This window comes from Bacillus sp. 03113 (assembly GCF_006546985.1).
In the GTDB taxonomy this organism is placed as follows: Bacteria; Bacillota; Bacilli; order Bacillales; family Cytobacillaceae; genus VATK01.
In genome coordinates this window covers 115,343-173,013 of sequence record NZ_VATK01000001.1, presented here as the reverse complement: position 1 = coordinate 173,013, position 57,671 = coordinate 115,343, and the positions used below count along the sequence as shown (strand labels likewise).

The window sequence follows — 57,671 nt, the reverse complement described above, 5'->3', positions numbered from 1 at the left end:
CTCCAATAAGCCCGAATCCAAAATAAACTCCAAGTAAATAAACTCCTACTGTCCGAATAGCCCAAATTCCTATTGCAGTTATGTGCATAGGGAATTTAGTATCCCCTCCAGCATGTAAGGAAGCTGTCAAAGAGGCAACCGTTGCAGTAGCTGGCTGAGTTAGTACACCAATTGCAAGAACAGCCGTAATTAGTCCAATGACGACAGGATTACTTGTAAAGATTGGACTAATTTGTACGGAAAATAAATAGGTGACAAACAGCATTAAGGTCATTGATAGTGACATTAGCTTTATGGAAGAGAGGGTGTACTTTTTTGCTTTCTCTATTTCACCAGCACCTATACTTTTCCCTACGAGCGTTGTTGTTGCCGCCTGAAAACCTGTCCCAATTACAGATGCAAAAATAGTAAAATTCCCTGCCAATGTATGGGCTGTATACACTTCAGTTCCCATACGAATAATCATCCCAAAATAAATAACTTGTCCAAACGCATAAACAGACGCTCCATAGATGCAGGAATCCCCAATTTTACTAAATCCTTAATAACTTCAATCTTCATTTTCCATTCACTTAGCTTATCAGAAATCAATCCTTGTACGAATAAATGACGCATCAATAATAACACACCAAATAATCGTGCAATAACAGAAGCAAGTGCCGCACCTTGAATTCCGAACCCTTCAAAAAACACACCAAAAATCAAAATATAATCCAAGACAATATGAACAATATTCATCCATATCCCTACACGCATAGGAGTCTTAGTATCACCTGTCCCTCTTAAAATAGCCCCAATGGTATACATCATCGACATTAAGAGAGAAGGAGTAGCAACAATCCTAAAATACAATAATTCTACCGGAAGGTATTTCTGCAACTTAAAACTCATTCAAATATCTTTTATTTAAAAAATTCATACCGAGTTCCAAGGCCCTGTTCCAAGGCGGCTTTGTAGAGCATTGCAACAGTCACATTATCCTGAATAGCCATCCCAACAGTATCAAAAATTGTCACTTCATCCTCACTTTCACGACCGGACTTCTTACCTAAAATAATCTCACCAATTTCGGCATGAATATCCTTCGTTCGGATAATACCAGCCTTTACCGCATTGTGGGTTTCTCCACTTTTCACACACAGGGGAATCGAGTCATTAACAACCTTTGCCCCGGCAAAAACATCAGCATATAATTCCTGTTTATCTGGCATATCGGCACCTATTGCTACAATATGTGTCCCTGGCTGTACCCATTCTTTTTTTACTATAGGGCCACTGCGGCCACGGGTAGTGGTCACCACAATATCAGCACCCCTTACCGCTTCCTCCGCCGTTGCACATTTGTAAATCTGCAGTCCTGTTTCCTCGGACATCTCTTTCACATAAGTATCCAGAAACTGCGGCGACGCGCTACACACCCGCACCTCTGTCAGCTTACGCACTCGCATAATGGCGCGCAATTGTCTGCGAGCCTGGTTACCTGCTCCGATGATACACAGTTTTTCTGCCTCGGCACGTGCTAGGTATTTTACTGAGATGGCTCCGGCAGCACCAGTGCGGCAGCCGGTAATCCATGTACCATCCATAATGCACTTGAGAGCACTGGTTTTATCTTCGAACAGCATTACAGTGTTCATACCTATTGGCAGACCTAATTTTGGATTGTTGTCATATCCACCAGAGGAAGCCTTCAGGGTCATGTATCCACCGTTCATGTCGAGACCTCCCTTGAAGTCAATGCCTTTATGTGTACCAGGCAATTCTATGGCCATGAAATCCGGCTGAACCACCAGACCACTGTTAAAGGACCGGTAGCCAACCTCCACTGCCTCAAGTATCGCATCTAAATCAACGAGGCTGCCTACTTCTTCCTTATTCAGCAATAAAGTCTCCATTTTGAGATTCTCCTTTTTATACAAATTTGCTCTCATTGAAAAAGTCTCCACTTTTGCTGTTCCTATAAAACACCTTCTATATGCTCTTCTTTAAGAATTTTCCCTATCATATCGATATCCCAATTACCAGAAGTCAATACTGTGCACACTTTTTCATCCGGCCGCGTCTTCACCCTTCCAGATAACAGGGCAGCAATGCCCGCACAGGCAGAAGGTTCTGCCACTAGCTTGGCATCATGTGCCACCAATCGCACAGCCTCTTTGATATCTTCTTCCTCTACGATAACGATATCATCCACATACTTCTCAATAATAGGAAACGGATTCTCACCCGGATATCTGCAGGAGAGACCATCTGCCACAGTTGGCAGGCACGGCGCTGCAGACGGATATCCATTCTGCCGGCTGACATAATAAGCACAACTGGCAGCGGCCTGAACACCAACCACCCGTACATTCGGTTTTAATTCTTTTAAAGCTGTGGAAATACCTGAAATCAGTCCACCGCCGCCGATAGGTACAAGCACAGTTTCTACATCAGGCAGATCTTCCATCATTTCTAAGGCAATAGTACCTTGGCCTGCCATAACAGTGTAGTCTTCGTAAGGATGGACAATAACATACCCATGCTCTGCCACCTCTTCGCGAACTTTCTTCCAGCGTTCAACATATTTGCGGTCCCACACAATAACATGGGCTCCCATTGCTTTAGCATTCTCAATCTTGATGGCTGGTGCATCCTCCGGAATGACCACTGTCGTATGGATGCCCAGCATCTTGCCTGCGTAAGCGCATGCCTGAGCATGATTACCAGAAGAACTGGTGATAATCCCCTTCTTTCGTTCATCTGGAGTTAAAGACAAAATCTTGCTCAGTGCACCTCTCAGCTTAAAAGCTCCAGTTACTTGGAGCATCTCGGGCTTGAGATAAATTTGACACCCCAATACCTCATCCATGTTTTTTCCCCGCAGCAGCGGTGTGCGGTGAATGTAGGGAGAGATACGTTCCGCAGCTTCCTGTATATCCTGTAAAGTGACTGTTGTTTTTTCCACGATATTCCTCCCGTTATTTAATTCCTATAAATTTCATCTCATTCTTTATGTCACCCAATTATATCCCCACTATACAGCTATAACAATTATCATATTATATACAAAAAGCCATAACAAAACGTTATGGCTTTACTATCAATTTCAAAGATTCAATGAGTTTTTTCGCTGTGGTTGTTAATACATGATCTTTTTCTATAACATATCCCAATGTCAAATAGGCATCTTCCCCTTCAACCCGCAAATTTTTGATATCATATTGTTGATAACCAGGGTAACTAATATCGATACCCAATTGCACCAATTCTGTCTTTAAGAGCAAATTTATTGAAAGGTGTTCGCTATTGGTATATACAGCAGGGTGGAGTTTTTCCGCGTTCACCGCCCCTACACTGATCTGTTCTAAATGATGCTCCATAGAAAAAAAGTCACTTAACCCTCTTACAAAGAACAGTCTCGATAACTCCTCAACAGAAATGGATTCTCTGAAATATAAAGGGCTGTTTGGTCCTACATAAATACATGCCTCTCTTTTTCCAAGCTCGATAAACTCCAGTTTTTTATGTGAAATAATATGTCGAAATGCATTAAGCTGCTTTTTGGAAACATAAACGATGCCAAGCTCTACAATCCCTTGTGCCACATGAGTCGTTATCTCCTCCACTGTACCTTGATGATGCTCTATAATTAAATCTGGATTGTTCTGGTACAAATCCACCAAAAGCCATGAGATCATATTACTCGGATATGTAGATATGTTAAAAGTATTGCGCCTTTCCACCAGCTCCATATTAGTAATTAGACTTGCGTTTTTCAGAATATTTTCTGCATATTCATATATGGACTTTCCATATGGCGTAAGCCTTAATCCTCTGCTTGTTCTTTCAAACAAGGGGCTTCCCAGCTCCTTTTCAAGAGCTCCGATAACCTTGCTAACATTTGGCTGTGTTGTATAGAGCCTGGCTGCTGCCTTGCTCAGGCTTCCGCAATTGCTGGCTGCTAAAAAAAATTCCAATTGTTTTAATTCCATGTAGCTACTCCTTAACTTCTATTAATTCTTTTTCAGAAAGAGAGAGCGTATGATTGAATCGCCTCTTTCGTCTAAACAATCTGGCCCGTTTGCTGAACAATGAGATAATTATTTCTAGCTACTTTTAATTGTTTTGTAAATTCTATGAAATTACTTACTCAATCTTTTTTCCCACATATTTGTACACAACAATATGATGATAAACAGGATCAAAAAGAGAATTTGAACGAAACTCTGCCACTTTTTTTATTTTCCCGGAAAGCTTAACACCTTGGGATTTAAATCCTTCCAAAGTTTTGTTGGTAATTAAAATATTATGATTTTTATAATACGATTGATCATGTTCAAAAACATCGTATGTTTTGATCTCTTTATGAGGGACAGCTACATGAAGATAATCTAATACCCTTGATTCCTCCCAAGTATAGAGAACAGACGGTTCTTTCAAAGAGTTAACATATTGACTAAGCTGATATGTTGCTGGAATTTGATGTGCCTGCTCTTTTACTAGAAGAGCAGATTGAATTGTTTGAGAGACAAGTAAGAATAAACAAAAGATGCTAAACAAGCTACTTTTCTTAGACACTACATGGATCAGAACTAGAAAAAAAATGAAAATGACGACCGGTACAACATGTCTTGGCTTGTCTATATTTTGCGCAAATAAGACCCAAAGAAAATAACTAGCCCCCATCAAAAGAGTTAATTTCTGAATAAAATCATTTTTAAGCTCATTCATTTTCACACGAGATAATCCTATTCCGAATAAAATTATACATAATATAGCTAATAATATAGATTGAGAAGCTGCCCCATTCCAAAAAAACGTATCAACAATCAAGATGTATACTCTTTCTAGAAATGGAACTTCGCTTACGATCGCAGTATTGCCCCAATCATTAAAGTGACCGCTTGTGAACGCTAAGGAAAGCTTGATAAATCCAATTAAGCTTCCCTCCGAAATGATCAGAGCTGTTACCCAAATCACCTGAAATCCAATGGCCAATGCTGAATAAGCCGCTATTTTTTTAAAGTCATACTGTTTATCGCGCCATTTTCGATAAAATAAATACCCTAACCCAATAGCGAATGACACATAAGATAAACGAATGCCTAACAAAACACTAAATAGGAATAATGGTAATACATTTGAAAAGCGTGTATTTTCCTTCATTGCTTTTTGTATGCTCCAAAAATACCACCATAATGCACCAATTGCCGCTCCTTCAGACATCGGCTGATTGACTGTTAGGATAATATAGGATGAAGAGTATAGTATTGCAGCCAACAAAAAGCTCAAAGACTTTGAAACATACTCTCTTGCTAACTTATACATCGGAAAAAGAGCACTAAAATAGACTAAAATATTAAACGTGGTCAAGGAAGCAGCTTTATCTTCAACAAATAGATGTACAAAAAAACCGCCTAAAATAAAATAGGGATATCCGGGAAAATGCGGCTGCATCGCCATCATATCATATCGGTCTAAAGCTAGTGCATAATCGACCTGATCCCACGAGGCGGCAAATTGATTAAGATACCTAAGTTGAGTCCATAAAAGAAAACCAATCGATAAAAAGCTGCATAAAACAATTAAGCTATTCACCCATTTGATTGAATATTTTTTTCCCATTTTGTCACCGCTTCTTTTGTTATAGAGAAAAAAGAGCGCTCCATACAAGCTTTGTACTTTGATTCAAGGTACTAGCTTTTGTTTTGGATCGCTCTCTTAACATGGAGAGAAGATTTTTCTTATTTAACCGTTGTTTTTAAGATACTAACTTGTTCTTTTTTGCTTAACGTTCTTTTGGGTTCAGACCTATTTGAGGTTAATAAAAAAATGCCAACAAAATAACCTATATAGGCGATAACCTCTTCAATGGACGGCATGGCTGAATAACCAAATATTGCTTTAAGGAAAATGCCGATATCCCCTGATAGTAAAGGTGCAGTACCATGATCACGCAAGTAGTGGCTATAATCAATAGGATGTTCAGGAAGCAGCCAAGTGATATCATAAAGATGTGGGATTACACTTCCGATGATTTCTAAATCCTGCATCATGGAAATCGCTTGGACCAATAATCCTGCGGCGATTAAAATAATAAAAGCACCTGTTACTTTAAAAAAGGTTTTCAAAGGTACCTTCATCGTGCCTTTAAAGAAAAGGTAGGAGACGACAAAAGCAATAGCCACTCCAGTGATCGCTCCCCACCCTTGCATAGCAGCACCAATATTCCCACCGGTGATTGCAGCAAAGAAAAAGACCGTTTCAATCCCTTCACGAAAGACGACCAAAAAAGAATGAATGACCATCCCAACAATATTACCTGTTGAAATAAACTGGTTCATCTTTCCTTCCATATTCCCTTTCATGTCTCGGCTATGGCTTGCCATCCAAAAAATCATCTGTGTTAACAACAGAGCAGAAACAAGCATAATGCCAATTTTTAAATACATTTCGCTTCCCATTGAAGCAAAACCCGTAAAGACGATCTGGAATAACATAGCTGCACCAACACTGGCTAACACCGCTAATCCGGCTCCTAGCCAAACATATTTTGTATATTGGCTATGATCCGTTCTTTTTAGATAAGTGTTAATGATACCAACGATAATTAACGCTTCAAGAACTTCTCGAAATGTGATTAATAAAGCCTGTATCTCCAACTTTTATACTCCTCTCCATGCATAAACCCTTCCAACTTTGTTTTAAGAGTTGCGTTTCTTTTTCCTAACGGCGAATAAGACAGCTGCTGCTAGTAAAATGACGATAAATACAAGTGGAAGCCAATTGCGTAAATTCGAAATATCTGTCCAATCTTTTTTCTGGCTGCTCTCTGCCGTTGCACTTTCTGAAAAATGACCTACCTCAAGACTTTTTAAGTTGAATTGCTTTTGAAGTGCAGACAAAATCTTTTCTTTACTCTCTTTAAATGCTTCTAAATTCGCTTCTTTTTTTCCAACACCGAAAAGGCCAGGGTTCCCTAAAGAATCTAATGCTTGATCAAAATCAGCTTTTAGTTCTTTATTTAAATTAGAATTTTCTGCCTCGATCTTTGGTGACAATGCTTCATATGTAGCATTCCCTTTTGCCAATAAACGCTTGCTTGTATCATACTCTGCAAAATTTTTCTCTATGTTTTCTAATCTTCTTGCTATATTTAAGACAAGAAGCTTTTCTAAATTCTTAATTGCTTCATCTTTATTTTTCTCATCAAGGTTTTGAAGAATGATTTTTGCTGGTTCAGGGCCCATATGCATGTCGACTTCTTCTTTTATCGTAAGAAAATGCTTCTTGGCTATATCATAATCTGGAGGATTTTTGTCTAGTTCAATAAGCATCTTTTTATAAACTTCTGCTAACTCTTCTTTATTCGGATCACCATATGTATAAGCATAAGCCGAATGAACATACAAATTGCTAAAAAGTAGTATCAAGGCTAATGGTAAAAATAAAATTTTTTTCATATTTATGAATCCTCCTATTGATATAGTTAATGATAATGATTATCAATATTATTGTCAATGACAATTTTGTGAACATTAAATTTCTTAAAAATTTTGTTCTCTTACATTTAATGTATCCAAATGATTGCTAAAATCGGTACGAGCATCAATATTTACTTTTTGAACAGGTCGTTTCATTTCCTTCCAAATAGCAGGAATCACCGAAGTTAGATACCCTCTAAAAGTAATAAACGATTCCCCTGTAGTACGCACCTTATATCGAATTGGAACTTCCTTAACACGAAAGCCTTTTCTGACAAGGTTTAAAGTTAGCACTTGAGCATAATTATAATCATGGATGATTTCTGCATGCAAAAGGGCTTGGCGAGTGAAGGCTCTCATACCTGATTGTCCATCGTAAATCCATTTTCGAATTAAAATACTTTGCAGAATCGTAAAACAATAATTGCCTAATCGACGATGTAGCTTCATTCCCTTTATGGTTCCTAAAAAACGTGAACCCATTGTATAATCTACTTCTCCTTCTATGATAGGTCGTAATAATGCAGGTATTTCATCCGCTGGGTATTCCCCATCAGCATCAATCATGACACCGATATCTGCCCCTCTTTCATAGCATTCCTTGATCCCAGTTCGGACAGAGGCTCCAAGACCTCGATTTTTCTCAAAGCTGACAATCACATCTGCCCCCGCTGATTTCGCCGCTTCCACCGTTTTGTCTGTCGATCCGTCATTGACGACTAATACCTTCACTTCAATCTGTTCATGGAAATGTCTCGGAATGCTTCGAATAACCTCTCCGATCGATTCTTCCTCATTATAAGCAGGCAAAAAAACCATAACTTGATGTTTTTTCATTGTTTGATCTCATCCTTCTGTACGATTGCATCTAATAAAACTTTCCCTCGACTATGACTAGGAAAAGGTGCCCCTAACAAATAAGCTAGTGTCGGTGCTAATGATACAAGACTGTGTTTTTCTTCTACCTTCTTTCCCTTCACAATATTTGGTCCATGGACAAAAAACGGAACATAACGTTCACCCTCATCTAAATGGCCATGCCCTCCGATTCCGTCTGCCTGTCCGTGATCAGCACAGATAAATAGAGTGGTGTTGTCCATTTTACCTTGGTATTCAAGCCACTCCACAAAATCTTTTACTAATAGATCCGCTTCCTCTATTTTTTGGATATATTCATCATATAAAACCCCACGACTATGACCTGTTTGATCAGTGGCAATCATTTGGACGACCAATAAATCCGGATCCTGCTCTTCCATAATTTTTTTTGCTCTTTTCATAATGTTAGGATCTGCTTGATCGTTATGCATAACGGCTGTAACGGTTTCAACATCATTCCCCATTGAATCAACTAAATGGGCAATCCCAAGCAACCGCCCTTTTTTCCCCACTTTTCTTAATGAATCAAAAATACTTTCTACTTTAATTCCTAATTTCCAAACCATATTTGATTTAATTCCGTGCTCTGCTGGGTACGTGCCAGTAAACATGGACGAAAAGCATACAACTGTTCGAGCTGGGTAGACCGTTTCCATATTCATATATTCCGTCCCATTTTCCTTTAAGGAGTCTAAAAATGGGGTCTGTGCTTCATAAAAGCGTTCTTTGCGCATTCCATCAATAACAATGACAATGACTTTATCAGAAAGACTTTTCATAGCTGGAAGAAAGTCTTCCTTTGTAAAGCTAGGATAGGCTTTCGGTTTCCAATCAAATAAATTTCGATGAAGAATATAAGCAAATACGCAAATAAAAGCGTAAAACAATATAAGTGGGATAAAAGGAATAGGCTCTCCAGCTTTATTTTGAACCGTCAGCATTTCCCATACGGATAAAATCAACAAAAATTTTGGCAGCTGCTCCTGAGCGTTTCCGCTTGTTGAATCACTATTTTTTAACACAAGCTTCCAAAAACGAGTAAAGTTGAGCCAAGATGTTCCGATTCTCAAGTGGTAATAGAGAGTTCCCCAAAAGAAAACGGTAAAAAAGAAATAAAGACCGATTGAAAATAAAACTAGCTTTATATCAACCTCATTCCAAATGATTAAAAAAACAACAAAAGGAATCCATAAATAATTTCTTAAAAAAAGAGGAAAATCAAAAATATAATAAATTACAAATAATGGAATAATATAAATAAAGGCAACAATTAAATCTAGTATAAATCCTAAGGATCCTAACTGCGTATGATGAAAGAATAGAAAGGTTCCCACCGCAAAGATCGGTGTAAAGGGCTTTCCCTCATTTAACAAATTCCAGCAGCGTGCAGCTACTTTTTCAAATTTAGATGCGCTTTTCATTTCTGTTCACTCTCCTCATCCACCCTTTTATTGTTTTCAATGGGATTGGATAAATCATAAAAACAACTGCTCCTATACCATATGAAAAACCGAACTTCAATGCATGTGTAAGTATGGAAATTGTATATCCGTCTGTAACTGGAATATCACATAAGCGTAAAGCAAACACAAGAAAGCTTTCATAGTTTGCAATTCCGCCTGGTGTTACTTGAAAAATTTGTCCCGCAATTGTGACACTGTTTGCGAATACAGCCTGCAACAAGGAAAGGTCGCCTTGCCCTACGATAAAAACAGTTCCATACAGGATCGAAGCTTCTAAAACCCAGCTTAAAAAAATAAGACTAAAAATGGCCACACCGTTTTTCCCACTAAATGCGTTTCTCAATAATGTCATCTGTCTTTCTAAAAAAGCAGGAAAATATTTTTTCACTAAAATAATTACGATAATAAAGATTAAACTAACAAGTCCAATTAGCGGTATTGGAATTGAATAATTTACATTTAAGGTTACAAGCCCTGCAAGTGTGAGCAACATTAGGCACATCATATCAAGTATTCTTAAAACAATCACCGAATGGATGGACTCCTCATCCTTTATATGGGGATCTCTTGTACTAAGTATTTTTATTCTGACTAGATCGCCTGCTTTAACGGGCAGTATGTGATTGATGAATAAACTATAGAAAATACCAAGCATACAGGAGGAAAACCTTGGTCTCCCATTTAAATATAGCTTCCAAGCAAAACCTTTCAACCCAAAGGAAAGGAGATAAATCGTACATATGAATAATAGAATAAAAGGGTGTTGTAATAATTCTTTTACATTATCTAAAAGATGCTTTCCATTAAAATAGCGGATCGTTAAAAAAACAAACCCAGTTAATACAAAGATGGATAGACCAAATTTTATTAATTTCTTATAAATATGATTCATTTTCTTTCGCCCACGCAATTGTTTTAGCTAAACCAGTTTCAATATTTACTTTTGGTTCATATCCTAATAAACGCTGAGCCTTGCTAATATCAGCCCATGTTTGCAACACATCACCTGCTCGTGATGAATCATAGTTCACTTTCATATTCGGAAAGGATAGCATTAATTCGTTTAATAGGTACTCCATACTGACAGGTCTCCCATAGCCGATGTTCAATATCTTACTTTGCTTTAGCTTCGTAAGCGATAAATAAATCCCATCGACAATATCATCTATGTAGGTAAAGTCACGTACTCTTCCTTCCCCATAAATGGTGATCTCTTGATCAAGCAATAATTTTTTTAGAAAAATCCCGATAGCCATATCAGGGCGAACCCACGGACCATAAACGGTAAAAAGTCTGACAATTTTCATTTGAAATCCATATAAAGCCTCATACACATGACAAAAGGACTCAGCTGAAAACTTCGATGCTGCATATGGCGAAAGGACTTTTCCTGATGCCATTTCTTCCTTAAAAGGACCTGCTTGATCCCCATATACCGAGGATGAAGAGGCAAATACGACTTGTGAAGCACCATATTTACCTGCAGCCTCAAGTATATTAATCGTAGCTTTAATATCATAATCAACATACTCTAAAGGCTTTTGAATGGAATAAGCAACACCGGGAAGAGCAGCTAAATGGATGACAGCCTCCGGTCTAATTTCGCTAAATAGTGACAACACATCTTCTCTATTTAGAAGGTCTTTTTCGATAAAATGAAAAGCACCAGACCGCGCAATATTTGTTAATTGCTGCTGTTTTCTCTCTGGCGAATAATATGGATGAAGAGAATCAATGATCGTTAATTCATGATTTTCCTTCAGCAGCCTTTTCGAAAGGTGGCTTCCAATAAACCCAGCACCACCTGTTACAACGATTTTCAACCATAACACCTCGATCAATCAAATTCATTCTATTATATACCGAATGAATAAAAAGGAAAAAGAGGGCAATTCAAAAACCGCCAGACACCCCCAAATGAAACCGTTTTGATAACGATTTGAATTTAAGGGGCCTGGTATATTTTGAATCACTCTCTTATCTAAGCGTTTATTTTGCTTTTTCGATTACAGTCTGTAAAGCTGAATTTAGATCTTTAATTAGTGGATCACCAGATTGCTTATCTTTTGATTTTGCAGCTTCAAGATAGTCCTGTGCTTTCTTCGTTAAGTCAGTATAGGCTTGTTCGCCTAATAAACCTTTGACGTCTTCACCGATAATATCAATAAATAAAGCTCCCTCTAAAGCTGTAACAGGTGATTTTTCTTGTCCCCAGAGCTCTTGGCTTTCCTTATACTCATCAAGGGCTGTTTGCGCAAACCCACGAATAAAGGCTTTATTGACTAAAGCAGGATCTAATGCAGCTACGTCTGTTTGCAAGTCAAATTGTTGATTAATATAAGCAGCTTCTTCCTGTGCATGCTTATTTAAGTAAGGGAATAACGATTGATAAAAGGCCCAGCCTTCCGCCTGCTCTATTTTGGCAACCTTTTGATCGGTCTTTGCTTCTGCAGAAGCTTTCGTTGCATAACCGTTTGGAAGAGCTCCTGTCGCTAAATAGAAGGTTTTCATTAATGTCTTGTCTACTACTTGTTTGCCTAATAGGAAGCCTAATTTATCGTCTCCCTTTACAGCAGTTTCAATTTCTTCAAATCCGCCGGCAATCGCATCTACCATATTCGTTCCATAGGCAGCATCACGTTTTTCAACAGTCGTTTTCAGAATAGCATAATATTCTTTTGCCTCTTCTAGTTCTTTATTAACCTCTTCAGCGTTGCCCCATTTTTCATCGATTTCAGTAAATTCATGTTTGATCGTCGTGTAAAAGACCTTTTGCATTAACTTATCGAAAATTTGTCTAGAAACAATTGGATCCATTGTGCCTTCTTTTCCAGCTTGAAGGGCTGCAGTAATATGCTGATCATGGGTTGCTTCTACTTCAGCATCACGATCTTGTACTAAGCCTTGAAGATTCTTTGTATAAAGATCTGATACTTTCGTAAAGTCAACTTCTTTTCCTTCCTTCGCTTTATCTAACTCAGCGATAGCTTCCTGATAAACTTGAGTAGCATTCACTTCTTCTTTTTCTGCTGCTTCTTCTTTTACCGTTTCTTCTTGTTTTTTCTCTTCTTGTTTTTCAGAAGACTGATCTTTTGTGTTACATGCAGCTAACAAAGTGCTAGCTATTAAAAACGAGGCAAAAATTTGTTTTAGTTCTCTCTTACGCATGCAATATTCCCCTTTAACTGATCTATTTTTTTGTTGTAAAAAAAAATTTATGATAACGATTTTCATTAACTAATCGAATTATAATAGAGAATGATTTTCAATGTCAATTAAATTTTTATGGCTATTTCTTGTCGCTTCAAAATTAAAATAAATACCTTTTTTCTATATCTTAAAAAGAAATTATTTGATTAGAATAGTAACTTTGCAAAGTAGAATGACCATCTATTTATAGAGAAATAAAAAATGTAACGAGAAGCAAAACTTTTTTTCAAATCCTTACGAATATACAATTGAAATAGTTAAACATAAGTAGAAATGAGCGTAGGTGGATGAAAAAAGAGGAGAAATGGATTAAACAAATCAAAGCAAAAGCAAGTCAAGCTGCAGCAAATCAATTAATCTCTAAATACTATAAAGAAATTTATGCATATATATACAAGCAAACCATGAGCAAAGAGCTATCGATGGACTTAACGCAGGAAGTATTCATTAGCATGCTGAAGTCCATTGATTCTTATGATGAACAAAAGGCATCGTTTCGAACGTGGTTGTACAAGCTATCAACCTACCGAATCGTTGATTACTACCGTTCAAAGTACTACAAATATCATTCTCATGTTGAATCGATCCAAGGCGAGGATTTATATCATCATGAAGATTTTACGATTCGATTAGAGTACAAACAGGATATTGAAAAAATTGTCCATATCGTCAATCAATTCGAGTCTGTTACGCAACAGATCTTTCGATTGAAGCTATTTGGCGAGTATACATTTTTGGAAATTGCAGCTTCACTAGATGTTCCAGAATCTACAGCGAAAACAAAATATTATTCTATGATAAAAAAAATCAAAAAATACTTAAAGGAGGAAGAAGATGAATAAGGATAAATTTTCAATCGATTACCCCAATGAAAACACAATAAGTGAACAAATAAACAAGATTGTGATAATTGGGATGCCAGCAAAAGATTCTTTTTACAGTTATTTGAAAAGGATGTATCAGCACGTAGGATTCAAACACTTATTCAGCGGGATGACAGAAATCATCTACGCCATTCTTTTATTCCTATTCGTGTTGCTGTCTATAAGCTATACAGCTGGAGACTACTTCAGCGTTCATGATGGAAGGATCTATTCTTTTATTTTTATTGTTTCTCCAATTTTGTATTTACTAATCTGCCTATTTTGTTATTGGAAATTAAAGCAAACCAATACGTATGAAATCGAAATGACGTGTAAATATAATATTTTTCAGCTTGCGGCATTTAGAATGCTTGCCTTTAGCATTATTTGTTTAGGAGTAAATATGATCTTTGTCTCAGTGATCGTTTCTGCTTATGAACAAATAAACTTCCTGCTTGCTTTTATGATTTCTGTGACGTCTTTATTTTTATTTTCAGGCTTATTTTTGTTTTTTATTATGAAAATGCACGCCAGATTAATGAAGGTTTTATATCCAGCCGGATGGCTTCTTGTAAATATCATATTATCCATTTACAGCAAAGAAATTTATCATTTATGGATTAAAAATCTTCCTATCTATGTGTATATCGTTTTATCCCTTTTCTGTATATGGCTTTATCTAAGAAATTTACAAAAACTGATTACTTTTAGAAGAGTAGAAGGGGTGGCTTAACATGTTAGTCGTAAGCAATGTTAGTAAAAACTTTGGGAATTTCGAGGCGTTAAAAAACATTAACCTTGAGTTTAGCAATGGGGTATATGGATTGCTGGCGCCAAATGGGGCAGGTAAAACAACCTTGATCAAAATGTTAACGACTTTAATTTTTCCAAGCAAAGGCGAAATTCGCTATAACGGTACAGATATTATCAAATTAGATGAACAATATCGCGATCTTTTAGGCTATCTTCCTCAGGAGTTTGGATATTACAAAAACTACAGTCCAACTCGATATTTATCTTATATTGCAGCCTTAAAAGGAATCGATAAGCAAATGGTAAAGGAAAGAGTAAGCGAGCTTTTAAAGCTCGTTGCTTTAGATCATGTCTCCAATAAAAAAATGAAAAAATTTTCTGGAGGAATGATCCAGCGGGTAGGAATTGCCCAAGCGATGCTGAACGACCCGAAAATTTTGATTTTAGACGAGCCAACTGCTGGGTTAGATCCGAAAGAACGTGTTCGATTTAGAAATTTATTAACCGAGCTCGCGCGGGATCGAATCGTCATTCTTTCCACTCATATTGTTTCGGATGTTGAATCGATTGCCAATGAAATTATTATGATCAAGGATCAAGAAATCCTTTATAAAGACAGTATTCACCATATTTGCAACGTCATTTCTGGTATGGTCTATGAAACAACAATAGCTTTTCAACAAGCTCAGGACTTTAGAAATCAATTTTTTTCTCTCTCTGAAAAACAAGAAGATGGAAAATTAATCGTAAGGTTTATTTCGAAAGATATGCCTGATCCTACATGGACAAAAGTGAAGCCTAATTTAGAGGATGTCTTTCTTTATATTTATAAAGATGAACAGGAAAAAGGCCAATGATAAGAATTCAATCATATGAACTAAAAAAAGCTTTCACCTCTCCGATCGTCATCGCATTAACGATATTATTTTTGCTGTATAACTTTTTTATCATCTTTCAGCATACGTATTTTAATAGCGAGTTGAAAATAGTCAATAAGCTTGTTGAAAAGTTTGGTTATGAAATAAACGATTCTATGATTTATGAATTTCAAGCATATTATCAATCACAGCTGGATGAAATGAATCAGATTACCAATAAACATTTATCTAAAACATACGATAATACGACCGCTTTTTTCAAAGATCAGCTTAATGATAAAAGAACAAATTTTTCTAAAAAAGAGGAAGATACAATCACGAGTGTAATGCTTACCGAGACTTATATCCGAATGTTTGACGAAATTGATCGTGAATATGATGAATTGAATATGGCGAAGATGGCTGAATATGAAATAGAAAGGTGTGGTCTTAGCGGAGAAGCTGCGGAAACGGCAAAGAAAAACTATTCAACCCTTGGGGAAAGACTGGATAAGCTAATTGCAAACGAAGAGCATAAAAATATGTTTTTCATCGGAAAAATCTATCAAATGCATTCCTTGCTGTTTAAGACGCTCTTTCGAACTATGGTATTTGAAATCATGATTTTAGTTGTTTTAATCACCGGGTATATCCTTACATATGAATTTGAAAACAACACACATTTAACAGCGTACTCCTCAAAACGAGGCCGAAAACTGACAATGGACAAGCTGTTAGCTTCCATTGCTGCTAGTCTTATTGTGACAACATTGATTTTAGGCGTAACTCTTGGAAGCTATTTTATCGTCTTTAACTATTCTGGGCTTTGGCAGGCTTCAATTAGCAGCTATTTTAATGCGGAAAAGTCTTTTCCCTATATATCGTGGTGGAAAATGACTTTTACCACCTACTTGATTTGGACGATTTTACTCATATATGTTTGTCAGCTTTGTTTTACAGCTATTACCTTTATGATTTCAATCTTTATTCGAAATAGTTATTTTATATTCTGTATATTTGCTATTTTATTAGGACTGGGCATATTAATTCCAGGATCAGTACCCACCGATATGAATGCAATTTTTATTACTCGCTATACTCCTTTTTCCCTTATATTAAACCCTCATTTATGGTTTATTGGATGGGGACCTTTTTCGTCTAAATATTATGAAATAAATACCGTTGCCATTTGGATCATAATGCTTCCGATCCTGTGTCTTTTAGGTTTGAAAAGATTTAAGAAGCAATCCATCTATTAGGAGGAAAGTTGTGAATATAATTTTAAATGAATTAAAGAAAATATTCGAATTAAAAATAGTGCTGCTAATGATCGTGATTAGTTTCATTTTTTACCATTTATTTATTAGCTTTGAGTTTGAGTATTTTCCTAATGGAAGACCAGCGCTCGATCTATATCATGTTGGTGTGGAAATGGTCGAGGATTATGGAACTTCCTTTGATGAACAGGACTATTTACATTTTAAAAACGTTTATCAGAAAAAAGTAGAAGCAGCAGATGATTATTTGCTATCAAAAAAAGAATTTGTGGATGCTGGGATTACAACCTATCAACAATTTCGACAAATGGATTTAAACAATAAAAAGGTAAAAAATCTATCTGATAAGGTCTTATTTGAAGAAAAAGTCGATTTATTTTGGGAGCTGCAGGCTAGGGAGTCGTTAATGGAGATTTATGAGCATAAAGAATATAAAATGAATTATAATGATGCGGCTCCAACAAGCAAAAAGCAAAAAAAACGGATTAAAGAAGTAATCGATAACGGCAGCGCATTTCCAGACTTAGTATTTTGGAACTACAATAATCTTATTACTAATTTATCTATGCTTGTATTAGTCAGCATTATGCTGATGCTTTCTCCTATTAATTTAAGAGATCGAAGAAATAAGCTAATTTTCCTTCAGTACACTTCTAAAACAGGACGTGAACTATTTAAAAGGAAAATATTAACAGGTCTGCTTTCCTCTTTTATCATTACGACTTTACACCTTTTATGGTTTTTCGCTGCGTATTCTCAAAATCATGTTGCCATGTTTTTCGACTCGAATATCAACTCGTTTTTTCAACATTTTGTTTTCTGGTTTGATTTTACCTTTTTCCAATATATTATTCTAACAGTCGTCGCCCTTTATTTTTTAGCCTTTGTGATGTCTATTATAGTAGCGGTTCTTTCAAGTATGGTTCCAAATTATCTATCGATTATTGGCGTACAAGTACCTATAGCTTTTATTACATTTAGTATATTATTGAAATATCTAATCACTAGATTAACCGAAATTAGCCTTCCCATTTATTTTCTGCCCGTTGCTTATACAGTTCTCATAGCCATTGGAATCATTATTAGCATTTTTAGGTGGAAAAAAGAGAAAAGATTAGATATTGTTTATTAGATTTTTGTTCGGATTTAATTATTCTGGAAAAAAGAAATGGAGACAACATGCGTCTCCGTTTCTTTTTCATTCATGAAATTAGTTCGCTCTTAACACACGCATTGCATTTAATACCGCAAGTAGTGTCACGCCTACATCCGAGAAAACAGCTTCCCACATTGTCGCAATTCCAAATGCTCCTAGCAACAGGAATACTCCTTTTACACCTAGAGCAAACAGAATGTTTTGCCATACAATACGGCGAGTACGTTTTGCAATCCCAATCGCTTCTGAAATTTTCGAAGGTTCGTCTGTCATGATGACAATGTCTGCTGCTTCAATCGCTGCATCAGATCCTAGTCCTCCCATAGCCATCCCCACATCTGCTCGTGCTAATACAGGTGTATCATTAATTCCATCACCGACAAAAATGATTTTTTCTTTTGGAGCTTTTTTAGCATCCAGCTTTTCAATTTCCTCTACCTTATTCTGTGGTAAAAGCTCTGCAAGTACTTCGTCTAATCCCAATTGTTTCCCTACAGCATTTCCAACTGCCTTGGCATCTCCTGTCAACATAATCGTCTTTTTGATGCCCAATTCCTTTAATGAACGGATCGCTTGTGCTGAATCTTCTTTTACTGAGTCTGAAATGACAATATATCCAGCATATTGTTTATCTACCGCTACATGTACAATCGTTCCTATCTCATTTGGATCTTGAAACTTTATGTGTTCTTTTTTCATCAGCTTTGCATTACCAGCAAGAATTTCTTTTCCTCCGATTTCAACTTGAATCCCAAATCCAGAAATCTCATTGTAGTCTTGTATTGCTTCTTCTTTGATTTCTTTTCCATATTCTTTTCGAATCGATTGCGCAATTAGATGGTTGGAATGGACTTCCGCATATGCAGCATATTCCAACAATTCTTCTTTAGACATAGTACCCGTTGGATGGATACTTGTCACTTCAAACACACCTTTCGTTAGTGTGCCTGTTTTATCAAATACAACATATTTTACGTCATTTAACGCTTCTAAATAATTGCTGCCCTTTACAAGAATACCCGATTTGGAAGCAGCACCAATTCCACCAAAGAAACCAAGAGGAATAGAAATAACAAGTGCACAAGGACAAGAAATAACCAAAAAGATCAATGCACGATAAATCCAATCTGAAAAAGTAGCTCCACTTATAAGAAGTGGTGGAATAACGGCTAATGCAGTTGCAACAATTACGACCACTGGCGTATAAAAACGTGCAAATTTAGTAATAAAATTTTCTGTTTGTGCTTTTCTGCTACTTGCATTTTGAACTAAATCAAGAATTTTTGAGACCGTTGATTCTCCAAATTCTTTTTTTACTTCTACCGTTAATACGCCATTTTTATTAATAAACCCACTTAATACATCGTTCCCAGCTTCTACTTCTCGCGGCAATGATTCTCCGGTTAAAGCTGAAGTATCCACCATAGAGGTTCCTTCAATAATTTTTCCGTCTAGCGGTATTTTTTCGCCAGGTTTTACAACAATAAAATCGCCAATTTTCACTTCTTCTGGTGATACTCGTTTAATGTCATTTTCTACTTTTACATTTGCATAGTCTGGTCGAATATCCATCAATGCACTAATGGACTTACGTGAACGATTGACTGCAATCCCTTGGAACAATTCGCCTACCTGATAGAACATCATAACAGCTACTCCTTCAGGATACTCCTTGATCGCAAATGCACCGATTGTAGCGATAGCCATTAGAAAGTTCTCATCAAATACTTGTCCTCTTAAAATATTTTTTGCAGCTCGTAGAACAATATCACCACCGACAATTAAATAAGCAACAAGGAACAAGCCGAGCTCTACTATATTAGAAACTGGGGCGAAAAAGCCGATACTAGCGATTGCAGCACCGATTACTAACCGTACCAGCATTTTTTTCGTATTTGAACTTCCATGATCATGACTATTGCTATGACTATGACCGTGATCATGGTTAGAAGTTTCTGACACAACCTCTATCTCCGGTTCAAGGCGTTTAATCGTTTTAGTCGCTTCTCCTGCTAATCGATCCAGTTCAGCTGGGGAAGCCGCCCCTATAATCAATTTTTTAGAAACAAAATCGACGGTAGAAGATGTAATTCCTTCTATACGTCCTACTCCTTGCTCGACTTTCATCGCACAATTCATGCAATCTAACCCATTTAGAATCAATGTACGAGTAGAAGATCTTTTTTTCATGTTACCTTTTTCTTCTACTTTGATATGAGGTTCCAATTTGATTATTTTTTTCTTTGTCTCATAGACAACTGATCCTTCTTGTGCTTGTTCTGTTTCCAACGTAAGGGTCTTGGTAGCAAAATTAACCGAACAAGACGAAACACCAGTTATCTTTTTTACACCATTTTCAATTTTCATTGCGCAATTCGCACAATCTAATCCTTCTAACGTAAATTCGCGTTTTATTAGCTGCTGTGCTTCCATTTGGCCTCATCCCTCACTTCTTTATATAACTTCAATATTTTCATGAATAATCATTCGTCTATAAATCTCTGTCTCTATAACTATTTTGTTTTTAAGTGCATATATGAACACTTACTCATATATTGGATATGTTTTTATTATATGCTCGCCTTTTATAAAGGTCAATAAAAACTTCAACTACAAATACAGAATTAAGAGAAGTTTCTACATTTTCCTGTATTGAAGAATTAGAAAATTTATAGAAAAGACCTGCTATTCGAGGTTTGCTCGGAATAGCAGGTCTTAGATTACAAAATAAGAAAGCATAACTTTTTGAAGGTAGAATAGTGCTAAACAGACACTTCCGATTTTCTTTTTGTCTAGCTCCAGCGCCTATCGACTATCAAACTTCAGGTCTTCTCCCTACGATAAGTCAACATCGATTGCTTTCGCTCATCGAGTTTCCTTTATCACGTTTTAACGGGCAGTAAGCTATTACATAAAAAATGGATAGTAGATAAAAAACTGCCCCTAAAAAACCTGATCGGCTCAACTAACTATCAGAGGAAAGGAACATCCCCTGATAGAAGGTTCGCCTTATCTCAGTCGAAGTCCCTCCAGTTTGTACGTCGATGGTCAAGGCGCTTCTGCTTTTCTTTTTAACGGAAAGGTATAGAGTACATTAAACCGCCTTTTGTATATAGATCATTCAATCCACGTTCTAAATTAAATGTTGTATTTGGACCTAAGTTGCGATCAAAAATTTCTCCATAGTTTCCAACTTGTTTAATTACTTGATAAGCAAAGTCATTTTTTAAACCAAGTTGTTCGCCAAGATTGCCTTCTTTTCCTAATAATCGTTTAATTTCTGGATTGTCGCTTTTTAAGAATTCATCCACGTTTTTAGATGTAATGCCAAATTCTTCAGCCTGAATGGTTGCATACACAATCCAAGATACTGCGTCAGCCCACTTATCATCTCCGTCTTTAACAGAAGGAGCTAAAGGTTCTTTAGATAACGTTTCATTTAATATTTTTTGATCAGAAGCATTTTTCATAACAGAAAGCTGTGAAGCAAGATATGATTTATCAGAAGTCCAAGCATCAATGCTTCCTTCTTGATACGCAGCAATGACAGCATCTCCAGAATCAAATACAACTGGTTCATAATTAATACCGTTTGCTCTCATTGTGTCAGCTAAATTTAATTCAGTCGTTGTACCAGTTTGAACACCAATACGCTTTCCTTCAAAATCTTTTAAACTATTAATTCCGCTATCTTTACGTACCATGAGACCTTGTCCATCGTATAAAATAACAGGACCAAAATTCAAACCAACTTCTGCATCACGATTTGTTGTCCAAGTAGTTTGCCTAATCAATACATCTACTTCACCCGACTGTACAGCAGTAAAACGTTCTGTTGCAGAAAGAGGACGATATTGAACCTTATTAGCATCTCCTAAAACCCCAGCAGCTACTGCTTTTACAAAATCAATATCAAAACCAGCATTTTTCCCATTAGAATTTACATAACCAAGCCCAGGGCTTGCATCCGTAATACCTCCGATAAGCTTATCTCTTTTAATAATTGTATCGAGTAAGCTTTTGCCAGATGCGGTACTTTTCCCGCTGCTTTCATTTTTGTCTGAAGCTTTGTTTCCGCCGCTTGTACAACCTGTAAGGGCAAGTATTAATACTAGAAAAAGACTAATGAATACGGATAAAGATTTTTTCATTCTTGTTCCCCCTTTTGAGTCTGTCTGAATGTTTTTATGTAAAATTCCAGCTAGTATAATTTTTTTAATATAATTACAACTGGAGTTTTAAACATTTTATGTAATTGATATAACATTATTATGTTACATAATATGACACAATTCGTAATATTTTTCATTTCTCATGTTTTTCATTATACATACTCTTCTGACTTATGCAAATTATTTTTTTATTCATTTTTTCCTGATTATTTAATAAATTCGACAAAAAGTATGCATAAAGACCCGAAAAATACATGTTTATTCACTAATAGTTTAAATATTTTTTTATTAATTATTTTTTAAATTAATTAATTTTTACAGATCTATATCAAAAATTTTTTGAAAATCTTTACGACTTTTCATTTTGATCGTCAGATAATATGACATTAATTATCTAATCATTATAGTAAATTTTATTTTAAAGCAAAAATATTTCTCTGAGATTTACTTATAACTCGAGCTAATGGAATCTATCTGGAGCTAGACACTAGTTACCAAACCAATTAAACATGAAAATATAAACCTCATATATTTTTAATAGTGGCTCTTTTGGGTTTTTCTTTATTCGATTTTGACTATGTAGTAATCATAGAGTTTATAATGTTCATCAATTTTATGTTGTATGTAAAGACTTAAACTATCAAAAAGTTGACGAATTCTTGAATCATTGTTCTTTTTATATCCGTGTTTCTTCTATTATATATATGTCAATAAATCATTAGCTTTTACAAATGCAAACTCTATTCTTTATATAGAGTTTGCATTTGTAAAATTCAATTCTGTTCATTCGTGACAGAAAATTCTGTTAACTATTTAGTTACTATAGAGTTTTTAATATTGAATAGTTTTTAAAATATTAGGAATCACTAGCATTGCATTATTTAACTTTGAGGATTAAAAATACTAACAATCTCCAAAAAGCATCATACAACAAAAAGATCCTTTACAATAAGTTCCTGTCCAAATCTAAATGCCCGATAAACGGGGACATTAAGCTAAAAAAATCTTGAACGTTAAGATAACTTTTCAGAACAATCCATTTTCTTAAGTGAAAGCAACGACATTATGATTATGACCTAACACTGTTTCATTAATTTTTTGGTTTACATTCAAAGGAATAACCGAATCTAATAATCTTTGAGAATATTCATTTTTCGCATGTGCAATCTCATGTCTAGCCAATTCTTCTACAATCTGTCCTTTATATAGAAAGAAAATTCGATCACACATATTACAAACAGCTTGTAAGTCATGCGCCACAAAAAGATACGTCATGTTCATCTCATGTTTCAGTTTATGTAGCAGTTCAAGTATTTGAGATTGAACAGAAACATCTAATGAGCTAATGGCTTCATCAAGCACAACAAACTTAGGATGGGTAGAGATGGCACGTGCAATACATACACGTTGTAATTGTCCTCCACTTAGTTCATGTGGATATTTATAGATCATTGATTGAGGAAGACCTACTTTATCCAGGAGCTCAATTATTCTCTGATCAAGGTTTTCTTTGTCACCAATTGCAATTAGAGGCTCTGCAATAATGCTTTTAATATTAAAATAAGGATTTACGGATGAAGTATAATCTTGAAAAACAACACTCATCTTGCCTTGATTTTTTTTAATCCACTTAGCTATTGGTTCCCCATCTATTTTGATAGTACCTTGATTCGCCTTTTCCAACCCCAATATAATTCGGCTAAGTGTACTTTTTCCACTGCCGCTTTCGCCAATTAAACCTACACATTCTCCTTCTTTTATCGAAAAATCAATTCCGTTCAAAACATCAACCTTGCCTTTACTAAAAAATCCGCCTGCTTTATGATAACTTTTATATACCTTTTTAATTTGAACTAACATTGCGATAACCTCCATGTCATAGATTGATTGAAATGATTAGCCAAACTCACACGTGTGTCTATTAAGTATTTTGTAAAAGTATGCTGCGGATTTATAAAAATCTCATTCGCATTCCCATATTCTACACATTCTCCATTACGCATGACGAGCAAGCTTTCAGCTAAGTATTGAACGACCCCCAAATCATGTGAGATAAAAATGATGGAAGTCCCAGTCAGTTCCCGCAGGCGCTTAAACTCTTCAACAACTTCACGCTGATTAATCGAATCAAGTGCTGTAGTCGGCTCATCTGCAATGATAATGTCTGGCTTCATCATGATGGCAATGCCAATCATACATCGCTGCAGCATCCCTCCAGATAGCTGATGTGGATATTTTTTCATTACCTGTTCCGGGTTGCGAATACACATTTTTTCAAGAGCTTCTAATGACAATTTGATTGCTTCATTTTTACGAACTCCTAAATTTTCACGAACCGTTTCAATCATTTGTTTACCAATTGTATAAAGAGGGTTAAACGAAGACATCGCATCTTGCAAAACCATACAGATCTTTTGACCTCTAATTTTTCTTAAAGATTTATTCGATAGTTCAAGAAGATTCATTCCATCAAATAAGATCTCTCCTGTAACATTCAGCCATGGAGATGTTAAGCCTAAAATGGCTTTGGCCGTCATCGATTTGCCGCTGCCGCTTTCACCTACTACACCTAAACAGGTGTTTGCTTCAAGTGTAAAATTAAGATTCTTAATGATAGGTAGTTCGTTACGCGAATCAATTACTGACAGGTTTTTTATTTCTAATAAAGACATTCCATTTCACTCCTTTCTTTTTTTGAAAGAGTTTTGGATTTAGAGCTGATTGCATGCTATCACCAAGAAAATTGAATGCGGAGACGATAATCAAGATCGCAATCCCTGGTGCAAGCATCTGTGTAGGCATTGTAATCATCACGTTCTTCGCTTCGTTTAACATCATTCCCCACTCAGGAGTTGGCGCTTGTACACCTAAGCCAAGAAAGGATAATGCTGATATGCTTAAGATAACCCAACCTGTATCAAGTGTTGAAAAGACAGCAACTTCACCTGATACTCCTGGCAACAAATGTTTTCTCATAATGTGATTTGTATTACAGCCGGAAACCTTTGAGAAACGAATATAATTTTTATCCGTATATTGAATCACGGCCGAACGGATCATGCGTGTGTACCATGCCCAGTGAGCAATAATATTAGCAATTACTACATTTAGCAAGCCAGGTCCTAGTACACCAACAATCGCCAAAATCATGACTTCTGACGGAAAAGAAAGCATCACATCACAAATTCTCATAATGAATTCATCAACTTTTCCACGGAAAAATCCAGCAATAATTCCTAATGTTGTTGCGATTCCAAGTGTAATAAACGTAGTAATCATGGCGTAAAAAATGGTTGTCCGAATACCAAAAAGCAATCTAGACAGTACACATCGGCCTAATTGGTCTGTTCCTAACGGATAGGTCCAACTCATTCCTGCAAATTTTTGCGCTATATTCATTTTTAATGGATCATGAGGTGCAAGGATTGGTGCAAAAGCGCCAGCGATAATAAACAACAAAATAATCGACATAGAGATTACCGCCATTTTATCAGCTATTAAACGGCTCCAAAAAGTCATGTTATGCCTCCTTTCTTAATCGTGGATCAATCATATTGTTAATCACATCAACCAAAAGATTACAAACAACAAACATAACAGCCATAATTAAAATATAAGCTTGAATAATAGGTAAATCTGAATTAAAGATAGCCGTTACGCATAATCGGCCAATGCCTGGCCATGCAAAGATATTTTCTACAACTACAGTTCCTGCAATCAGTTTTGGAATAGACATTCCCAAAGCAGTAATAGAGGTTTGAAGGGAATTTTTAAACACCTTTACTATTATGGTGCTTTCCTTTAGTCCTCGGACCTTCGCATATAAAGTAAAGTTTTCATTTTTATTTTTAATCATATTATTTCGAATAAGGCGAACATACGTCGAAATATATACAAATGATAGAGTAACAGCTGGCAATATGATCGAGCTTGGTTTTTCCATCCCACTCGTATCAAACCAATCTAGTTTTAATGCAAACAACCACATTAGCAAGATGCCTACCCAAAAGTTTGGCATTGCATTACTTAAAAATACTATTCCTCTCAGAACTTTATCCACAACACTTCCTTCATAAATAGAGCACAACACACCTATGACTATACTTAAAAACAGGATTATGATAAGGGCAGCTCCAGCCAGATAAAGTGTTGCTGGCAGCGCTTCAGCGATTTCATCTATCACTGGCTTATGAGTCACAAAGCTCATACCAAAATCGCCTTTTAAACTATCCATTAGCCAATTACTATACCTAACTAAAAACGGCTTATCCAGCCCCAGCTCCTCTCGCATATCTTGTATCATTTCTTCTGTCGGTGAATTAACCTGATTTACTCGAAGGGCAATTTCTGCTGGATCACTGGTTCTTAAATTAATAAGAATGAAAGCTAAAAACGATATCCCGATTAAAATTGGGACGACAGCGATCGCTCTTTTTAACATATAACTATTCATATTATCCCTCCTCTATTGGTCATTTTTTAGCACTTAGCCCCGTAAGACTAGTCAAGTTCTAGCGAAATCAGGATTTTCCTTCGTGATTCGTTTTACGCTTGTAAAGACTAAACAGGGCATCCATGCCTTTCTTCTATAAAAAATTATTCAAAACTCATTTTTTCAAAAGGTATTTCATATTGAGATACGTTAAATCCTACACCTTTAAGATCTTTGGTATAAAGAACTTTTGTTACAGAATAGGTTAGTGGGATATAGACTCCTTCTTCATGTATATAGCTTAAAATATCTTTATACATCGCTTTACGCTTTTCTTCACTTTGCTCTATCATAAGATCTGTAATCGTATTATCTAGCCATTCTTTTTTCTCAAGACCTACTTGGGTTTGATAATCACCAGTCGCTGGAATTCGCCATGAAGATACAAACGTATGAGGATCATACGGCAAGCCCCATGAAAGAGAGTACATCATATCAAATTCACCAGTTTTTTGACGATCTAAGAACGCTTGTTTTTCTTCACCTGCAATTTTAAGGCTAACACCAATTTCTTTTAGATCATTCAACATAGACTCACTGATTGTTCGTTCTTGTGCATTATCTGAATTATAGTATATGGTTACTTCAAGCTTTTTGCCGTCTTTATAGCGATATCCATCTTTACTTAATTCCCATCCATCTTCCGTTAATATTTTTTTCGCCTTATCTGGGTTATATTTGATTCCTTTTAAACCGACATTAGCATATGGTAGGTTCTTAGCCATTAATGTATCAGCTGTTTTTTCAGTTCCATTAAGTATCCCATTCGCTACAGCATCCTTATTAATCGCATATTGGAACGCCTCACGAACTTTTTTATCATTTGTAAATTGAGCATGTGCATTTAAAAGGATCGCACGTGAAGCAATCGGATCGCTCATAATCGTTTTGTATGTGCCTTTATCTTTTAATGCTTGGAAAGAGTCATTGTCAATCACGTCCCCATCGGAACCAAATAAAAGATCAATTTCCCCCTTTTCCATAGCAATAAGGATCGTTTGTGCGTCAGGCATAACCTTCCATTTTACAGATTGAATTTTTGGTTTATCACCCCAGTAATTTTCATTCGCAGTAAATAAAGCATATTGATCTTTTTTATGTTCAGTTAATTTATAAGGGCCTGTCCCAGCATAACTTTGAACGCCATTCGCAGTTGTTCCATCGATAAAACTATTTGGTGAAATCATGCGGAACGGTCGAGTAAGTCCAAGCTCTGTAAGAGTTGGATAGTAAGGATGTTTTAGAACCAATTGGAATGTATTTTCATCCACTACTTTTGTATCTGCAATCTCAAGAATTAAATTGATCCAAGAGTGTCTTTTTATATTACCTAGTAAAGCATCAAAATTTAATTTTACCGCTTCAGCATTAAATGGAGCTCCATCTGAAAAAGTGACGCCTTTTCTAAGATGGAAAGTGTATACTAAACCATCCGGAGAGATATCCCATTTTTCAGCTAATGCTGGTTTAATTCCATCTTCGGTATTCTTAACAAGTGGCTCAAACACCATATTTTGAGCAGCCATTTCTCCAGCATATAAATGCGGATTAATATCTCGAATATCCTTTGTACTCGCATAGACTAGTTCATCTTTAATACTTTTCTCTGTTGTTTTTTGAGAAGTAGTTTCTTTCTTACTAGTGCAACCAGACAATATGACAAAAGCACAGCATACTAACATTAAATAAAATTTCCATTTTGTTTTTATCATGTTTTATTATTCCTTTGCTGTATATTTTTAATATTCTGTTATTTTTAAATATTGAAAATTTTAAGTCCGCAAAAAGCCATAAAAAAATTTATTTAGAAAGATCCAATTCTGAGTATGAAATTTAATAATCTTATTTTTAGGTAAAATGATTTAGCAGCATAATTTGACAAGATTCTTTGTTGAAGATGTCTCTATGATTTGATTACAAAATAGTGAGGTTAGTTCTTTGTATACATTTTATTGTATCTTTTTTAGAATATTTGTACATTTTTATTATTAATTCACAGAAAAACAGATAATAATTAGGATTATTTATCTACAAAACCCTCTATTTTATTCCTCCTTTCACTTTTTAATATTTCCCTTGGCCAAGGGTTTTTTACAATATTATCTAGTATTACTTTTAAAACAAATGATTTGAATATATAATTAGAAAATTTTTCTAATATAATAACTTTAACACTGTTGTTAAGTTGTTTAACACAACAATGTGAACTTGGTATTCAGTATATAAACTGCCATGATTAATTGTCAATATGAAATCGATAAATAAATTTAATTTTTTATAATTTTACAATTTTTACGCTTATTTATACATCTTTCAAATAGGCTGTCATTATCCCTCTATGTATCTCTAGATTTTAAAGAAATCTCCTTTTGCAACTTCTTCATTAAACAGTACATAGGTTGGAGTGAACTTGTTGCAGCAAATGAAACTTCGAGAAACCAGGTGGAGATCTACTCTAACTACTTAAGAAAAGCACAAGACGCTTGGAGCTAGACAGACACAGTCTATTTATACTTTTTTACCTTTTGAAAAATCCTATCTACTCTTCGGTTAGGGGTGTGACCTTAACCATTATCCATGAAGAGATAACCATCCAAGTGGCTCTCGGTTTTTTATTTCTTTCTTCGTGTTGACTATGTAGTAATCATAGAGTTTATAATCATTGTATCTACTAAATTTGTTAGGAATTGTCTGAAATATTTTTAGAAAATTCACTTTTTTGATCGTATGATTCTATTACACCTTCATTCGACATTTACACCCTAACAATATAAAATAGAATCCTTATACATCATCATTAGACGTATAAACTTACTACGGATAAAAGGAGGCAATTAATATGGGAGAAACAAATTTTAGCAGGGAAACAGAAATATTAAATCAAGGGGCTTATTTGAAAGGAAGAGCAGATTCTCCTGAAACAGCTCCGCTTTACTTAACAACTGCCTTTAATGTTGAGGATTTAGATGATTTAGAAGATATGTACTCCGTTCAAGGTTACACTTATATCAGAACGAGAAACCCAAATCGTAATGCATTGGCAGAATTAGTTACATACCTGGAAAAGGGTGAAAAATCACTTATTTGCAGCTGCGGGATGGCAGCCATTTCCACTGCATTACTTTCTATATTAGAGCAAGGGGATCATGTACTGTCAGATAAAACGCTGTATGGTGAAACCATTGATTTATTAGAAGGTTTTTCAAAATTCGGTATTAGTGTCACGTTTATTGACTTCACTAATATTGATGAAATAAAAGCTTCTATTAAACCAAATACGAAAGTACTCTACACAGAAACGATTTCCAATCCTATGATTACCGTTGTTGATATTGAAACTGTTGCAAATATAGCCCATGAGAATGGAGCGAAATTAGTTGTCGATAACACTTTTACAACATCCCTAGCTATTAGGCCTATTGAAAAAGGTGCCGACATTACAATTAACAGTTTAACGAAATTTGCTAATGGACATAGTGATGTTGTTATTGGTTCTATTACTTCTACTGATGAAATCATCAAAAAAGCATATAGTTTACAAGTATTGTTAGGAACAACTGCCAATCCATTTGATGCCTGGATGTGTCAGCGTGGCATGCGTACGATGGACCTTCGTGTTCAAAAGCAAATGGACAATGCTGCCAAGCTAGCAAAAGCCTTGCAAGAGCATCCATGCGTTTTAAAGGTGCACCACCCCAGTCTTGAAAACCATCCTCAGCACGAATTAGCCAAAAAAATATTTGAAAACGGATATGGCGGAATGCTCAGCTTTGAAATGCCGAACGACAGAGAAAAAATCAATGCATTTATGCGTCGATTGAAAATAGTTCATTACGCAATGACCTTAGGTGGTTATCGTTCTACTATTTCTCATCCAGTAAGCTCTTCACATTATGCCGTGCCAGAAGAAGAACGTCTGAAGATGGGAATTACTTTTGGTCTAATGCGTGTATCTGTCGGTATTGAAAGTCCGGACGATCTAATTGCTGATTTCTATCAAGCACTTGATGTATTTAAAGACTAAATGTTAAAGGTAGGAACTCTACTTTTATCCGAGTTTCTTCTATATATATATATTAAAATTACCAAAATAATTTTACTTTCAAAAATACAAACTCTATTTAATGTATAGAGTTTGTATTTTTTTAATTATTATCTTTGGGCTTTTTTATCAAATAAATAAATTGAAAATTCTGTTGACTCTTTAGCAGCGATAGAGTTTATATTTATTTTTAAGAAAAGCCCCCTTTTGATTTTTGAATCATTTAGCATAAGTTCCTGCTACCTTGAAGCTACGCGTCAAGGCGTGGGAAACCATATTTCCTACGAATGATTCAAAAATTGCTTTTATCAACAGTACTTTTTAACAAAGCCTTAAGAAAAAAACTTTTAAATATATATTCAATTAATCCACATAGTTTTAATTAGATTATTCTAAATTTTCATATTTTAATAAATCTTCAAAACAGACGTTAAAAGGTTAAAGGAGGAATCTAAATATGGATGCAGATATTGGGGTAATAGGAATTGGAACAATGGGCAGCATGGCCATGTGGCAGCTTGCTAGTAAAGGTGCTTCGGTAATAGGATTCGAACAATATGGTATAGGTCACGACCGATCAGCTGCTGGAGGCGAAACCCGCATTTTTAGAACAGCCTATCAATCGGGATTAGAATATATACCGATATTAAAAGAAGCAAAAGAATTATGGAAGCAGCTAGAATCAGAGACAAAAAATCACTTATATACTAAAACGAGCGGACTAGCTATCGGAAATCCGCAAATAAAGTCAATGAAAAATATGCTAGAAAGCATTAAAGAGTTCGACTTAGATCACGAAATATTAGCTTATGAAGAAGCAAAAAAAAGATTTCCACAGCATAAACTCTTACATGATGAAATCGTGATTCTTGATAAAGAGGCTGGGTTCCTTCGTCCTCAATATGCAATTGTATCTGCAGTTCAACGAGCAGAAGAACTCGGCGCTATTGTTCACAGCTACACTCGTGTAGAAGAAGTCTGTTCCGAGGGCAATGGTGTAAGAGTCCGAGCTGATGGAAAAGATTATATGTTTGGCCAAGTTCTAATTTCTACTGGGCCATGGGCAAGAGAGTTTCTACCTGATTTTGAACAGCAAATTGAAGTTCGTCGATTAGTCAACACTTGGTTTACTTCCAAAAATTTAAGTTTATTCACCCCAGATAAATTCCCTGTTTTTCAACGAGAAACAAACGGAGTGATATATTATGGTTTCCCAACGGTCGATGGAGCTTCTGTCAAAATAGCAATCAGCAGTCACAAAAAAGATAAGATTAACGGTCCTAATGATATAAATAGAACGGTTGAAATTGAGGAGCTATCAACCATAAGACAGACCATTCGTGATTTTTTACCTGACCTTTATCCTGATCCCATTCGTGTAAGCGCCTATATGGAAGGATATACTCCTGATGGTCATTCTATTGTAGGAAGATTGCCAAATGAAAAAAATATCGTTGTAGCTTGTGGTTTTTCAGGCCATGGTTTTAAAATGGCCCCAGCCATTGGGAAAATTACAGCGGATATACTTTTAGAAAACGAAACGACATGTTCAATTGACCATTTATCTCCAATAGGTTTCTAGTTTGAAGGAAAGCGCAAGCGCCTTTCCATCTCTTCTTTATCCGTGTTTCTTCTATTATATATAGATTTCTATTTTCTATCTTAACGTTAATTTTCAATATTCGATAAATAATGTTCTTGATTTTTTAAAAGAAAAACTCTATTCTAAGTATAGAGTTTTTCTTTTTTGATATTATTTTAAAATTCATCTCGAATAAGGCAGAAAATATAAATCAAGTATACTATAGAAAAAGCCCGATGGCACGAAAGGAGAAATATTTGTGAAAGACCTCTATTCTATCGGAGAAACAGCAAAATTAATGGGTATTTCAGTACAAACACTTCGCCATTATAGTAAACTTCAATTAATTAACCCAAGGTATATTAATCCTGAAACAGGATACCGATACTATTCTGTCGATCAGTTTCACTTTATTGATCGTTTAAAGTATTTACAGAATTTCGGGCTGTCCCTCTCTGAAATTGATACCATTCTCACCGATGGCAGTGTTGATACCCTTCTTCCATTTCTAGAAAAGCAAAAGCAATTATATATCCAGGAAGTAAAAAAAGCTCAGGAAACGGTCGAAGATATTCAGTGGTATATCGACTATTTTAAATATATTGGACAAGATAGCTTCCCAGATGTTCCTTATAAATTGATGTTGGATAAACGTTATATGGTTGCAGTACCATGTTTGCCGGAAGAAAGCTCAGCAGCCTATCATATTCGATTAAATGAAATAAAGAGCAGTAAAAATTTCAAAGCTTTAAAGTATAAGCGTCAATTTTCGTATATTGCAGATTTTAGTCAATTAATAGGCAAAAAGCTTAAACCCACTCATCTAGGGATGTTTTTAAAAGAGGCTCCAAAGGTTCAATCAGACTATATTATAGAAATTCCGGCAGGAGAATATTTATGTTTCCGAGGGCGGATTCTGACAGATCAATGGAATCCTGCTCTTGTTTCATCTTTCTTCCAAAACGGACCAAAGCCTACATTGGTGTTAGCCAATGAATATGAAGATAATTTAATGGAATACTCTCAATGTATGTATGAGGTGCAAATTCTTCTGCCTTCATAGAAAAGCGGAAATGCCCGTATAGCGAAGTACATGAGTCGCTGGACGCTGAGCTAGACACCAGTCTACTACAAAAACGTATCCTTTCTTGCATATTAACCAATCAGCAAGCCCGTATTATTCGCGGCTTGCTTTTTTTCTTTTTATAATAATTTGAAAATTCTGTTGACTCTTTAGCAATGATAGAGTTTATAGTGTTTGTAATAAGATTGAGTGCTGAGTAAATCAAATGTGCCAATGACGTACTTATCCTACTGGTCAACACCACATAAGATTTAATGAATTTCTCAGTATTTAAAAGGAAACAACAAAGTGTATAAAACAAAAAAATGATATTAAAAAGGAGACAAAGCAATGGAAGACATGACATTTTCAAGAGCATCTGAATTACTCTATAGAGGTAAAAAAGTAAAAGGAATGGATTTAAAGCCAGAGGCTACTCCTTTATTTTTAACAACTGCTTTTACAATGGACTCTTTATCAGAAGTAAAAGATACTTATGCAGAAAAAGGATATACATATATCCGTACGTGCAATCCAAACCGTGATATGCTTGCAGATGCAGTATCTTACCTTGAGGGTGGCGAAAAGTCCCTAATTTTTTCTTCTGGTATGGCGGCCATCACGACGACTTTAATGACTGTACTAAAACCAGGTGACCATATTATTTGCAACTCCGACATCTATGGTGAAACTTTTGATGTTATGACTATCCTAATGAAAAAATTTGGTGTTGAGTCTGATCTAGTTGACTTAAGCTGCCTAGAAACCGTTCAAAAAACAGTAAAACCAAATACAAAAATGATTTATACAGAGGTTATGAGCAATCCAACAATGGCTTTAGCAGATCTTGAAGGGCTTGCTGAAATTGCCCATGCAAACGGCGGCTACCTCATGGTAGACAATACCTTTACTACACCACTCGCTATTCAACCGATTGCATGCGGAGCTGATATCGTCATTAACAGCTTAACAAAATATGTGAATGGCCACAGTGATGCTATTGGAGGATCCATCACCGCTTCCGAAAAAATCATCGATGAAATTCATCCAATTCGTATGCTTTGCGGAACTCCTGGTGATCCATTCAGTTCATGGATGATTCTAAGAGGTTTACACACAATTGAGCTACGTGTTCCAAAGCAAATGGAAACAGCAGCAAAGCTAGCGAAAGCACTTGAAGATAATCCATTCATATCAAAAGTAAATCATCCAAGTTTAGAGAGCTTTCCTCAGCATGAGTTAGCTAAGAGAATGTTCACAGACAAAGGCTACAGCGGGATGCTAAGCTTTGTTGTTCCAGAAGATATGGAAAAAATCGATGCATTCATGAAAAAACTAAACTTCGCCCACTATGCACCAACACTTGGCGGACTTCGAACAACATTAAATCATACCGTTACATCTTCTCACAGCCATGTTCCTGACGATATAAGACGTCAAATGGGCATCACACCTGGAATGTTCCGTCTATCAGTAGGTATTGAAGATGCTGACGATTTAATTGCAGATTTCACACAAGCACTTGAAGTGTTTAGAGAGGTAAAAGTTACAGTCTAATCCACAAAGTTATGATTATGATTAACAGATTTCAATCCATGTAAGCTAGAAGGCCTTTTCGATCATCGATAAGGCCTTTAAAAAGATAAGAAACTCATGTGGCGGAAAGTATACGCCGCCATATGAGTTTCTTATCTTTCTAAAACATTCATTATTTCCCATAAATGATCTTTTTTATACGAAACAGCTCTAGTGATTACTTGATTTTAAAACAATAAAAGGGAGTGTTACATCATGACTGAATCAAGAAAAAAAATTGTTTGCGAAAAAAGAATTTATTCAGGTGAAAAAAATACTCATAGTCATTCTTATTTCCAGCTGCTTCTCCCTCTAAAAGGAGCTATGCAAATAGAAACAAAAGATTTACGAACAGAATTAAAGTCTGATCATCTGTTTTTAATTACTCCAAACAGCACTCATAGTTTTTATTCAGATGTTCGAAATGAATTTCTCGTATTAGATTTACCCGAATCATCTATTCCAGCAAAATTTCGAAAACAAAAGCTGGGCGATCAATGCCTAACACTCGATAAGAAATGGGAATCGATTCGTTATTTATTGTTAAATGAGTCTCAAAATAATGACGGTGCCAATCACAGGCTGCATACATTAATGGAATACGCATCCGAGTTTCTATTCCATTCAGGAAATAAGTCTCCCTCAGTTGAATATTTACATCAAAACTATTATGAAAAGATTACCGTTGAACAGCTTGCAGAAATTGAAAACTTTCATCCTTTTTATTATACACAATGGTTCAAAAATAAATTTGGCATGTCTCCAAGTGAATATATTCAATTTCTTCGTATGGAAAAAGCAAAGCAATTATTAAGAGAAACGGATTTTACTATTTTAGAAATTGCTTTAGAGGTTGGCTACAATCAAGCTAGCTCACTAACAAGATTATTTCTTAAACTATATAATACAACACCAAAAGATTATCGATTATCACACAAGAAAGAGACAAAAACATCTTTGATATAGAAAAACAAATAAAAATAAGAGCCTTTATACTTTAAATATAGAGATTTTATTTATCAAAAAAAATGAATTATACACTTCAAAATTCTAAAATACAGGAGGAATTATAAATGACTGCACCTAAAGCGATAACGTTTGACTGTTTTGGTACTCTAATTGATTGGGAAGGTGAAATTCAAAAGGTTTTTAAGAAAATTTTAGCGAAGCACGGTATTGTTGATGCCGACACAAAAGCGTTGCAAAGACATTGGGAAAATCGTCAATTTGACTATATTCAAGAAAAATATCGTCCATATAAAGAAGTGTTGAAAAATACGCTCCCAATGGCATTTGGTGATTTTGGATATCCATTCACTGAAGAGGATTGTATCGAGTTCTCTGAATCAATGGGACAATGGCAGCCATTCGCTGATACAAAAGAAGCGTTACTAGAACTAAAGAAATACACGAAAATCGTATTAATTACAAATACTGACGATGCAATCATTACAGAATCAGTAAAACAAATCGGCGTAGAATTTGATGAGATTATTACGGCTGAACAAGCAGGAGCTTATAAACCAAGCCATAAGGGCTTTCATTTAGCACTAGAACGTTTAGGTTTAGATAAATCAGAGGTTTTACATGCTGGATTCGGGTTTAAATACGACGTTGTACCTGCTACTGAACTAGGCTTTAAGACATGCTGGATTAACCGTCAGGGCGAAGTTCGACCAGTTGATGTTCAAGAAACATACCTAGTAGGTGATATGGCAACATTTGCTCTTCTTATAAAAGCGATGGCAGAAACTGAAAGTATCAAGTGGGAGAAAGAGCTAGTTAAATAAGATTAAGATTGGGCTTCGTAAATGAAGCCCTTTTAATGAATAAAAAAGAGGTGAAGCAAGAAATGAATGTACAAATATCCAATAAAGAACAATTGCTTCAAGATTGGGATCAATATGTAACGCGAGCAGTAGCAACAGCAGAAAAAAACATTGCTGTAAAAGCACATGGATGCTGGGTAGAGGATATCGAAGGAAAAAAATATCTTGATTTTGCCGCAGGGATAGGCGCTTTAAATATGGGACACACGCCTAAGCAAGTGGTTGAGGCTATCCAAAAACAAACGGCTGAATTAATCCACTCTTGTTTTAGCGTAATCGGCTATCCTTCTTATATTCAATTAGCGAAGAAATTGACAGAAATTAGTCCTATAAAAAATTCAAAGGTTTTTTTGGCTAATAGCGGGGCTGAAGCAGTAGAAAATGCCATTAAAATTGCGCGTTATGCAACAGGCAAAACAAATGTGATTGCGTTTCGAAATGCATTTCACGGTCGTACCTTTTTGACAATGACTTTAACAGGGAAATCTAAACCGTTTAAAAGTAATTATGGACCACTTGCTCCTTACATCCATCATGAATACTATCCTTATCAATATCGTTCTCCATTTGGCAGTACGGAAGAGGAAGTTGTTGAAAAATGCCTCGAACAGCTTGAAGAGAATATCAACTCTATTTATGCTCCTGATGATATTGCCGCTATTATCGTAGAGGCCGTTCAAGGTGATGGAGGATTTGTTGTCGGGCCTGCTGGATTCTTACAAGGATTACGCAAGCTTTGTGATCAATACAATATTTTACTTATTATAGATGAAATTCAAACTGGCTTTGGACGTACTGGCAAGATGTTTGCCATTGAGCATTCTGGAGTAGAGCCTGATTTAATGACTGTTGGAAAGTCATTATCTTCTGGTTTACCACTTAGTGCAGTTATAGGAAAAAAAGAATTAATGGATGCCCCTGGACCAGGCGCGCTAGGAGGAACATACGGAGGAAATCCTGTAGCTTGCTCCGGTGCTTTAGCCGCTATTGATTTCCTAGAGGAAAACAATCTTTGTGAACGGGCAAACAACATCGGTGGACAAATCATGAAACGTCTAAAAGACCTTCAAAAAAGATTCCCACAAATTGGAGATGTCCGAGGAATTGGTGCCATGAATGCAATTGAAATCGTAAAGGATCCAGTAAGCAAGGAACCAGATGCTGAATTAACAAACCGTATACTCAAGTTTTGTCATCAAAATGGTTTACTGATTATTAAATGCGGACAACACGATAATGTGATTCGTTTCCTAGTTCCTCTTATTGCAACAGATGAAGATGTACAAACAGGGTTAAATATAGTAGAGCTTGCCTTGGAGGAAACAGCGTGGAAAAATTAATTAGCATTTACTCCAATGGAGAATGGATCGTATCCTCTAATGATAGCAAACTAGAAGTTTTTAACCCTTGGAATAATGAGACGTTAGCTACGTTAGTTGAACCTACTGTTTATGAAATCGACCAAGTCATACAAAATTCAGTTGAAACGTTTCGTGCAAAAAAACTTAATCCTGATCAAAGGTTTGAGATTTTATCCAAAGTCGCAGCTTTATTAAAAGAACGCAAGACTGAAGTAGCTGCTGTGATTTCAAAAGATAACGGCAAGCCAATCCGAGATGCTGAAATCGAAGTGTTACGAGCTGCTAAAGCTTTTCAGGATTCAGCTGAAGAGGCGAAAAGAATTCACGGCTATACAGAAGAATTATTACCGCCAGCAGGAGCTGATTATTCGCTTGGATTAACAGTACGAGAACCAGTAGGCGTAGTTTGTGCGATTACTCCTTTTAATTTTCCATTAGCTTTAGCAGCTCATAAAATTGCACCTGCTATTGCTGCCGGCAATACAGTTATTTTTAAACCATCTGAACAAACAACAAGAACAGGTGAGCTTCTTGTTAACCTACTAGCGGAAGCTGGGTTGCCGAATGGATTTCTTAATATGCTAGTAGGTACTGGGAAAAATGTAGGAGATGTTTTATTAGACGATGAAAGAATCAACTTTTACTCGTTTACTGGCAGCGCCAAAGTAGGACTGCATATTAAGAATAGATCAGGATTCCGAAGAGTTGCTTTAGAATTAGGGTCCAATGCACCGAATATTGTTCATCATGATGCCGATCTAGAACAAGCTGTAAAAACATTAGTGAAAGCATCCTTTGCATACGCCGGTCAGGTTTGTATTTCTTCTCAGCGTATTTATGTTCATTCGGATATTGCTCTAACATTTATGGATCGATTCGTTCAATTAACCAAAGAGCTACAGTTAGGTGATCCAATGTTAACGACTACTGACGTAGGACCTGTTATCAATCAAGTCCAGGCGGAACGAATTGAATCCTGGATAAAAGAAGCGGTTGCAGAGGGAGCAAAAATCTTATATGGCGGGGACCGTAATGGATCAATCATTACCCCTACCATCATAGTAGAAGCTGACAGCACAAGTAAAGTCATGTGTGAAGAGATTTTCGGTCCAGTTGTTAATATTCAGGTTTATGATGATTTAGATGAACTGGTTGAAAAGGTTAATACAAGTAAATATGGTCTCCAGGCAGGTGTTTTTACAAGTAATATCCATACAGCAATGGACCTTGCAAGAAGATGTCATGTAGGTGGAGTCAATATAAATAATGCATCAATCTCAAGAGCGGACTCAATGCCTTATGGTGGTGTAAAGCAAAGCGGTATCGGGAAAGAAGGTCCTCGATTTACCATTGAAGAAATGACAGATGTTAAAGTGATCACGATTAGTACAACAAAAGCATAATCGCCAAGATCAACCTCAGGAAGTAAGCTCCGTTTACTCCCCTATATAGATGTACAACCGTTTCCTGTTCAAATAGGAAACGGTTTTTTTACCACCGGTGCGAAAATTTGAAAGAGTTCAATTATGTAGAGTAACTTATTTTTCTGAACTTAACAGGAACATTCTTAAAATTCGAAAAAATCTTTACATACCATACTAAGGTATACTATAATTAACTTAATGTAAAAAGCAAACGGGATAGTCGTATTGTATTTATGTAACCTCATTGATAAGGGTAGTAACTAAAAAGCAGGAGGAAATCATTATGGAGAGCAATGAAAAAAAAATTAAAATCGCGGTAAACGGCGGAATCCAATTCGGAGCAAAATTATCTGCCAAACAACTTATTGTTCTTGCGAAATACTTAGATGAAGGAGAAGAGCTTGAATTAACCACTTTCCAACAGTTATATATCGAAATTCCTGAAACTAAGAAAGAGGAAATCATAGCTGAATTTGAACAAGCTGGTTTGAGCTGCTACCCAATCGGAAATTATGTGAAAAGCTTACGCACATGTAATTTCTGCAAAGGAGCAGAGGAGGAAGGAATGCCCGTTGCGATTGAACTAAACCGAAGAATCGCTGGCACACCTGTGCCTTTTACATTAAAACCTGCTTATACAGGATGTCCAGTTGGCTGTGGTGAACCTTTAATAAACGACATTGGCGTGATGAAAATAAAAGACACCTACAACCTGTATGTCGGTGGAAAATCAAAAGGAAAAGATGCGGTTACAGGCAAATTACTGCTTGAAAACTTAAATCCAGAAGACTTATATTCAGCCGTAGAAAAAATTATTGACTTATATAGTCAACAAGGTAAAAAGCGCGAACCACTCTATAAGTTTGTGAAAAGAATCGGAGAAGATGCTCTCCTTGAGCATATAAGTTAATTAATAATTATTGTAAACAGCTATCTCCCACCTTAGGTTTAGAGGTGGGAGTCTTATGTGGTTCAAAGCATTTCGACGACCCCGTCTTTAATCTTTCGTACAAGGGTTTGTCTAATTAAAGCTTTAATTTACAGACATTTTTTTTGCAAATACTTCAATTTTATCCTCGGCTATTTTTGAAACACTCTTTTTAACACCTTTTGAACGCATGACTAGTTTTTCAAGAAAGTTCAGTTTTTCATAATTAATTTCAAATCCAAAAATTTCTTTTGTCGTTGCATGCTGATATAGTTCATCCGGATAAGCTTCGATAAGCTCTTTCTCCCTTACATCCGAATCCTTCTCTCCAGCGCATATAAATAATCCTATATTTTTTGTTAACAAGGTTGATAAGTTTTTTACGGTATAGTTTGATAGTTTCTTCTGTATTTTTCCAACGTAGATAGAACCACCCAATATAACTCGATCATATTTTTCAAGAGAAGGAATGCTTTCCTTCATAATGTTGAATAAATCAACGCGACCACCCATTTTTGATTTCAATATTTGTGCGGCTTTTTCCACACTTCCGTATTTCGTTGCATATATTATGATTGTTTTCATCACAGACTCCTTAAATTGGATTCTTTAATATTTTTCATAATTAAAATCAGACAATAAATCATTACCATATTAAAAAGAGGAAAGACTATGATCTCGATTAAACTTACTTTTACCCCCTCATAAATCATGTTAACTTCCATCGCTGTAATGGCGGCAAGCATGGTACCTGCTTTAACAACAATGATAGATGCAAGGAGATATCCAATTGGTTTTCTTTTAATAACTAATACACCTGATAAAATCGCTACAGGAACCACAAACCCTAAATCTAATGCTTGAATGACTAATGTTGTATACTGTTCTAACTCAACTGGTACTGTTCCATTTTGAAGTGGCAGTACTATCCGACCAACCCACATGAACCCAATAGCCACCGCAATGAATATAAGCATACTTCCCAAAAACTTTACAGGTAGATTTTCATTAAAATGTGAAGCTATATTTTCTATATCAAATGACATCATGGTCAATGTAAAAGCGAAGAAGCTAGCAGACATTAAGATAACATCAATCAGAAAAAAAGAATTAAATATTGAAAGAAATGTGTAAGAGGTATAGGTATATAAAAAATAGCCCAAAGTTCCTGCAAGTAGTAGTTTTCCTTTAAGTAATCCTTTTCTAGTTAAATAGATTGCGACGATAAGTAACGGAATGCCTGCTACCAATGTTACGATATCTTGGGCTATCGCTTGGGATGCCACTGAAACTGAATCGTTTTCGTATAATCCTTTCCCATATGTTTGTACAGTTTGTCCATGTAATGTTATAAATTCCTGCTTTCCTTTGCCTTGATCTGAGAATACTCCGTACGTAGAAGCAACTAATGATAATACAATAATGACGACAGAAAGAAGACTAATAGATTTTTGGAATTTCAATTTAATATCCCCTTACTTTATTAGGTATTTAACATTTACCTAGAACCACTCGATCTACCATTACTTTTATATGCCGCTCAATTAGATTTCTCCGCTGTTCCCTAGAAATGTCTTTTTCGATGATTAGCCTAATAATAAGCCCAAAGGTAGCCGCCCATATGATTTGTGCAGTTAACTCAATAGAGGAATCTTCAATCGTATGTTTGCTGTAAATTTCTTTTAACGACTGGCATAGCATTCCAATCGCAGCTCTCTGATTCGAAGCACCTTCGAAAAGCACAGATGTATGCTCTAGTATTCCTGGCGAAGAGTTCAATAAAATCGTTTGGTATTCGTCAGGCATTTGCAAAGCCAACTCTATATACCTAAGTAACCCTTCCTTGAGTTTTTCTTCCGGTTCACCATCAAAGGATTGCAATGATGAAAGTGTATCGATGATATTTTGATATCCTCTTTTCATTATTTCATGAATGATTTCATCTTTATCTTGAAAATAGTGATAAATAATAGCTGGTGAATATTCAATTTTGTTCGCAATTTTTCGAATAGATAGGTTGTCTATTCCCTCTTCTTTCATAATTTCATGTGCAGCTTTTAATATAAGCTCTCGCCTTTCTTCTCTTTCACGTTGTTTGCGTTCTTTTATACCCAATATAAAACTCCTTGTTTAACGATATTAAACTTCGTTTTATTTTTAAACACTGTTCAATAATAATTTAGCATTTCATTATTTGAATGTCGATCTGTTAAATGCTTGTATATTGTGAACTTTTTTCGAAAGTTATGTTTACTAAAAATAATACTTATACAACCAGAAAATTGGATTGCAAAGGATTATTCCAATTGGTTATTTTCCAATGATTAAAACGTGGTATGATAGGAATATCTTTTAGAATTTTCTGATGATTGGTTCCTTTTGGAGTGATAATATTGCGTATTACAGTAGACAAAAACTTGGCCATCCCTGCTTATGTACAAATTAAAAAAAGAATCCATGAACTCATTCTTTCAGGTTCATTGCCAAAAGGATTTGTTCTACCACCAGAACGAAAGCTTGCCTTGAAAATAGGAGTCAGCCGAAGCACTGTTATCAAAGCCTATGACGAGCTAAAAGCGGTTGGTCTTGTCGAATCTCATGTTGGAAAAGGTACAATTGTTACGGCAGATTTAGAGGCTGAAGGCACAGATGAGGATCTTGTGGTATTGCCCGTTTCATGGCATTCCTATTTTAATGAGAACCTTGATTCAACAAATGACACGGTTAGTGGTCTAATGAATATGGATGGAAAAAACGTGATTTCTTTTGCAGCAGGTATTGCAGACCCTATGCTTTATCCTACCGCTCAGCTTCAAGAAATTCAAAATAGCTTTGGCGGTTCCTTTACAAAAGAGATGCTGAACCTCAGTGCGGTTGAAGGTTATTTCCCTTTAAGAGAGAGCCTATGCCAGCTTATGGAAGGAAGAAGTATTTCTGCTACCGCTAAAGAGATGATGATTCTTTCCGGATCGATGCAAGGCATCGATTTTGCCACCCGGACATTTCTTACACCTGGCGACATCGTGATCGTGGAAGAACCTAGCTTCTTGCAAGCTCTTCAGTTGTTTAAAGCAGCTGGTGCCAAGGTGATTAGTGTTGCGCTTGATAATGAAGGAATCCGAACGGATATGCTAGAAGTGCTTCTCAAAAGGCATAAGCCAAAATTTATTTATACCATTCCAACTTTTCAAAACCCTACGGGAATAGTCATGAGTATGAAACGAAGGATCGAGCTGCTTCATCTAGCGTATAAATATAATGTGCCGATTCTTGAAGATGATCCTTATGGTGAACTCACTTTTTCAGGTCATTCCTTACCTCCATTAAAAGCGTTGGATCAGCATGGATATGTGATTTATCTAAGTACTTTTTCCAAGGTTCTTTTTTCAGGAATGCGAATTGGCTGGGTCGTAGCGCCTGCACCAGTAATCAAAAAATTTGTGCTTTTAAAGCAAATGGCCGATCTTCATGTCAATACACCGAGCCAATATCTTTTAGATCGTTTCTTACGAAAAGGCTATTATGAGAAGCATCTTTCACTGATTACAAATGCATACGTTCGAAAAAGAGACGTCATGGTAAAAGCTTTAAAGGAAAAACCAGAACTGTTACATTTTAATATTCCTGATGGGGGCTACTATCTATGGTGTAAGCTTCCTCAAGGGATTTCTCAAACAAAATTATGGAATGCTCTTTCATCCAAAGGGGTCATTTATACTCCAGGAAATGTGTTTTTTTCTCACGAAAATGAGGGGGGCACCTATATTCGCCTAAATTTCACCTATGAATCAAACGAAAATATTGAAAAAGGCATTTCAATTTTATCAGATGAGATTCAAAAGCTTAATCAACATAAATTGGTAGATGATTTCAATCAAAACAGTAATCCAATTGTTTGAATCTTCTCTAACTGTAAAAAATAAAAACTTAGTGGGGTATGTTTAAATGGACAATAAATTTGCCAAAAGAGCTGGATATGTAAAATCTTCTGAAACACGTGAAATATTAAAGGTAACGGAAAGACCAGAGGTGATTTCCTTTGCTGGAGGCCTGCCTGCACCAGAGTTATTCCCAGTTGAAGAAATCAAAGCTGCCTGCGAAGCTGTATTAACAGAGGCCGGCGCTGCGTCCTTACAATATAGTACGACAGAAGGATATGTTCCTTTAAGAAAAGCGATTTGTGAAAGAATGAAAATGATTGGCATTGAATCACCTTTTGAAAATGTGTTGATTACTTCAGGGTCACAGCAAGCCTTAGATCTAACGGGAAAGCTTTTTATCAATGAAGGTGATATTGTCCTATGTGAGAGTCCAACCTATCTTGCAGCCATCAATGCGTTTAAAGTTTATGATGCTAGCTTTGTTGAAGTCGCAATGGACGAAGACGGAATGATTATGGAAGAGTTAGAAAAGAAGCTGAAGCAGCATCCAGAAGCAAAGTTTATCTATACCATTCCGGACTTTCAGAACCCAACCGGAAGGACAATGACGCTTGAAAGAAGAAAGAGAATGATTGAGCTCGCTAACGAGTATGATGTTCTCATTGTAGAGGATAATCCATACGGTGCTGTTAGGTTTGCTGGAGAAACACTCCCACCAGTGAAACATTTTGACACAGAAGGCAGAGTCATTTATATTAGCACCTTTTCAAAAATCTTTACCCCTGGTCTTAGACTTGGTTGGATTTGTGCGAACCAAGCTTTTATTGATAAATATGTTGCCTTCAAACAAACAGCTGACCTACATACTGACAGCTTTGCTCAAATGATAGCTGCCAAATATATGGAGCTATACGATATTGAGGCTCATATTGAAAAAATAAAAGATGTTTATAGAGAAAGAAGCGCAGTCATGTTTTCTTGTATTAATGAATTTTTTCCGAAAAATTTATCCTACAGCTCACCAGAGGGTGGATTATTTATTTGGATTGAGCTTCCTGAGTCTATTGATTCAAGAAAAATCTTCGATGAATGCTTAAAAAACAATGTAGCTTTTGTCCCTGGAATCCCATTCTTTCCGAACAGTGCTCAGAAAAATACCTTCCGTTTAAATTACTCAAATATGCCTAAGGAACGAATCATTGAAGGCATGAAGCGGATCGGTGATGTATTGCATCGTGAGTTAAAGGAAGAACTCGTATAAGATATCCTATATTATACAAAAAAAGTGCTAGATCTCCTACGTGAAAGGAGCTTGGCACTTTTTTTATCTACATCTCTTTATTTCATTCATGTATACTGTCAAAGTGTTTGATCTTAACATCTTTAAAGATCGCCGTACCACCTTCAGTAAAAAGGGTAATCCCTTTATCGTCTAATTCCGGGAATATTTCATTGGAATAAACGACTTTTCCATCATCAACAAAGACTTCAATGCTCGTTTTATCGACGAGGATCTTTAAGTGAACGTTCTTCTTATTGACGTCAAATGGCGCCCTGCTTTCAACATATTTATTACTTTGATCAGGCTGCCCCGTTAGTCCTCTATTCACATAAGAATATAGACCATCGACAAAAATACCTACATCAACATGGCGTTTTTTGTCTGCTGATTCTCGAAGCCTCACACCGACATTTTTGAGCTCTGACCAAGATATATCAGCATCAAACTGGTACGCATCGCCTGTTACGTTAAGCATTTTAGAACCATCTACCTTAATTTGATTAAAAGAATCCGTTACACCCGCTAATTGATTCAGTGCTTCAATAGGCTGTGAAGTCAGTGTATATGTGCCATTGTCTGCTTGCACTAATTTTATTTGACGGACAATCGAATCCAATCCGTTAAAATCTTCTTTCAGCGTTGGCGTATTATGCGGATAATCCCAATTATTCATCCAAGCCAATGCATAACGATGGTTGTATGGATCACTGCCTTCCCCTTCTTCAAACGTGACAGCCCCGTACCAGTCAAATCCATAATCTAGCCACTGGGGTTCATTGTGATCTGGGGAAAATGCTTTTCCATCAAAGCTTCCAGTCCAATAGGCGTATGTGTTTGGCTTCCCTATCGACTTCCCATTTGCGCTGGCACCAAGTACCCATTTAAATGTCCCATCATTTGCTCTCATGATATAAAGATCGGGACATTCTACTATACCGATATTTTCTGTTAAGAAGCTGCTTGTATAGTTCCAATCTTTTAAATTATTGGATTCATAAAAACCTATTTTCATTCCTTCTGCCAATGTCATTACCCATTTGCCTGCTTGCTGATCCCAGATGATTTTCGGATCTCTAAAATCCTTTGTCCCTGGATTCGGCATAACAGGATGATCACTAAATGATGTAAACGTTTTTCCTTTGTCCGTACTGTACCATAAATTTTGTTCCTGCTTCCCTCCATCAGCAGAAGGCTGGGTTACGATGGCCACAAGGGCGCCTTTTCCAAAGCCTGCTGTATTATTCTCATCCACAACGAATGAGCCTGACCATGGATCACCGTTTTTGTTTGTATATTTAGGGATGGCTATCCCTTCATCTTTCCAGTGCACCAAATCCTTTGATGTCGCGTGCCGCCATTCTGTCCCATTTCCATTTGGATAATCCCGATTATAGAGATAATAATAATGATACTTTCCTTCAAAAAAAATCGGCCTCTGGGGATCGTTCTTCCATTTGTCAGGAGTAGTAAAATGATAGTTCGCTCGATAGGTGGGCTTATGATTAGATATAATCGTCTCTTTCTTCTTATTCTTTTCCATTTCCTTATTTTTGTCTGAATGATAAATCATTAAACCTACTGAAATTAATATACTTATACAGATAATGATTACACCTAACCATATAAACATTTTCTTATTCCTCAATTTGAAACCTCGCTTTTTTTCTTGATCATCTCGTTTCAAGAGAAAGAAACGAACTTACTAAATTATACAAAAAGAAAATGCCAATTGAATATTGACATTTTCTTTTCGTTAGATTTATTATGTTTTTTCAATACCCTCTAGTAGATAGAAGGCAAAAATTAATTATTTTTATTTATTACTCAACTGTTAATTGACCTTGTTCAAGGATGCTGTCTTTAACAACCGATGTTTTAGATCCTTTAATGTTCACTAAGAAACTTGGTGCAAAAGTAGCTTTATGATCTGCAAAGTAGCCTCTGTTTGTCATATAGCTTGTGATTACTACATTATCACCTTTAACTTGTGGAATTGCAAAGTGAGCATAAGTCCAAGTGATGTCATATGGATTTAGATCTTGATGTAATACAAGTCCTGTTCCGTTTAATGGTTTGTATGGTCCAGTGATTGAATCTGCTACATATCCTAGCATGTAGATGTCTTCTTTATCGATGCCGTCAACGAACATTTTAGATCCACGTGTATCTGTAAATAAGTACCATTTTCCATCTTTTTCGAAAATGTTAGCACGTTCAATTTCATCTGTTACTAAATTAGATGCAATAAGCGGCTTCATTACATTTTTCAATGTATAATCATCATTTAATTCAACGATACCAAGTGCACCATTTGCTAATGAAGAGTAATATTTGTTTGGACTTTGAAGCAATTTAGCTTTCTCCGCTTCGAAGAATTTGTTGCTTCCGCCATAGAAAGCTTTATTATTGAAAGATTCTTCTCCTTGGTAGCCTGTTTCTGTACCTGTATTTGCTTCAAAAACAAGGTATTTGCGGCCATTGTCTTCCACATAATGAGGATCTCTCAATGTATGGTTGTCATCAAAGTTGCCATTTCCGAAAGCTTGGTTCATAGTTTGGTAGTTTTTGCCGTCACCATCAAAGATTGATTTGAAATCTTCTACGCCATCCACTTTAAGCGTGTTGCCGTCTGGTTGAGATACATTGATTTGAGCTGTTGTTAATGTTTGTTTACCAAAATATCCTTTTGATGCATCCCAGATTGAGCGATTTGTATAGAACAAGCGAACTTTTCCATCAGAAGTAAAAGTTGCAGATCCAGACCATTCTTCTGCTTGATTATGAAGAATAGGATCATTTGTATTAAATTTATCGCTGTCTTTAAATACTCTTCCAGCAGATTTCCAAGCGTCAATTGAATTATCACCTATTTTTTTATAGAACAAGTAAACAAATGTGTCCCATCCTCTTTTAGGGTCTCCTGCTAAACCAAATACGATCTCGTAGCCATTATAGTTTGCCACTGTGCCATCTGCGTTTTGAAGAGGCCATGTATCCCAAACATCTAAATTAATGAGGTTTCCAAACTCATCATAACCTTTTGCAGATTCAACGTTCTTAATTTTTGATGCATCAAATTGTGGCACTTTAAATTGCTCATTTGTTTGTTGCGCAGGAATTTTCAACGCATCAAAACGTGTAATGTGAGAAAAGCCATAGTCTTCTTTGTAATCCACTTTTTCGCTTGCAAATGCTTGAACTCCGCCTCCCACTAGTAAGGCTGTAGTAAAGGTTACTGCGGTTGCTTGCTTAACAATCTTCTTGAAATTCATCACTTTCTCCCTCTCTACTTATAATTTTTTTATTTTTACTCTTAAACAGAAAAAGACCTAAAATTCCTGTGCGTGCCTTCCAAAAGAGGAAGATCCGTACACGGATTTTAGGTCATGCCTGCTTAACAGTAACAATCCAACTATATTTTCTTGTTTTCTCTTGCTGACATCATCATAGTACATTCGACAAAAAACTACTATAGACTAAAATTCCTCTTTTGGTTAAAGATAAAACAAAGGATCTTCTACCTATTTTATGAATATTTATTCCAAATGACAGTAAATATTACCTTTTGTCTTGACAGCTGTTAATAAAAGAGGAAAATAGGAAATTAGATAAGGAAAAATTCATCAAATAATGTCGATTATTAAGGGGGGGAATCATGATTACATCTAGCAAACGTGCAGAGAGAAAGCTTCTAGGAATTGCTGGACTAGCTTGGCTTTTCGATGCGATGGATGTGGGCATTTTGTCATTTATCATCGCTGCATTGAAAACAGAATGGAGTTTAACACCTGAACAAATGGGGTGGATCGGGAGTGTCAACTCCATTGGCATGGCAGTTGGGGCACTCTTCTTTGGGTTTATCTCTGATCGGATTGGTCGAAAATCGGTATTAATTATAACTTTATTACTATTTTCACTTGGTAGCGGTGCTTCTGCCTTTACTACAACGTTGAGCATATTTCTCATTTTCCGCTTCGTTATTGGTATGGGATTGGGGGGAGAGCTTCCCGTTGCATCCACTCTTGTTTCAGAAAGTGTCTCTGCTGAAAAACGAGGACGAATCGTTGTCCTGCTTGAGAGCTTTTGGGCTGGCGGCTGGTTGATTGCTGCGCTTATCTCTTATTTCATTATTCCTGACTTTGGTTGGAGAACAGCACTCATTATTAGTACATTGCCTGCCTTTTATGCCATTTATTTGAGATGGCATCTAGAAGACTCAAGCCGATTTATTTCGTTGCATGAAAAAACGACTAAACCAAGCTTTTGGGGAAATTTCACTAAGGTTTGGTCAAAACCGTACATTCGGCCTACACTCATGCTTTGGATTCTATGGTTTTGTGTCGTATTTTCCTATTATGGCATGTTTTTATGGCTTCCAAGTGTGATGGTATTAAAAGGATTTAGCTTGATCAAAAGCTTTCAGTATGTATTGATTATGACGCTGGCTCAATTGCCGGGCTACTTTACAGCTGCTTGGCTGATCGAAAAAATGGGAAGAAAATTTGTATTAGTAACGTATCTTATTGGAACAGGACTAAGTGCTTATTTCTTTGGTACAGCAGAAGCATTGCCGCTGTTAATGACATCAGGTATCTTTTTGTCCTTCTTTAACCTTGGGGCGTGGGGAGCACTTTATGCGTATTCTCCTGAACAATATCCGACGATTATTCGCGGAACGGGAACAGGAATGGCTGCCGCTTTTGGTCGGATCGGAGGCATCTTAGGTCCATTATTAATCGGTTACCTTGTCGCACAAAAAGTATCCATCAATTCTATTTTCACCATTTTTTGCATCGCCATCCTCATAGGCGCAGCAGCGGTGTTGCTGTTAGGTAAAGAAACGAAAAATCAAGAGCTAGCATAGGAAATGATAAGAGGGTGATCAAAGACTTTTGAATCACCCTGTTTTTTATTGATCGATTCTCTGCTGAAAAAAGTTATAAACTAACTTTAATACTATTTAGCAAAAATGAAAGGGCAACGATTTTGCGCTCTTTTCTTTGTTATCGCTATCGATCCTGTTTTAAATAATTTAGCTTTTCTTTTGTGTTTGAATTCGGCTGTGGAGTAAATACGGTTAAAACCATATTTGGATTTTCGGCCAGTAATAGACTCGTATAATCCATTTTTAATAGTCCTAGTTTAGGATGATTAATTTCTTTTTTACCGTCTGGAATACTATTAACTTCGTGCTGTTCCCACCATTGCCTAAATTCATTGCTTACCTTCATTAATTTTTCTACTAATTCCTGATACCAAGGGTCTTCTGTATACCTTCCATAAAAGCCTCTAAATTGTGCCAACAACCCTTTCGCCATGTACTCCCAATCAACAAATAAAGTTCGGTAATCCTCTCTCGTAAACATTCGCCAAACGATATTTCTTTCTAAATCGGTTAATTTTTCGAAGCTTCCAAACACATCGTTTGCCAGCTGATTCCACGCTACGATGTTTAAGCACCTGTCGATAACATAAGCTGGGTATTGATTCAGTCCGTCAAGAATAAGCTGGACAGCTGGAGAAATATTCTCGTTATTGTCTGCGTTGAACTCCACATCAGCAGGCACCCCTTGACCAGCCAATAAAAATAAGTAGTTTCGTTCATCTTTATCGAGTTTCAGCGTACGAGCTAAACTTTCTAATACCTGGTCTGATACGCGAATTTGTCGACCTTGTTCTAAATACGTATACCATGCTAAGGACACCCCAGATAATACAGCCACTTCTTCTCTTCGTAAACCTGGAGTTCGACGGCGTGTTGATCCGGTATCCAAACCTGCTTCTTGTGGAGATAAGCGCATTCGTCTCGTCTTTAAAAAATCTGCAAGCTCTTTTTGCTTCGTTGACTCTCCCATTATAAAAACCTCCGTAATTTAGACTGGTAGTGACAATCCTACGATAAGAACAATTACGACCAATTTTAATAGGATAATCTCTGTACTCCTTATTATACAAAAAATCTTATAGGATTGAATTATCCCATTTAAAGGAGGTACACTCAAAGCTATGAAAAGAGTTGAGGACAAAATCTTTCTTGTAACTGGCTCAACAGATGGAATTGGCAAACAAACAGCCTTACAGCTTGCTAAGATAGGAGCAACAGTCATTCTGCATGGCAGAAGCAAGGAAAAATGCATGGCTGTCATGGAGGAGATTCATAACCGTACGGGCAATCATAAACTTCGTTACTATTTAGCAGATTTCTCATCACTTACTGATGTCCGCCGTATGGCAAAAGAAGTTTCTAACCAAGAGGTGCAAATAGATGTCCTGATCAATAATGCGGGGATAGGTTCGGGAAAACTCAGTAATAAACGCAGGTCTTTTAGCCAAGATGGTTATGAACTCCGGTTTGCTGTTAATTATTTGGCACCCTTTTTATTAACACAGTTGCTCTTACTCACATTGAAAGCAAGCTCTCCTTCACGAATTATCAATGTGGCTTCGATTGGTCAAAAACGGATTGATCTTGACAATGTTATGCTGGAACGTAATTATGATCCTTTCGATGCCTATAAACAAAGCAAGCTTGCATTAATAATGTATACTTTTGAGCTTGCTCAAAAACTGAAGTCAGAGAATATCACTGTCAATTGCCTTCACCCAGGATCATTATTGAATACGAAAATGGTTCGTGAGAGTATCCCCATCGCTTTTGGCAGTGTGAAATCAGGAGCAGCTTCAGTTGTCCATCTGGCTATTTCCGAAGAGTTAAATCACATTACCGGCAAATATTTCGATAAGAAACAAGAATCCCAAGTCGATCCACAGGCCTATGATCGTGATTTCCGACAAAAATTATGGGAGTATAGCGAACAGCTTACAATGCTGGATTCAGATATAGGAAGTTTAAAAATTTAAATTTAGTTGTTTTGTAAATACATGTTGGAGAGTGATAGCAATGACATTAGGAAACAGTAAAGGAGCTATTTTTATTACAGGAGCCTCAGGAGGAATCGGCTCAGCTTGTGTCCGGAAATTCACGGAAATGGGTTACCTTGTTTTTGCAGGTGTAAGAAATAAAGAAAAGGGCATACAACTAAAAAAAGCGATATCTACTGCAGTTGTACCGATAGAAATTGACATTACAATTCCTTCTTCTGTACAAGCTGCGGCTAAAGAAGTGGAAAAATTTCTTGGAAATGAAGGAATCGTTGGCTTAATTAATAATGCCGGTTACATCGTACAAGGTCCTTTGGAGCTACTCTCCCCAGAAGAAATCAAACATCAATTTGATGTGAACGTCTTCGGGCAAATTACTGTCACACAAGCATTTTTGCCTTTACTTCGCAAGGTTAGCGGACGAATAATTAATGTGGGGGCTGTGACAGGGAAAACGACCATTCCTTTTTTAGGAGCTATCTCGGCTTCCAAACATGCAATGGAGTCCATTACTGACGCATTCCGAGTGGAGCTAAAGCCTTGGAATATTCACGTTTCATTGATTGAGCCAGCAGCCATTCAAACAGAAATTTTTCAAAAATCAACGGTAGATTTCAATCATTCCTTAAAACAGGTCCCAGCTGAAAAGCGCTCTTTATACGAAAAGGCACTAGAAGCGATTCATTCATCCATGGCAAACCAAAATGCTTCTCCTATTCATGTAGTGGTTGAAGCCATCGTTCACGCTATGACTGCCACTAAACCTCATACCCGATATGCAGTTGGAAGAGGAGCGGGTATGTTTGTTGCATTAAGACTTCTGCCAGATAAACTGCGAGATAAACTCATCAGCAGTTCTCTCAGATTAAATAAGACGCTCAATTAACGAATAATTGAGCGTCTTGAAAATAAAAGGTGTCAAGCATTCTCCTATTTTTTTAATAGATTGTTAAACGTCCTATCAAGCAGGAGGTGCTAGACACTTAGTTTAGTAGTATTCTCCCTTGTTTAAACAGGATTAATAATTGGCTCTTTTTGCTCTGCGTGGTCATGATTCACCAAAGCATGCTTTTCCCATGCTCGACTCTTCCAACGGAAATGCATGATAATAGAGCGAATCCATTCATCTGTTGCATTGGCAATCCAGATCCCGACAAGCCCCAAATCCAGTTGAAACGCAAGGATATATCCAAGTGGCAAGCTAACTCCGACCATTGAAATGATTCCCATATATAACGGGAACTTTGCATCTCCAGCTGCCCTAAGGGAATTGATCATTACGATATTCCCTGTACGCCCTGTTTCTAGCAAAATACTAATAAGAAGAATTTGTGATCCAAGCTGAATAATCGCTTTATTATCTGTAAACAAGCCTAACAGCGGTTCCCGCAGTATGATAACTATAATATTAACAGCAATGGTTACAACCATTGACCATTTAAGGCTTTGACGAACTCTCCGATACGCTTCCTCTGGCTCTCCAGCTCCAATTAAGCGACCCGTAATAATCGCTGTCCCCATTGAAACGGCCATACAAAACAAGAAGATAAACATAGAGATGTTTGCTGCATATTGCTTGGTTGCCAACGCCTCTGCACCAATATAGGTTGTATAAAAGAAAAAGACAAGCTGACAGCATTGATACATAATTTGCTCAACAGCTGAAGGTACTCCTATTTTCAATATCTTTCTAATATACTCTTTTGAAAGATGGATATAATACGTCCACCGGATTCGAACTGACATTAATCGGTACAGCAGCCAGAAGAAGATGCCTAAACAAATGAGGCGACTAAAAATATTTGACAAGGCTGCTCCTTTTACACCCATTTCCGAAAACCCTAAATGCCCGAAAATGAAAAGATAATTCAAGACTAAATGAATGATATTCATCAGCAAGGACACAAGCATCGTTTCTTTTGTATATCCATACGTCCGAATAATAGCTGCAAATATATTAATAAGTGCTTGTAAAAAGATTCCTCCTCCAACGATCAAAAGATATGTTTTTCCATAAACAAGAATATCGCCTTGGAGATTTAATGTTTTCAGCATCCAACCGCCAAAAACAATAAAAATAATACTAATAAATAAACCAACCATTAAATTAAGAGTAATCGCTACACCCGAAATTTTTGCTGCTTCAGTAAATTTTCGCGAGCCAATGTATTGAGCAACAACAATGGCTGCACCGTTTCCAATAACCTCCAAAATAAGGATCGCTATCATAATCATTTGATGTGACATTCCAACGGCTGCAACTGCATCATCGGATATAGCGCTTATCATATATATATCTACACTACCGATCAGCATAAATAAAAAGATTTCAAAAAAAATCGGCCACGTTAGACTAACTAATTTTAAATCATTTGGACTAGACATCATGGAATTTGCAAGCTTCTTTTTCACCCTTAAACCTCCACTCTATACATAAGTAGAAAACAATCGTATCTTAGCACACTCTTTTACTAATTGCACGTGTTGTTTTCAAAAAAAATAATGAATTATTTTACCCCTTTTCAAAGCCGTCAAATACAGTGATTAAAGCTTATTTTTGAAATAATTTTCCATAAACCTTAGAACTTTTTCCTTTTCAAACATTTTTATAGGGTTTATGATATTAACAACACATTCTTCAAAGAGGCGGTGAATAATGAAAAAATTAAGCGTCCTCTCCTTAAGCTTTTTGTTCATCTTTCTCTTTTCAACCTTGGTAAGCTTGCACCCAGGCTCTACATCACAGCTACACCACGGAAGTAAAATAATCTTTACATCAGATGAATCTGAAAAACCTCTCCTAATTAAGCACACTGGCCATTATACAGCCTTTCTTTTTAAATCCTGTCTATTGTTTATTTTCATTGTACTTATTTACTTATCTCTCTATAGAAATCCACTGTTTACGATTAATAAAAAGAATGCCTTTTTAATCCCTGTCCGCTACCACTCCAATTATGTAATCACTTCTCCTTGGTTTTAAAAAATGAAAAATCAAGGGGGGAAAAATGATGTGGATTCGATATTTGATGATGGGTGCTTTTTCTATCACGGCCATAACCCTTCTTTCCTACCAAGGAATTGAAATTTATCAAGCGTTTGTAAATTTATTCAAACAAAAATAAGAAAAGCGGAAGCGCCTTGTTCAGCCCCGACAAGCATAAGACGGTTCTGAATAGAAGGTGTTCTTTGCCTTCAATTCAGGAGTGGCTTATGACCTCGAGGGGCTAGGCGCTAAAGCTAGACACCGGTCGGCGTTCCGAAAACTTATACTTCTCCTTTAATCGAATTAGGGTTTTCTAAAAGTGATCATTCCTTTTAGGAAATCCTTTTTTTCAATAAAATGAATTTCACAGAATAGATTTAACTCTTTATCTACTTATTTTGATATATTTTAAGTTAAAGGAAAAAAGAAAGAAGGGGATCCTCGTGCTTTCAAAAAATTGGCTTGCTGAATTGCCAGTTGCACCTATCCTTCTAATAAAACCCGTTTTTGGCGGCGATATTAATGATGCTTATGCTCTCAAGACAAAAACAGGAACCTATTTCTTGAAGGTACAACGCCAGAAAAAGGTGCATTTTTTTTCAAAGGAAGTGAACGGTCTAAGGCTGTTAGGTAAAACAGTCCGGACACCAGAAGTGATTGATGCTGGGGAAATTGACGAAGATGCCTTTTTATTACTAGAATGGATTGAAAGTGGTTCTCGGGATGACAAGAAGCTTGCTGTGGCGCTTGCCTCCTTACACAAACAAACGAACGAATTATTTGGCTTTTCAGAAGATAATTATTTGGGGAAACTGCCACAATATAATCATCCAGAAAAAGATTGGGCTTCTTTCTACATCCATTGTCGGTTGCTGCCTCAAGTCAAAATGGCAAAAGAAAAAGGACTCTGGACCTTGAATCGTGAAAAACGTCTCACTCATTTAGTCGATAAAATTAGAAGCACTTATCAAACTTTAAGCGCGACGCCGAGCCTTTTGCATGGGGACTTATGGGGAGGAAATGTCATGTTTGCCGCAAATGGGGAGCCGGTGTTTATCGATCCAGCAGTCTTTTATGGAAATCGAGAAATGGATATTACCATGACCCAATTATTTGGAGGATTTGGACCTTCCTTCTATCAGGTTTATAATGAACGTTACCCTCTAGATAACGGCTGGCAAGAACGAGTTCCTTGGTACCAGCTTTACTATTTGCTTGCCCATTTAAATTTATTTGGAGAAGGCTATGGTGCAGCTGTTGATCGCGCTTTGAATTCATAATTGAAAATGATGATGATTGCATTCCTACCTCATCATGCTACACTCTTAACGTGAAAGTATTTTAATAAAGGAGAAATTTCGATACAAATATGTCTACAAAAAAAAGATTACTTACAAATTTTTTATCTTTAGCGAGTGTACAGGGATTGACTTATATTCTTCCTCTTATCACTTTACCCTACTTAGCTATCGTGTTAGGACCAAGTAAATATGGATTAGTAAACTTTGCTCAAGCTTTCATTCAATATTTTATCCTCTTTACAGATTATGGATTTAATTTTGTCGCAACAAAAGAGGTTTCATTAGCTCGTGATGACAAAAAGAAACTATCTATTATTTTTTCTTCTGTTATGTTCGTTCGATTTATGTTATTAATTATAAGTTTTTTAATTCTTGTTGGTCTAGTATGCTTCATTCCAAAATTCCAAACGAATAGCATCATCTATTTCTTAACCTTTGGAATGGTTTTAGGGAATGTCCTGTTCCCCATTTGGTTTTTTCAAGGCATTGAACAGATGAAGGTAATCTCTATACTGAATGCTATTGCAAAAATTATTTTTACAATCGGAATATTTGTTTTTGTAAAAGAAAAGTCCCAATTTTTATATGTTCCTTTGTTTAACACATTAGGATCTATTGTCATTGGAATAGTTGCTTTATATATCATTTATGCTCATTATAAAATTAGTTTCATCAAACCAAGTAAAAGCGACATCATCCATCAGTTGAAGGAAGGCTGGCATATATTTGTATCCAATATTGTGACAAGCATATATACAACGAGCAATATTTTCATCTTAGGCTTCTTTGCAAGTGATAAGGTTGTTGGTTATTACGCAAGTGCAGAAAAAATCGTAAAGGCCATTTCAAGTGTCATATCTCCGCTTGTTCAAACTGTCTATCCTTATTTAAGCAAAGCTTTACAGGATTCTAAGGAACGAGCTATGTGGATACTTAGTCTAGTTTTT

49 protein-coding genes (2 of these 49 running past the window's edge) are annotated in these 57,671 nt (G+C 36.3%); 22 read left to right on the top strand and 27 right to left on the bottom strand.

All coding sequences use genetic code 11. The features are described from left to right. The 13 genes from FDO66_RS02485 to FDO66_RS02425 all read right to left on the bottom strand — a co-directional run. A protein-coding gene (locus FDO66_RS02485) for an MATE family efflux transporter (RefSeq protein WP_141430828.1) crosses the window boundary here: on the bottom strand, positions 1–466 show its 5' portion. The gene continues 92 nt to the left of window position 1, outside the view; 466 of the gene's 558 nt are visible here — the first part of the coding sequence; its start codon is at positions 464–466; its stop codon lies off the left edge, out of view. Then, a complete protein-coding gene (locus FDO66_RS02480; RefSeq protein ID WP_141430827.1) occupies positions 463–891 on the bottom strand; it encodes an MATE family efflux transporter in 429 nt (142 codons plus the stop codon). Before FDO66_RS02480 ends, FDO66_RS02485 begins: the two co-directional genes overlap by 4 nt. Positions 892–902: 11 nt before the next feature. Further along, positions 903–1,931 carry an ornithine cyclodeaminase family protein gene (locus FDO66_RS02475; protein ID WP_220095145.1) on the bottom strand — a complete coding sequence of 343 codons (1,029 nt, stop codon included), beginning with the start codon at positions 1,929–1,931 and terminating at the stop codon, positions 903–905. A gap of 26 nt (positions 1,932–1,957) precedes the next feature. Then, entirely contained in the window at positions 1,958–2,947 is a 990-nt protein-coding gene (locus FDO66_RS02470; protein WP_141430826.1) for a threonine ammonia-lyase, read from the bottom strand. A gap of 121 nt (positions 2,948–3,068) precedes the next feature. Then, positions 3,069–3,974, bottom strand: coding sequence for a LysR family transcriptional regulator (locus FDO66_RS02465; protein WP_141430825.1), 906 nt, complete (start codon positions 3,972–3,974; stop codon positions 3,069–3,071). Positions 3,975–4,128: 154 nt separating this feature from the next. After that, on the bottom strand, positions 4,129–5,607 hold the full coding sequence (locus tag FDO66_RS02460; RefSeq protein WP_141430824.1) for a hypothetical protein: 1,479 nt from the start codon (positions 5,605–5,607) through the stop codon (positions 4,129–4,131). 119 nt (positions 5,608–5,726) lie between these two features. Then, positions 5,727–6,644 (bottom strand): FTR1 family iron permease, encoded by a 918-nt coding sequence (locus FDO66_RS02455; protein WP_141430823.1) that lies wholly within the window; start codon positions 6,642–6,644, stop codon positions 5,727–5,729. Between the two features lie 42 nt (positions 6,645–6,686). After that, positions 6,687–7,445 carry a hypothetical protein gene (locus FDO66_RS02450; RefSeq protein ID WP_141430822.1) on the bottom strand — a complete coding sequence of 253 codons (759 nt, stop codon included), beginning with the start codon at positions 7,443–7,445 and terminating at the stop codon, positions 6,687–6,689. Between the two features lie 84 nt (positions 7,446–7,529). Further along, positions 7,530–8,303 (bottom strand): glycosyltransferase family 2 protein, encoded by a 774-nt coding sequence (locus FDO66_RS02445; RefSeq protein ID WP_141430821.1) that lies wholly within the window; start codon positions 8,301–8,303, stop codon positions 7,530–7,532. After that, entirely contained in the window at positions 8,300–9,766 is a 1,467-nt protein-coding gene (locus FDO66_RS02440; protein WP_141430820.1) for an alkaline phosphatase family protein, read from the bottom strand. Before FDO66_RS02440 ends, FDO66_RS02445 begins: the two co-directional genes overlap by 4 nt. After that, positions 9,750–10,700 (bottom strand): lysylphosphatidylglycerol synthase transmembrane domain-containing protein, encoded by a 951-nt coding sequence (locus FDO66_RS02435; protein WP_141430819.1) that lies wholly within the window; start codon positions 10,698–10,700, stop codon positions 9,750–9,752. Before FDO66_RS02435 ends, FDO66_RS02440 begins: the two co-directional genes overlap by 17 nt. Next, positions 10,684–11,649: an NAD-dependent epimerase/dehydratase family protein gene (locus FDO66_RS02430; RefSeq protein WP_258535537.1), complete on the bottom strand. Its 966-nt coding sequence runs from the start codon at positions 11,647–11,649 to the stop codon at positions 10,684–10,686. Before FDO66_RS02430 ends, FDO66_RS02435 begins: the two co-directional genes overlap by 17 nt. Before the next feature lie 148 nt (positions 11,650–11,797). Continuing rightward, positions 11,798–12,976 carry a hypothetical protein gene (locus FDO66_RS02425; protein WP_141430817.1) on the bottom strand — a complete coding sequence of 393 codons (1,179 nt, stop codon included), beginning with the start codon at positions 12,974–12,976 and terminating at the stop codon, positions 11,798–11,800. A 329-nt stretch (positions 12,977–13,305) separates the two neighbouring features. Between FDO66_RS02425 and FDO66_RS02420 the strand changes: the two genes are divergently transcribed. From FDO66_RS02420 to FDO66_RS02400, 5 genes are read left to right on the top strand one after another with little or no spacing between them, the layout of a single operon-like run. Next, positions 13,306–13,860: an RNA polymerase sigma factor gene (locus FDO66_RS02420; RefSeq protein ID WP_141430816.1), complete on the top strand. Its 555-nt coding sequence runs from the start codon at positions 13,306–13,308 to the stop codon at positions 13,858–13,860. After that, the gene (locus FDO66_RS02415) at positions 13,853–14,614 is read left to right on the top strand and encodes a hypothetical protein (RefSeq protein ID WP_141430815.1); all 762 of its coding nucleotides are present in this window, start codon (positions 13,853–13,855) and stop codon (positions 14,612–14,614) included. The genes FDO66_RS02420 and FDO66_RS02415 overlap by 8 nt, the downstream gene beginning before the upstream one ends. A 1-nt stretch (position 14,615) precedes the next feature. Next, positions 14,616–15,491, top strand: a complete 876-nt coding sequence (locus FDO66_RS02410) for an ABC transporter ATP-binding protein (RefSeq protein ID WP_141430814.1) — start codon at positions 14,616–14,618, stop codon at positions 15,489–15,491. After that, complete coding sequence (locus tag FDO66_RS02405; protein WP_141430813.1) at positions 15,488–16,750, top strand: ABC-2 transporter permease; 1,263 nt, start codon at positions 15,488–15,490, stop codon at positions 16,748–16,750. The genes FDO66_RS02410 and FDO66_RS02405 overlap by 4 nt, the downstream gene beginning before the upstream one ends. Before the next feature lie 10 nt (positions 16,751–16,760). Further along, on the top strand, positions 16,761–17,900 hold the full coding sequence (locus tag FDO66_RS02400) for a hypothetical protein (protein ID WP_141430812.1): 1,140 nt from the start codon (positions 16,761–16,763) through the stop codon (positions 17,898–17,900). A 78-nt stretch (positions 17,901–17,978) separates the two neighbouring features. Here FDO66_RS02400 and FDO66_RS02395 read toward each other — a convergent pair whose 3' ends face one another. The 7 genes from FDO66_RS02395 to nikA all read right to left on the bottom strand — a co-directional run bounded on the left by FDO66_RS02395 (position 17,979) and on the right by nikA (position 28,300). Beyond that, positions 17,979–20,357, bottom strand: coding sequence for a heavy metal translocating P-type ATPase (locus tag FDO66_RS02395; protein WP_141430811.1), 2,379 nt, complete (start codon positions 20,355–20,357; stop codon positions 17,979–17,981). Between the two features lie 638 nt (positions 20,358–20,995). Further along, on the bottom strand, positions 20,996–22,075 hold the full coding sequence (locus tag FDO66_RS02390) for an amino acid ABC transporter substrate-binding protein (protein WP_141430810.1): 1,080 nt from the start codon (positions 22,073–22,075) through the stop codon (positions 20,996–20,998). 1,065 nt (positions 22,076–23,140) lie between these two features. Continuing rightward, positions 23,141–23,956 carry an ABC transporter ATP-binding protein gene (locus FDO66_RS02385; RefSeq protein WP_141430809.1) on the bottom strand — a complete coding sequence of 272 codons (816 nt, stop codon included), beginning with the start codon at positions 23,954–23,956 and terminating at the stop codon, positions 23,141–23,143. Continuing rightward, the gene (locus FDO66_RS02380) at positions 23,950–24,768 is read right to left on the bottom strand and encodes an ABC transporter ATP-binding protein (protein WP_141430808.1); all 819 of its coding nucleotides are present in this window, start codon (positions 24,766–24,768) and stop codon (positions 23,950–23,952) included. The genes FDO66_RS02385 and FDO66_RS02380 overlap by 7 nt, the downstream gene beginning before the upstream one ends. Further along, complete coding sequence (gene opp1C, locus FDO66_RS02375; protein ID WP_141430807.1) at positions 24,731–25,615, bottom strand: nickel/cobalt ABC transporter permease; 885 nt, start codon at positions 25,613–25,615, stop codon at positions 24,731–24,733. The genes FDO66_RS02380 and opp1C overlap by 38 nt, the downstream gene beginning before the upstream one ends. 1 nt (position 25,616) lies before the next feature. Continuing rightward, positions 25,617–26,549: a nickel/cobalt ABC transporter permease gene (gene opp1B / locus FDO66_RS02370; protein WP_141430806.1), complete on the bottom strand. Its 933-nt coding sequence runs from the start codon at positions 26,547–26,549 to the stop codon at positions 25,617–25,619. Positions 26,550–26,692: 143 nt separating this feature from the next. Further along, entirely contained in the window at positions 26,693–28,300 is a 1,608-nt protein-coding gene (gene nikA / locus FDO66_RS02365; protein ID WP_141430805.1) for a nickel ABC transporter substrate-binding protein, read from the bottom strand. A 1,127-nt stretch (positions 28,301–29,427) separates the two neighbouring features. On the opposite strand from nikA, the gene FDO66_RS02360 reads away from it, so the two are divergent. The 9 genes from FDO66_RS02360 to FDO66_RS02320 all read left to right on the top strand — a co-directional run bounded on the left by FDO66_RS02360 (position 29,428) and on the right by FDO66_RS02320 (position 40,374). Beyond that, positions 29,428–30,612 carry a trans-sulfuration enzyme family protein gene (locus FDO66_RS02360; RefSeq protein WP_141430804.1) on the top strand — a complete coding sequence of 395 codons (1,185 nt, stop codon included), beginning with the start codon at positions 29,428–29,430 and terminating at the stop codon, positions 30,610–30,612. A 475-nt stretch (positions 30,613–31,087) separates the two neighbouring features. Then, positions 31,088–32,212, top strand: a complete 1,125-nt coding sequence (solA, locus tag FDO66_RS02355) for an N-methyl-L-tryptophan oxidase (protein WP_141430803.1) — start codon at positions 31,088–31,090, stop codon at positions 32,210–32,212. A gap of 259 nt (positions 32,213–32,471) precedes the next feature. Beyond that, a complete protein-coding gene (locus FDO66_RS02350) occupies positions 32,472–33,275 on the top strand; it encodes a MerR family transcriptional regulator (protein ID WP_141430802.1) in 804 nt (267 codons plus the stop codon). A 351-nt stretch (positions 33,276–33,626) separates the two neighbouring features. Then, positions 33,627–34,832, top strand: coding sequence for a trans-sulfuration enzyme family protein (locus FDO66_RS02345; protein WP_181444415.1), 1,206 nt, complete (start codon positions 33,627–33,629; stop codon positions 34,830–34,832). A gap of 234 nt (positions 34,833–35,066) precedes the next feature. Then, complete coding sequence (locus FDO66_RS02340) at positions 35,067–35,816, top strand: AraC family transcriptional regulator (protein ID WP_141430801.1); 750 nt, start codon at positions 35,067–35,069, stop codon at positions 35,814–35,816. A gap of 107 nt (positions 35,817–35,923) precedes the next feature. After that, complete coding sequence (locus FDO66_RS02335; protein ID WP_141430800.1) at positions 35,924–36,640, top strand: haloacid dehalogenase type II; 717 nt, start codon at positions 35,924–35,926, stop codon at positions 36,638–36,640. A gap of 8 nt (positions 36,641–36,648) precedes the next feature. Beyond that, positions 36,649–38,019, top strand: a complete 1,371-nt coding sequence (gene gabT, locus FDO66_RS02330; RefSeq protein ID WP_220095144.1) for a 4-aminobutyrate--2-oxoglutarate transaminase — start codon at positions 36,649–36,651, stop codon at positions 38,017–38,019. Then, positions 38,007–39,443 carry an aldehyde dehydrogenase family protein gene (locus FDO66_RS02325; protein WP_141430798.1) on the top strand — a complete coding sequence of 479 codons (1,437 nt, stop codon included), beginning with the start codon at positions 38,007–38,009 and terminating at the stop codon, positions 39,441–39,443. Before gabT ends, FDO66_RS02325 begins: the two co-directional genes overlap by 13 nt. 304 nt (positions 39,444–39,747) lie before the next feature. Beyond that, positions 39,748–40,374, top strand: a complete 627-nt coding sequence (locus FDO66_RS02320; protein ID WP_141430797.1) for an NAD(P)/FAD-dependent oxidoreductase — start codon at positions 39,748–39,750, stop codon at positions 40,372–40,374. A gap of 123 nt (positions 40,375–40,497) precedes the next feature. Here FDO66_RS02320 and FDO66_RS02315 read toward each other — a convergent pair whose 3' ends face one another. Genes FDO66_RS02315 through FDO66_RS02305 form a run of 3 tightly spaced genes read right to left on the bottom strand, consistent with a single transcriptional unit; the run spans position 40,498 to position 42,507 of the window. After that, a complete protein-coding gene (locus tag FDO66_RS02315; protein WP_141430796.1) occupies positions 40,498–40,977 on the bottom strand; it encodes a flavodoxin domain-containing protein in 480 nt (159 codons plus the stop codon). Further along, the gene (locus FDO66_RS02310; RefSeq protein WP_181444414.1) at positions 40,977–41,855 is read right to left on the bottom strand and encodes a hypothetical protein; all 879 of its coding nucleotides are present in this window, start codon (positions 41,853–41,855) and stop codon (positions 40,977–40,979) included. The genes FDO66_RS02315 and FDO66_RS02310 overlap by 1 nt, the downstream gene beginning before the upstream one ends. A gap of 28 nt (positions 41,856–41,883) precedes the next feature. Continuing rightward, positions 41,884–42,507, bottom strand: a complete 624-nt coding sequence (locus tag FDO66_RS02305) for a TetR/AcrR family transcriptional regulator (RefSeq protein ID WP_141430795.1) — start codon at positions 42,505–42,507, stop codon at positions 41,884–41,886. A gap of 278 nt (positions 42,508–42,785) precedes the next feature. Here FDO66_RS02305 and pdxR point away from each other — a divergent pair, with 278 nt between their 5' ends. Further along, complete coding sequence (pdxR, locus tag FDO66_RS02300) at positions 42,786–44,291, top strand: MocR-like pyridoxine biosynthesis transcription factor PdxR (RefSeq protein ID WP_141430794.1); 1,506 nt, start codon at positions 42,786–42,788, stop codon at positions 44,289–44,291. Between the two features lie 46 nt (positions 44,292–44,337). Next, positions 44,338–45,534, top strand: coding sequence for an aminotransferase-like domain-containing protein (locus tag FDO66_RS02295; RefSeq protein ID WP_141430793.1), 1,197 nt, complete (start codon positions 44,338–44,340; stop codon positions 45,532–45,534). Positions 45,535–45,616: 82 nt separating this feature from the next. Here the strand turns inward: FDO66_RS02295 and FDO66_RS02290 are convergent, their stop codons facing one another. Further along, entirely contained in the window at positions 45,617–47,185 is a 1,569-nt protein-coding gene (locus tag FDO66_RS02290; RefSeq protein WP_141430792.1) for a glycoside hydrolase family 32 protein, read from the bottom strand. Between the two features lie 190 nt (positions 47,186–47,375). Continuing rightward, complete coding sequence (locus FDO66_RS02285; protein ID WP_141430791.1) at positions 47,376–48,827, bottom strand: glycoside hydrolase family 68 protein; 1,452 nt, start codon at positions 48,825–48,827, stop codon at positions 47,376–47,378. A gap of 383 nt (positions 48,828–49,210) precedes the next feature. Here FDO66_RS02285 and FDO66_RS02280 point away from each other — a divergent pair, with 383 nt between their 5' ends. Then, positions 49,211–50,419: an MFS transporter gene (locus FDO66_RS02280; RefSeq protein WP_141430790.1), complete on the top strand. Its 1,209-nt coding sequence runs from the start codon at positions 49,211–49,213 to the stop codon at positions 50,417–50,419. A 145-nt stretch (positions 50,420–50,564) separates the two neighbouring features. Here the strand turns inward: FDO66_RS02280 and FDO66_RS02275 are convergent, their stop codons facing one another. Next, positions 50,565–51,410, bottom strand: coding sequence for a helix-turn-helix transcriptional regulator (locus FDO66_RS02275; RefSeq protein WP_141430789.1), 846 nt, complete (start codon positions 51,408–51,410; stop codon positions 50,565–50,567). Positions 51,411–51,561: 151 nt separating this feature from the next. On the opposite strand from FDO66_RS02275, the gene FDO66_RS02270 reads away from it, so the two are divergent. Together FDO66_RS02270 and FDO66_RS02265 are read left to right on the top strand one after the other, a co-directional pair. Continuing rightward, the gene (locus tag FDO66_RS02270) at positions 51,562–52,416 is read left to right on the top strand and encodes an SDR family oxidoreductase (protein ID WP_141430788.1); all 855 of its coding nucleotides are present in this window, start codon (positions 51,562–51,564) and stop codon (positions 52,414–52,416) included. Between the two features lie 40 nt (positions 52,417–52,456). Further along, entirely contained in the window at positions 52,457–53,323 is an 867-nt protein-coding gene (locus FDO66_RS02265) for an SDR family oxidoreductase (protein ID WP_141430787.1), read from the top strand. 122 nt (positions 53,324–53,445) lie between these two features. Here FDO66_RS02265 and FDO66_RS02260 read toward each other — a convergent pair whose 3' ends face one another. Beyond that, positions 53,446–54,825, bottom strand: a complete 1,380-nt coding sequence (locus tag FDO66_RS02260; RefSeq protein WP_141431141.1) for an MATE family efflux transporter — start codon at positions 54,823–54,825, stop codon at positions 53,446–53,448. A 268-nt stretch (positions 54,826–55,093) separates the two neighbouring features. Between FDO66_RS02260 and FDO66_RS02255 the strand changes: the two genes are divergently transcribed. The 3 genes from FDO66_RS02255 to FDO66_RS02245 form a co-directional block, all read left to right on the top strand. After that, the gene (locus tag FDO66_RS02255; protein WP_141430786.1) at positions 55,094–55,420 is read left to right on the top strand and encodes a hypothetical protein; all 327 of its coding nucleotides are present in this window, start codon (positions 55,094–55,096) and stop codon (positions 55,418–55,420) included. Between the two features lie 446 nt (positions 55,421–55,866). Continuing rightward, positions 55,867–56,703, top strand: coding sequence for a fructosamine kinase family protein (locus tag FDO66_RS02250; RefSeq protein ID WP_141430785.1), 837 nt, complete (start codon positions 55,867–55,869; stop codon positions 56,701–56,703). Between the two features lie 89 nt (positions 56,704–56,792). Continuing rightward, positions 56,793–57,671 carry the 5' portion of a flippase gene (locus FDO66_RS02245; protein WP_141430784.1) on the top strand. The gene runs 375 nt beyond the window's last position, so 879 of the gene's 1,254 nt are visible here — the first part of the coding sequence; the start codon lies at positions 56,793–56,795; the stop codon falls past the right edge of the window.

Excerpts from the sequence above, each read along its gene's own strand:
- FDO66_RS02480 (WP_141430827.1), bottom strand. The coding sequence starts at position 891 with ATGAGTTTTAAGTTGCAGAAATACCTTCCGGTAGAATTATTGTATTTT.
- FDO66_RS02475 (WP_220095145.1), bottom strand. The coding sequence starts at position 1,931 with ATGAGAGCAAATTTGTATAAAAAGGAGAATCTCAAAATGGAGACTTTA.
- FDO66_RS02465 (WP_141430825.1), bottom strand. The coding sequence starts at position 3,974 with ATGGAATTAAAACAATTGGAATTTTTTTTAGCAGCCAGCAATTGCGGA.
- FDO66_RS02460 (WP_141430824.1), bottom strand. The coding sequence starts at position 5,607 with ATGGGAAAAAAATATTCAATCAAATGGGTGAATAGCTTAATTGTTTTA.
- FDO66_RS02450 (WP_141430822.1), bottom strand. The coding sequence starts at position 7,445 with ATGAAAAAAATTTTATTTTTACCATTAGCCTTGATACTACTTTTTAGC.
- FDO66_RS02445 (WP_141430821.1), bottom strand. The coding sequence starts at position 8,303 with ATGAAAAAACATCAAGTTATGGTTTTTTTGCCTGCTTATAATGAGGAA.
- FDO66_RS02440 (WP_141430820.1), bottom strand. The coding sequence starts at position 9,766 with ATGAAAAGCGCATCTAAATTTGAAAAAGTAGCTGCACGCTGCTGGAAT.
- FDO66_RS02435 (WP_141430819.1), bottom strand. The coding sequence starts at position 10,700 with ATGAATCATATTTATAAGAAATTAATAAAATTTGGTCTATCCATCTTT.
- FDO66_RS02425 (WP_141430817.1), bottom strand. The coding sequence starts at position 12,976 with ATGCGTAAGAGAGAACTAAAACAAATTTTTGCCTCGTTTTTAATAGCT.
- FDO66_RS02420 (WP_141430816.1), top strand. The coding sequence starts at position 13,306 with ATGAAAAAAGAGGAGAAATGGATTAAACAAATCAAAGCAAAAGCAAGT.
- FDO66_RS02415 (WP_141430815.1), top strand. The coding sequence starts at position 13,853 with ATGAATAAGGATAAATTTTCAATCGATTACCCCAATGAAAACACAATA.
- FDO66_RS02410 (WP_141430814.1), top strand. The coding sequence starts at position 14,616 with ATGTTAGTCGTAAGCAATGTTAGTAAAAACTTTGGGAATTTCGAGGCG.
- FDO66_RS02405 (WP_141430813.1), top strand. The coding sequence starts at position 15,488 with ATGATAAGAATTCAATCATATGAACTAAAAAAAGCTTTCACCTCTCCG.
- FDO66_RS02395 (WP_141430811.1), bottom strand. The coding sequence starts at position 20,357 with ATGGAAGCACAGCAGCTAATAAAACGCGAATTTACGTTAGAAGGATTA.
- FDO66_RS02390 (WP_141430810.1), bottom strand. The coding sequence starts at position 22,075 with ATGAAAAAATCTTTATCCGTATTCATTAGTCTTTTTCTAGTATTAATA.
- FDO66_RS02385 (WP_141430809.1), bottom strand. The coding sequence starts at position 23,956 with ATGTTAGTTCAAATTAAAAAGGTATATAAAAGTTATCATAAAGCAGGC.
- FDO66_RS02380 (WP_141430808.1), bottom strand. The coding sequence starts at position 24,768 with ATGTCTTTATTAGAAATAAAAAACCTGTCAGTAATTGATTCGCGTAAC.
- opp1C (WP_141430807.1), bottom strand. The coding sequence starts at position 25,615 with ATGACTTTTTGGAGCCGTTTAATAGCTGATAAAATGGCGGTAATCTCT.
- opp1B (WP_141430806.1), bottom strand. The coding sequence starts at position 26,549 with ATGAATAGTTATATGTTAAAAAGAGCGATCGCTGTCGTCCCAATTTTA.
- nikA (WP_141430805.1), bottom strand. The coding sequence starts at position 28,300 with ATGATAAAAACAAAATGGAAATTTTATTTAATGTTAGTATGCTGTGCT.
- FDO66_RS02360 (WP_141430804.1), top strand. The coding sequence starts at position 29,428 with ATGGGAGAAACAAATTTTAGCAGGGAAACAGAAATATTAAATCAAGGG.
- solA (WP_141430803.1), top strand. The coding sequence starts at position 31,088 with ATGGATGCAGATATTGGGGTAATAGGAATTGGAACAATGGGCAGCATG.
- FDO66_RS02345 (WP_181444415.1), top strand. The coding sequence starts at position 33,627 with ATGGAAGACATGACATTTTCAAGAGCATCTGAATTACTCTATAGAGGT.
- FDO66_RS02340 (WP_141430801.1), top strand. The coding sequence starts at position 35,067 with ATGACTGAATCAAGAAAAAAAATTGTTTGCGAAAAAAGAATTTATTCA.
- FDO66_RS02335 (WP_141430800.1), top strand. The coding sequence starts at position 35,924 with ATGACTGCACCTAAAGCGATAACGTTTGACTGTTTTGGTACTCTAATT.
- FDO66_RS02320 (WP_141430797.1), top strand. The coding sequence starts at position 39,748 with ATGGAGAGCAATGAAAAAAAAATTAAAATCGCGGTAAACGGCGGAATC.
- FDO66_RS02315 (WP_141430796.1), bottom strand. The coding sequence starts at position 40,977 with ATGAAAACAATCATAATATATGCAACGAAATACGGAAGTGTGGAAAAA.
- FDO66_RS02295 (WP_141430793.1), top strand. The coding sequence starts at position 44,338 with ATGGACAATAAATTTGCCAAAAGAGCTGGATATGTAAAATCTTCTGAA.
- FDO66_RS02290 (WP_141430792.1), bottom strand. The coding sequence starts at position 47,185 with ATGTTTATATGGTTAGGTGTAATCATTATCTGTATAAGTATATTAATT.
- FDO66_RS02285 (WP_141430791.1), bottom strand. The coding sequence starts at position 48,827 with ATGAATTTCAAGAAGATTGTTAAGCAAGCAACCGCAGTAACCTTTACT.
- FDO66_RS02280 (WP_141430790.1), top strand. The coding sequence starts at position 49,211 with ATGATTACATCTAGCAAACGTGCAGAGAGAAAGCTTCTAGGAATTGCT.
- FDO66_RS02275 (WP_141430789.1), bottom strand. The coding sequence starts at position 51,410 with ATGGGAGAGTCAACGAAGCAAAAAGAGCTTGCAGATTTTTTAAAGACG.
- FDO66_RS02270 (WP_141430788.1), top strand. The coding sequence starts at position 51,562 with ATGAAAAGAGTTGAGGACAAAATCTTTCTTGTAACTGGCTCAACAGAT.
- FDO66_RS02265 (WP_141430787.1), top strand. The coding sequence starts at position 52,457 with ATGACATTAGGAAACAGTAAAGGAGCTATTTTTATTACAGGAGCCTCA.
- FDO66_RS02260 (WP_141431141.1), bottom strand. The coding sequence starts at position 54,825 with ATGATGTCTAGTCCAAATGATTTAAAATTAGTTAGTCTAACGTGGCCG.
- FDO66_RS02255 (WP_141430786.1), top strand. The coding sequence starts at position 55,094 with ATGAAAAAATTAAGCGTCCTCTCCTTAAGCTTTTTGTTCATCTTTCTC.